This is a genomic window from Sediminibacterium sp. (assembly GCF_019264485.1).
Lineage (GTDB): Bacteria > Bacteroidota > Bacteroidia > Chitinophagales > Chitinophagaceae > Sediminibacterium.
Genome location: NZ_JAHVAA010000015.1, coordinates 1 through 57671 on the forward strand (window position 1 = coordinate 1; position 57671 = coordinate 57671).

Sequence of the window (57671 nt, forward strand, 5' to 3'; positions counted from 1 at the left end):
TCCAGCCTCTTGTTTCTTTAACGCAGATACTATCTGCTGTTCGGTAAATCTTCCCTTTTTCATGACTATTAAAATTTAAAGTTAACAAACACTTTTGTCGTTAACTCTAATCTTACTGGCCGAACTTAGGGGAAGCTTACAATTCAGCTAAAAGCAACAGACCATATAAAATTAAAGATTACTCAAAAAACTATAACCTTTCCTGTAGATAAAAGAGATTTAAATCTCTGGCTCAAGCAATTTGACCCAGTAATGTTAGTTGTATATGACTCGAAAAAAAACAAGAGTTATTGGCTTTACATTCAGGCCTATTTTGCTTCAATTAAAAATTTCAAGCTTAAATCGATAGGGAAAAGTAAGAGTGTAAGTATTCCAATAAAAAATGTTATTACAAGAACAGCAATGCAAAAATTTGCAAGCTATAAACAAGCTCTTTACGCTCAGTTAAAAAACATAAAGTACAAGAGTTAATTTTGAATATTAAAATCACATATCAATCACTAATAAATAAGCTAACCCTAATTAGTTTTATTCTATATAGACAATCAGGATCACATTCGATTCTGAGAAATCCCAAGTATAATGCTTTAATTGTATTGCCATATTTCAGAAAAAAAGAGCTAGTCCCAATTTCTATTTTAATGTCTATAAGAAAAATTCTTATTGGAAAGGGGATATTAACATTAGAGGAATTTAATAAACTTATGCTATCTGAAGAATAATGTCAACCAAAAATAAATGTATCCAGTAGTAACTTAAACTAATCATTATTGGATTTTAACACCTTTCATTGCCTTACAAACCGGTCAAAGTTTTAACAATAAATTTGGCTACAATGGCTACTTTGTGTTACATTTCGTTTAATCTAATTCTTAATATTTTTTATTAATGGAGGCCAACATTTTAAAAGGAGTATACGTTCGTGTAGGCGGTGAGGCTGGAAAGACAAATGGCTTGTCTCTTCGAATCGTTGAAAATATGTTCGAACATTTACAAGAATTAATTAGACTACTTGCCAAATATGAACTTGAGACTAATAAATCTCCTGATCTCAAAGATTTTGATATAGAATTATACGATTTTAAACCTGGCAGTGCCGTGCCAGCATTTCGGATAAGACAAAGCCTTCAAATTAGCCTCCCAAACTTTGATAGACAAAAAGAAGTTGTTGCAGAAAAATTTGATTCATTAATGGCACTTGCTAATTCTGGCAAGTACGAAGACTTTTTTGAAAATGATCAACTACCAGAGGTTAAACATGAGATAGCAGAAGAGTTATACGGCTTTTTGATATCACCTGGAAACTCCCCGTTATCGATTGTAAAACCAAAGGAAAATAGTTTTGAAGAGATTTACAAAATTCCAAAATTCACCAAAGACCAATCTGAACGATTACTCAAACCTAAAGTTCGTCGTTTAAAAACAGAAGAGCCAGAAAAACTACTAGCATTAGTTCAAAGAATCGGGAAAAGACGAACAATTGTTGATGTGTATGAGAATAAAGACACTATTCTTTCAATTGCCCCTAAAAAAATTATAACAGACGAGAAAATATACCATCTTCATACTCCCTTATTATGCACTGTACATAAAGAAGATGGCAATTTTGTTATCGAAAACGAAATGTTGGATTTATATGCAGCAGGTCCAAATATAGATTTAGCTGAACATGATTTGTACAAAGAATTTGATGCGTCCTACAGCCTTCTAAATAGCTTAAACGACAGCGAACTTTCGGAGAGGTTACTTAGGGCAAAAATAATGATGAATTCATACATCAAAGAAATAACTAAAGAATAATGGCCATAATTGATTCCAAAAAAGCTAGACAATCTCTACTTAAGAAGGGATTTAGATTAAGTGATGGGGATCACCATTTCTATTTATATTATTACAATGGGAAAGTAGTTGCAAAAACCAAAATAAGTCATAATGATCAAGAAATTAATGACTGGTTAATTAGCAAAATGCATAAACAATGTCAAATTAGCAAGTCCGATTTTTTTGATTTAATCAACTGTCCACTTGATGAAGAAGGATATATCGAAATACTAAAAAACAAAGGATTATTGGAATAATAATCCTTTCCTTCTACGCAGGGTGTTCCCCGCGACGTCTCCCTCTATCACCGCAGGTGAAAGAATGGGGACGTTGCGGCAGAGGTTACACAGAGGCAGGCCAATAATTACACAACACTCACGCATAACACTCACCAACATACATAGGTAACCACCCGTAAACACAACCAGACTGCACTAAAAAGAAAAAGACCCTTCCACGCAAATCCGATCTGAGAATTAACTTTTGGAAAGTTCCGAAACTTTCCAAAAGTTGCACCGAGGTGGGTTAATGCTTTCACAACCATCTTGCCTAACAAATACCAACATACACAGGTAACCACCCATAAATACAACCACACTGCATTAAAAAGAAATACAATGACCTTGAAAAATAATTTTTTTCCGACATTTTTGGTAACAAGCCTATTGCTTTTATTACTTTCCTGCTCACAAGACAATTCAAATGAAAAAGCATCGTCAACAATTAATATAGTAACAGATAATAAGGTAATGACAATTGACACTTTCCTTTTCCGCAGGGTGTTCCCCGACGTCTCACTCTATCACCGCAGATGAAAAAATGGGGAGATTGCGGCGAAAGATAGTTAATATTTACTTAGCATGCACGTATAACACCGAATAACATACACTAAAATATAACTATACTGAACAACAAAAGACCCTTCGGAGAAATAATGTAGTAAAATGCTATTGACTAGATAATTAAAAGTATAAATATGAATTCAAATAATCGATTAGACACATCTCTGATTTTTGGTGTATTTACTAGTTCAATAATTTTATGGTTTTTCTTATACTCTACCATTGTTGATTTAACAACTGAAGATCCAGCCAGTTTAGCTTTATTATACCTTGGCTTAGCACATTATTTGTCATTTGCCTGTATAATACTATCATTCATTGTTATGCTAAACAATGGTCTACAAATTGGACTAGAAGACCACGAATACAACAGACTAAAGAAATTTCAAAAAATAGCTTATAAAAGTAAAGGAATATTATTCTCTGTCTGGGGTATAATGTTCATATTGAGTGTCACTTCTTTAGTATCACATAGTTTTTTTGCATCTTTCAAAACTAAGTTTTTAATGGAAAGTGGCGGCCTCATTTTGGGCATCATAATTTGTATTTCTTTTTTCATATTGCTAAGAATCAATATCCTTAGGTTAATAATGAAAATCAATCCGTGGGTACTAATAACAACCCCATTTCTTCTAACAATTTATTTCATTACATTGTCGGTTTTCGCAGCCGATATAAAATATAAAGTCGAGAAAGAATTTTATACAATAAATGAAATTGCCCATTTTGAAGTAAAACGCAAAGGGTACATACTATTACCACAAATCAAATATGTTTTATATAATTTCCATGACACTCTAAAAGAATATTCAGATGGGACATATTTTATTGAATTAAACAAGGACACCAGCTTAAAGCAATCCTTAGTAGAAATTACATATTCCCCTCAAATGCTTGAAAATGATTTTAGAAAATATATTTATATAAATAAAAGCCCTAAATGATTTTTTGCACCACAGGGTTCCTACATTATCTCCCTCTATCACCACAGGTGAAAGAATGGGGTCGTTGCGGCAGAGGCTAAACAGAGTGAGGCTAATAATTCCTTTTCCGCAGGGTGTTCCCCACATTCTATCTTAAAGACCCTTCCTCGCAAATCCGATCTGCGATCGGAATGCTCCTCTCCATAGGAGTCCTTCCTTTTCCGCAGGGTGTTTCCCGCATCGTCTCCCTCTGTCGCCGAAGGTGAGAGATTGGGGACGTTGCGGCAGAGGTTACACAGAGGCAGGTTAATCATTACTTCCTTCTACGCAGGGTGTTCCCCGCGACGTCTCCCTCTGTCACCGAAGGTGAGAGATTGGGGACGTTGCGGCAGAGGTTACACAGAGGCAGGCCAATAATTACACAACACTCTCGCATAACACTTCACCAACATACACAGGTAACCACCCGTATACATAACCAGACTGCACTAAAAAGAAAAGGCCCCTTCCCCGCAAATCCAATCTGCGGTTGAAATACCCTCGCTTCCTACCCCGGAGGGGTACTACATGGTAATACAAGCCCCCACTCAAGACATTCCATTACCCCGTAGGGGTAACACATGCCCGGATAACAGACACTATCATTTACAAAAGATGTTTCCCTAAATATGAATTAATAGCTTAAACACAGAATGCATGTGAAACGAATAGCTGTACTTATGCAGTGCTACCCCTCCGGGGTAATGAAATATATTTTATCATGGGGCTACCTTATGTAACCCCTTCGGGGTATGAAGTCATTGGTTTTCCTTCTACGCAGGGTGTTTCCCACATTCTATCTTAAAGACCCTTCCTCGCAAATCCGATCTGCGATCGGAATGCTCCTCTCCATAGAAGTCCTTCGGGCAGGGTGACAAAGCGCGAGCGTAAAAAGCTGCCATCTTCTCAATTAAAAGTACCCTCTCCCTCCAACACACGATAACGACTCATCGATTTGTTTATTTGAATATGGATGATTCAGCACCCTCTATTATTTTTTTTGAAGGTATAGGTAAAATGAATAGTTTTAAAAGTAATCCTACATAGTATTATTGAATACTGTGAAAACCAATTGATAAAGAAAATATCGAAACCAGGAACGAGCAACCAAAAATTATTTAACAGCAATGAAAGAAACCAACAATTCGGCACAGGCTGCAAACAGTTCTGTAAATGCAACCACCCAAACCAATTACAGCCAGCAGCATAGTGTGGGTATGGATGCAACAGGACAAGCTATTGAAGCTTCACTCATCAATGGATTCCCATACTATCGTATTTTATTACCTCATAGTAAACCTACTCCATATCAAAAATTTGTAGAGACGATAGATGGAAAAACAGATGCAAAATTTAAAGCAATCGCCGCTATACCAGCTCTTTGCTTTAATGGAACCATTGCATACGTTATTGTACTTACTGATAAAGGGCAGGTTGGCCTTCTATATCAGGAAACGACCAACCTCACCTGGAGATGGTATGGGCTTATGCCAAATAAACCTGTTTATTTCGGCTACTTTAACTGGATAGCTGTAAATACTGGCTTCAATGGAAATGCACAAGTAGTTTTAATTAATGAAACAGGAACACCTGCTTTACTCAGCCAGGACAATTCATCCGGCAACTGGACATGGGACTGGTTACCTCCAAACAATAGTATTACCCCTCCCAACTATGCTTTGCATCTTAGTACCGTCCAACTAGGAAAGGGTAACAATGGTAATTTACAGGCCGTATTCACAGGGCAGGATGGGCTCGCATATGTTATACGGCAAGACAATAATAATGGTTCCTGGGCCTTTTATGAGAGACTCCCCGGAGATTCAAACACTAATTTTACTTTGGTTCAAATAGACAATAGCTACAATAATGACTTACAGTGTGTATTTCAGAGTATGAACAATCAGCTTTATTTAATCTGGCTCAATAGTAGTACAGGTGAATGGAGCTGGTATGGAAGATTACCTATTGCATCTGAAGTAGGTAACAAGCCAATCATATCTTACCTGCTTAGAAAAAGCAATCAAACAATAAACCTGTTTATTGTGTATGAATCATCTGATCCTGGATTATATGATTTATATAGAATATTGCAGGATGCTAAAGGGGTATGGACATGGCAAGGTTTATTTACAACCACTAATAAGCCTTATCCATCGTAGTTTGATCATTTTTTTTGAGCAATGTTTTCCGCAATGTCTCCCTCTATCACCACAGGTGAAAGAATGGAGACGTTGCGGCAGAGGTTACACAGAGGCGGGCTAATAATTATACAACGCTCTCGCATAACACCAACCAACATAAACAGGTAACCATCCATAAACACAACCATACTGCACTAAAAAGAAAAAGACCCTTCCTCGCAAATCCGATCTGCGATCGTAATGCTCGTCAGGGTGACGTTTCAGGCGGGTAAAAAGCTGGTGTGATTGGCTTTGCCAATCACACCAGCAGGCTCCCCCACCCCTTGCCCGTCACCCTGAGGCGCATTCCGACTGTAAGTCGGAAACTGCAACGAAGGGTCTCTTCATTCTCGATATAACACGATCGTATCATCTTATAACAAACTCTACTTAAGGGAAGGGAAAAGAGAATCCTATTTTAGAAATAATATATCTTTCATTTTCCGCAGGGTTTTCCCCGCATGTCTCCCTCTGTCACCGAAGGTGAGAGAATGGGGACGCGTTGCGGCAGAGGTTACACAGAGGCTATCTAATAATTACTTAGCAATCTCGCATAACACAAACTAATATACACAGCTAAAAAAAATAGATACACTCTAGCTGTGCAGCAACGCATCGTCTCCCGCTCATATGCTGAGAGCATGAGTAATAAGTTTCCGTTCTTCTTTACATGCTATCTTAAAAAGCCCCTTCTCCACAAACCCTGTCTGCTATCTGACATAAAAAATTACTTCATTTTGGCGATTCAAATCGAATAATATTATGTAATTTAGTGATTACAATCTAAAATAATGATAAATCGAGTGCTGGAAACTACCATTTCCTCCCGCTTTTTTAAAGGGAAAGCCATCCTGTTATTTGGCCCCAGGCAAAGCGGTAAATCAACTTTGATAGAATCACTACTAAAAATGCAGTCAAAACCCTGGCTTTACCTTAATGGTGATGAAGCGGATGTACGGGAGCTATTAACCAATACAACATCTACCAGGCTAAAAACAGTTACTGCCAACAACCAGATAGTATTTATTGATGAAGCACAAAGGATACCTAATATCGGGCTCACTCTCAAACTCTTTACCGACCAGTTGAAAGATATACAGGTGATCGCTACCGGATCATCAGCATTTGAGCTATCGAGCCAGGTAAATGAACCATTAACGGGGCGCAAATATGAATTCATGTTGTATCCGTTAAGTTTTGCCGAAATGGTACAGCACCATGGTGTACTTGCTGAAAAACGACTTATTGAGCATCGGCTGGTGTACGGCTATTACCCTGAAATTGTTACGAAACAAGCTGAATCGCAGGAGCTCTTAAAATTACTGGCAGGCAGTTATCTGTACAAAGATCTGCTGATGTTAGAACAGGTAAAGAAACCTGTTTTGCTGGAAAAACTTTTAAAAGCACTGGCTTTACAAATAGGCAGCGAAATCAGTTATCATGAACTGGGGCAAATGGTAGAAGCGGACAAAGGAACTGTTGAAAAATACATTGACTTGCTGGAAAAAACCTTTGTACTCTTTCGTCTTCCAGCCTTTAGCAGGAATGTAAGGAATGAAATAAAGAAAGGTAAAAAAGTATATTTCTATGATTGCGGTGTTCGCAATGCGGTCATTAATAATTTTAGTGCGGCAAGCGCGCGCTCAGACATTGGCGCGTTGTGGGAGAATTACCTTATGGCAGAAAGAATGAAATACCTGCGGTACAACAACATGGATGTTGAACAATATTTTTGGAGGACTACTCAACAACAGGAAATTGATTTAATTGAAAACAATGGAGAAAAGCTTACCGCTTATGAATTTAAATGGACTGACAAAACAAAGGTTCGATTCCCACAAACTTTTACTACCAATTATCCGGATGCAACCACACATGTGATCAGCCCAAAGAATATGGAAGATTTTATAGGTAGTTAAGATACAAAACGCTTCAGTACAACTCACCAAAATACACAGGTAACAAGCAATAGATACAACGAGGCTTTACACCAAAAGCCCCTTCGTCGCAAATCCGATCTGCGATTGGAATGCTCCTCTCCGTAGGACTCCTTTCATTCTTCGCAGTATATCCCCACCTCGTCTTCTATGCATGTTTGGAGAACCTTAATAAAAACAAATATCGGCGAATGTTAAAATTCGCTAAACCTTATGGGAAAAGGGTTTGATCATTTTGTTGAAGCCAACAAAATGATCGGGCACATTCCTCGCAGGGCGTTCCATACATCGGTCTTATACCATCACCGAAAGTGAAAGATTGGGGATGTTGTGGATGATTCCTTATGCGCAGGGTTTTCCTGCTCTCTCTATCACCGCAGGTGAAAGAATGGGGATTTTGCGATAAAGATTACAAAGAAGCCAACTAAGATTTATTAAAAATTGAATATCTTTATAGTATGAAAAATTCGGTACAGACAAAAATTGATCAAATGCGTAATCTTGCGACAAGCAGCACTGCTGTAAATCGTCAGGGTACTGTTACACGCGTATCAAAAAGTACCGACAGCCTCGGCAAAGCCCTACGCAACAAAAAAGAAGCAGAGCAATTCATAGCTGATATGGAAGCTGCTTTCGAAGTGGCAGGTAAGAAGAAAAAATAAACTGCTTACCTTAAATAAATCCTTTTCAAAGTATGCACTGAAATGTATTGTTCCCTGCATTCTATCTTACATACACTTAATTCTTTGTTCCCCGCAAGGTCTTCCTCTATCACCACAGAGAGATGATAATACTGATAAGGCTGTTTTATTATTTAAATTGGCTCATAAAATCTTTCAGGTATTCGAAAAGCTGCTTAATTTCAATACTGCATACTTCCAAACAGGGGCTCCCCCAACCTGCTGTGGTTATTGCTTTACATTCAATATACTACGATGGTCAAATCATCCAGCATTCCAAACAAAGTGTACAAGTTTGTACACAAACAAGATGCTTTTATTCAAACCAATATTCTCAACAGAAATTTCTCAAACGACTGGCTTACCATCGAGGATAATGGCCGGATTATTTTAAAAGGAAGCCACGGCCAGGGCTATGCATGGGATGGCTGTTCTCCCAAATGGGTTTTTATTGATATTACCTGGGGTACCCCCGATGGCCGTTTTGATGTACGCACCGAATTACCCATCACCTATTACAGCTCCATGTTTCATGATGTATTCTACCAGTTTAAAGCAGATATACCTTTAAGCAGAATAGAAACGGATATCATTTTCAAACAAATGCTTTTACAAACAGGGTTTAAACTGTCTGATATCTACTATTTTTTTGTAAGGCTTTTTGGTGGCATCTATGGCAAATGGAAAACAGTTGCCACCACAGACCATATTGAAGTGAGCCAGACATCCTGGTAATACAGCTAAATAACTTGCAATTCGCTTTCCTACTTCGCAGGGCGTACCCCATATCCCTGCTCCGGATTTAAATCCGGAGCAGGGATATGGGGTACTAATATTTAACCTGTATCCAATTTTATTTTTGACTTCCAAATCCATTTTCATGAAGCCATTCAATACACCAGGAGAACCATTTATCAGCTCTTGTAGGATGTTCTAAAGCAAAACCATGTCCTCCATTTTGGAGGATATGCAATTCTGATTTTACTTTCGCCTTTTGAAGGGCCTGGTAAAACAGTATACTATGTTCTACGTACACTCTTTCATCATCACCTGCATGCAATAAAAATGTTGGCGGTGTATTGGCTGTTACATGTTTTTCATTGCTAAAAAAGTTCAACGAGTCTTCAGAAGGATTTGTTCCAAGTAAATTGGCTACAGTTCTGGTGGTAGCTTCACTTATTGTGGCTTTTGTAAAACTAATAACGGGGTATATTAATACCAGAAAATCCGGGCGAAGGTTTATCTTTTCTTTGTTATCAATCAACACTGTATTAAGGTGTGTAGCTGCTGTTGATGCAATATGCCCTCCTGCTGAAACACCAACAAAACCAATTTTATCGGTATCAAGTTTATATTTTTTTGCATTCATGCGTACCCATTGAATAGCCATTTGGGCATCCTGTAACGGGCCGGTAGTTTTATCCTGCATTATTTCATCGCTGGGCAACCGGTATTTTAAAACAAATACTGTTATTCCCTTGCTGATAAATGCTTTGGCAAAATCTCCACCCTCATCTACCACCACCCTATACCCACCACTTGGAAGGATAATGACTGCTGTACCATTTTCTTTACCTTTTTCGGGTGTATATACCGTTATGGTAGGAATACTGATTTTTGTATACAATCCGTTTGTATCCAACACTTCCTGATAATGTGCAGGTGTTTTTTTTGAATTAGGTATTTCACCTGAATACAATGGAATTACTTTACCCTGCGCAAAAGAGTTGATTTGAGAAAAAGAGAAAAGAATGGTTATTGCAATTAAAGTGCCTGTTTTCATTATACGGTTTTAAATAAAGCGAAATAGGTTATCCTTATTGTTGAATCAATTTTAGCAAGCGTCATTGAAAAGCAATTACAGAACCCGTTACGAAAAACGATGATTGCTGTTGCCATTTTGGGTTGCTTAAACCAACAGATAACACAAAACTATACTGCAGTCTGGAGAGTGAATGTGCAGAAATACTCAATTTCAGTTGATCGTCCTGAAATTTTGTGGGGATATGCCATATGCTTTTCTGAATAAACGACAGAATGCACTTGTATTTTCAAACCCGCATGCCCTGGTAATTTCATGAACGGGCATGTCTGACTGTTTTAATAATCTTTCGGCATGACCGAGCCTTATTTGTGTGAGGTATTGATGGGGAGTAATTTTAAATACCGCTTTGAACTGCCTTGTAAGTTGCGGAGTAGATAAACAGGCAGTATGGGTTATCATATGCAGCCCCTGTTTATCCATAAAAGTGGAATGCATAAAGTCTTTTGCCATGCAAAGTCGTTTATAAATTTCCACTCTTGTACCCGGCTTTAGCGCCTTTACCTTTCTTGTATACCCTAGTGCTGTTTTATGTTTACGAATCAGGTCATAGAGCAAAAAGAGTAAATGCTCTTCTACCATGTGGGTGTCATATCCAAACTCATCCAATACGGTTATGAGGTTTTGTAATTTCTGTTGTAAAGCGAAATCAATAGCTGAAAGAGTCTGGAAAAATTCAGGCTTTTTTTCTTCTGTATCAGCATAGGTATCTAACAAAGTATCTTCACTGCACAACATATCACGAAGCACTTTGTTAGCGAATTCTTCCCTAAAAAAAACAGAGCGAATGACTGTTTTCTCCGGCCCCTCAATGCTGCAGGAATATTCCTGATCGTTATTCAGCATCAGGAACTGACCGGGCCTTACGGCAATCCGGCGATGGTCTATAGTATACCATTCTTCTCCACTCAATACTGTTTTAAGTGAGAGGCAGCCTACATGTCGTTCACAGTTACTTTTGTCAGACAAGGCATTGAAAACAATATTATACTTTTTGAATTTACTGAAATGCAAAGCCTCATTAAACCCCGGTGTCTTATGATTGGGCAAACTGGTGAAATACATATAGCCTTGATAATATGGGTGGCAGTTTAAAAGTAAGGGTTTCTGAAAAATTAAACTCCCTTTTCCGCAGGGATTAGGAGTACATACGCTTTGGAACATTCCGAAACCGCCATAAGTTGCAGTGCATTTCTATTATATTTATTCTGTTGCTCTTTACATCATAGCCGTATTTACCTCGCATTTCCTTCGGCATTTCCCGAAGCCGCTTCGGGATTCCTTCGGGAAATCCCGAAGAACACCCGAAGCATTCCCGAAGGATCTCCGAAGGATATACGGCAAAAACCGAAGGAATAATGCCATTTACCGAAGCGCTTCCGAAGAATGCCACCCTTTAGGGTAGGTTTTACATTGGAGCGAAATTATTTTTTAATTACTACTGTTTCATTTACAAACTGTTAGCAGGGGTGGCACCACCCCTGCCACCCCCCATGCACGCTTTTGTGTTATAGGTTTGCATTGTTATGAAAACAAATAGGTACATCCTGGCTGTAGAGCAGCGCAACACCACCATTCTAAAGCCTTCTGCTTGAAAGGGAGGCATCGCTTAGAATTTCTTTTTTTAAAAGCGCTGCTAAAATAAAAGATGACTGTTAGTGCCTTTTAATCCTTCCCGCAGGGTTTTCTGCATCATCTCCACATTTCCATGAAAACCTTACCACAAAAGAGTTTTATCATTTTGTTGGCTTCAACAAAATGATCGTTTCAAGACATGTAATGCTATTTCTTTTTGGTCAATACCTGTGTCGTTTTACTTACTTTCTTTTCTTCGATCGCCAGTCTGCGTTTTACTTTCTTTACATCTTCCTGCGCAGGCAGATTTTCTGGCTGTACGCCTCTTTCTTTGAGCATTTTTCGTACAGCGGTATTATTCTCAACATGCTCCTCTCCGATTTGTTTTTTCCCTTTCAACTCTTTTTCCACTACATTATGGCTGGTAAGTTCAGTTGCAAAATCTTTTGCTTTTATGGTAAGTGTTGGCAGAAAATCTGCCAGTGGTTTATTATCCGGTATTTGCAATTTTCGTTTCATATCATTGGTAGAAAAGCCTCCAAACAAGGCTTTGTCTCCCATACTTCGAATAAGGGCGAATCCTTTATCATCAACGCCACGTTCATATATGATGGCCGATAATTTCTTCTCCGACCTGCTTAACCTTTCCCTTGCCGTTACCCTGGCAATATCTAATAGCCTTTGTTCGATTATTTCCTGCTTGCGTGTCTGCACAGCGAAATAAGTTTGAGCGAATGCAATTTCATTTTTAGAAACATCTCCATTTTGGGCTATCAGGTAGCAGGCGTAACGGGTAAGGGCAATATCTTCCACTTCCCGTTGTGCTCCTTTTGCCAGTTCGATCATTTTGTTGAAGCCAACAAAATGATCGGGCACTTTTTCTCCTGCATTTTTACAGGAAATTTTGGCCTTATCAATGGCTTTTAAAAAATTACGCCATTCGGCATAGTCAAATACTTTTTGCAGTTCTCTGGCACTCCAGCATTCAATGCCCTTGTACTCATAAGCTGCCTGCTCAAATTTTTGCAATAATGCTACAATAAGCTCTTTTTTCATCGGCATATTTTTATTGTTCATTAATTGAAATATTGCGTTCAGTGTTATACACCTGTACCAGGTTTATTATTCAAAGAATAAAACAAATGATTACACAATATAGTATCCATCACTACGACTAACGCGTAGTTTGTAATTTGTGAAGCAATTGTGAAGAAATTTGCGGGAAGTACGGTACTGTATAGTGAATATTCATTCCTCAAAAATGCTGAACCCTTCTTTCTGTCTGGTCGTAAGCTATAGTTATACTATTTCTCCCTGGCGGATTGCTCCTTCGATGTTTTCCTCTATCGCCGCAGGTAAAAAATCGGAAATACTGCGGCTGTTAATTTCAATGAAACCCTTACCAGTAAACCGTTTGATCATTTTGTTGGCTTCAACAAAATGATCGGGCAATTTCTTTCTCTGCAGGGTTTTCAGCAAAAAAAATATTGTGAAAACAAACCCGTCATACACTTGAATTTCCGGGAACCGGATAACAAACTAACAAGCCCTATTGTAAGGTGGTGGAATTTGACCACTTTACAATACAGGCCAGGTTATCAGGTTTTGTATGGAGCATTCATTGCCAAGTACCAAAAACCAACTATACTGTTGTACCCTTCTTCCCTATCCAACCGATATATAATATAAATCCAAACAACCCTTCAGCAAATACAACCCCTAATTGCAGGGGCACATGCTGGTGTACCAATGCCAGTATCAGAATAGAAGATACCATTACCCAACCAAGTATCATCCAGAAAGAATGATCCGCTAATGTGAGTTTTACAGGAGAATAATTAAATGAGTTTTGGATGATGGGCATGAATGACGGCAGATCCCATATCAACAAATAAAGAGCCGCCAGCAACATCAAGCCAGTGATAACAGGTGTACCACTAAAATTGTATGACAGCGTAATGATAAAGATATTCAGTATCAATCCAAAGAAAATCAAAGCACCGAGGCGAGCCAGTCTTTGGGTCATTAAACAGGCACCGGCTATAATCTGGCTCCAGCCAATAAATTGCCAATACAGTCCCGAGTCAGACATTACCCTGAAAAACTGCTGTATGGGCTGCAATTGATTAATAGGGCTATTCATCGACTGGAGGAGATTGGAGTTGCCATTCATCTTTCCCATTCCAAATGCAGCTATAATAAAAGCGGCACCAATCAGGTAACGCAGGTAAACAGTAAATACCTGTAAAAATAATTGCTGCTTCAACTTGTTTAAAAGATCGAACATGGGTATTGATTTGGTTTGTTCAGTGTGTATGAGGCAAATGAATTCTCATCATCCACGAATAATACTATTATCAACAAAATAATAGTCTCACAATAAAGTGCCGCCGGAAATAATGACAAATGGTATGAATTATAAAACAGAAAGCCCATGGCCTCCACAAGCGGCCATAAAACAGCCCGGCCTGGAAACAGATTTCAGGCTTATTAAAAAAAACTCAGCTTTATTTTTGGATAAACCTGTAAGAACTAACCTTATCGCACCAACTGATTACGGTAGACCATATATGAATAAGCAACTGATACAATAACCAGTAAAACAATAGTTCCGATATAAATAGCCAATGGTAATGATGGCCATATAATACCAGTTACAAAACCAGATACCCCTGCTGCAACCCATAAACGTCCACAAAAACGATGTGTTTTGGCCCATACCTGCTCATTTTCCAGGGTCCATGGGGTTCTGATACCAATAAAATAATTGGGCTTTACTACGGGCAGATAATTACCTACTACCGTAATAAAAGCCATCATCAGTAAGGGAATACTATTCGAGAAATTCCAGTTGCCGGTAAGCGACAATAAATAACTGATAAATACAATGGAAATGAACATCATTACGGCGAGTCGCACACTGTAAAAACTTCCCTGAGTATTTGTGATTCTTTTCTTCGGGTCGATGAATGGTACGAGGGCCAGTAAACTATACATCAGTACAAGTACCACCGGTAAAAGCCACAACAGTATTTCCTTACTGCCGAACCGGTCAGCTTTTCCGGTCAGGCCATAATGCACTGGTATGGTATCGGGAATAGATGCCCAGCTTGTATACAATAAGCCAAGCGGGATACATACAAAAAGTAGCAATAAGATTTCGCGCAGCAGTTTTTTCATACATTATTTTTTTAGCTTGATTAACCAACTCATTACATCATCAATTACAGTAGTATTGAGTGAATAAAAAATAAATTGCCCCTCTTTTTCAGCCGTTACCAGGTTTGCCTGTTTAAGCAAATCAAGGTGATGCGATATACTCGGTTTAGTTATATTAAAAGCATCCGCTATCTCTCCCGCTGTCATATCTTTTTTTCTCAGCAATTTCAGAATATCTCTGCGGGTCTGATCATTCAGTGCCTTAAAAACAATGTTCATTGATCCAAATATAACCATTAAAAATAAATATTTAGACAATTGTCTAAATATTTAATAATTTACCTATCATATCCCATCTGGAGAAACAGTAAATGTACATATGCCCCTATCAACTCTTCTGATAAAAAGAATAAAAGCAGCTTTTATTGACTACCTGATCATTATCGGATATGCTATGCTGTTATTGTTTATTGCAAACAGTATCACTTCATTCACCCGGATTAGCTTGAGTACAGATCCGGTAAAAGGACAGCTAACAGGTTTTTTCACTTTAACCTTACCCGTTTTCCTGTATTTCTATTGTTCAGAAAAAAGTAAATGGAAGGGAACTATTGGTAAAAAAATGCAGAAAATAGCGTTGCAAACGCCGGCTGATCAATCCAGGAATACCCTCATTATAAGAAACTTCTTCAAATTCCTGCCCTGGGAATTGGCGCATACAGGCGTTCACTGGATAATATATTATTCCGCTGAGAAAATCGAAGTCCCGGTATGGGTATGGGTTATACTGCTGGTTCCTCAGATAACAGCATTGGCTTATTTTATCAGTATTATCAGTAGTAAAGGAGTGAGCAGTATTTACGACAGAATTGCCCATACAAAAATACGAATGTGATGGAACGCTGATGATTGTTATGATTGATCATAACAGATCATGAAAATCTGTCTCCCTTTTCTATTTTCAGGTATTGCACTCCTACACACCGTTACACAGTTAGCTAAACACTACCCTTGCCTTCTTTACTATACTCTGGTTTTCACCTACGCCCCCTTATTACCAGATACTGTCCATCTACCCTCTTCCCAATACAACTCATTGATTAGCAAAAACGTTACAGGGTTCACTTGAATGCTGTGAACGTATTCTTACGGAAAAGACCGTTAGTTTTGAAAGCCGCCGCTGCTCAGGAGCTGATAAGCTCCAAAGTATTCACCAAAACAGTGTAAGTGATAACAAATAACTATTTTTAAAACCACTTAAAATAAAATGATGAAAAAAATACTGCTATTCACTGCATTGATCGTTTTTACTGCTAGTACTCTGCAATCGCAAACAGTTAAAAAAGAGCTGCGGCATGTGGTTTTATTTGGCTGGAAGGACAAGGCCGATACAGCCTCCATCAACAAAGCGGTTGAGGCATTCAGAAAATTACCCGGTCAGATAAAAATCATCAAAAACTTTGAATGGGGTACAAATAACAGTCCGGAAAAACTAAACAATGGCCTCACCCATTGTTTCTTACTCACCTTCGCCAGCGAAAAAGATCGAGACGACTATTTAGTACACCCATCACATAAAGCATTTACAGCACTATTACCAGGCATATTGGATAAAGTAACTGTGTTGGACTATTGGGTACAACAATAGTTGCACATCTTATTCTATAATAGTGACGATCATTTAAAGCAAATTCTATGAAAATTAAACTCCTGTTACTCATCGCCCTGATTGGCTTGTTTGGTTGTAAAACAGGTCAGCTGATACACGCTTCATCTCCAGGTAATGAATTGTTTAAAGTGGCCATTCTATACCCCAACGGAGAGGGCAAAACTTTCGACATGGGCTACTATGAGCAAACACATATGCCCATGGTAGCGGCTTTTCTGGGTAAAAATCTCCAATTCTATGAAATAGACAAGGGCATCGCCGGCAGAACGCCAACAGACAAAGTACCTTACCTGGCTATCGGTTATTTCTATGTGAAAGATGTAGCTGACTACAATAAAGCAATAGCACAAAACAGGGAAGCCGTGATCAATGACTTTAAAAACTATACCAATATTCAGCCGGTGATACAAATAAGTGAAGTGCGGTATATTGGCTTCAATCATGCAAAGTGATTTAAGACAAGGCAGGTTCCTGTATTATTCAAAAAACTCCTTCCAACTCCGAACTTTACGATGCGCAACTCTCCATGGGAATCCTTTGAGCGTTTCAAGGAGAATATTGATCAGTAGCAGCATCTCCAATTCAAGCTGCGTTCATCATATCAGACATCAGACATCATACATCTGACATCTGACATCTGACATCTGACATCCTACATTCTACCCCGCTTCTCTGTATCTTTCCCTATTCATATGAGAACTGTATTCAAGTCTTTATTTCCTAAACTCTCCCACCTGCTGGTTTTTTACTGGCAGCAATTGAAATATGCAGGTATTAACCGAAAATTCAGGAAACAATATCCTGGCATACCACTCCCCGATGCCTATACTTTATACGAATCCTATGAACTGAATTACAAAAAATATATGGAAGACGGTGAACTTACCGCCCATGAAATACTGGATAGTGTAAAAGAATACCTGCCTGCCAACCCTTCTATTTTAGACTGGGGTTGTGGACCCGCAAGAATTACAAGACACCTGAAAAAGTTTTTTCCCCATGCTGCTGTATCAGGCTCCGATACCAATACAAACACCATTACATGGAACCATGCACATATTGATGGTGTTGATTTTGTATTGCAAACACATGAGCCCCCACTACCCTTTACCAACGGGCAATTTCATTTAATCATTGGTTTTTCTGTTCTTACACATATTCCTGCATCGGCCCAACAAAACTGGCTCAACGAATTATACCGCATACTGCAACCCGGTGGCATTGTATGGATTACCACACATGGGAATTATTTCATTCAACAACTATCTGCAGTAAGACAACAACAAACAAGGGAACAAGGAATTTACAATACTGACTATCCGGTAACCGGACATAGAATGATGAGCACCTATCATCAGCCCGAAGTATTTAAACAATTACTGGAAGAAAAATTCACACTCATCGCCCATTTCGATGGAGCAAGTCATCCCGGGAAAGCAGGCAGACAGGATTTGTGGATCGTCAGGAGAAATGGATGATCTGGATCGCAGATGTCGGATGTCAGATGTCAGATCTCTGATGTCGGATGTTGGATATATAAGAGGGGATTCTGTATTACTAAAAAAAACTCCGTGCAACTCTGTGCCTTACTCTGTGTAACTCTGTGGTTTTATAACTTAGACTTTTTTAACCACAGAGTTGCACGGAGGCATAAAAACAGATGTCTGATATGTAGGTTAAACCCACATATCAGACATCAGACATCCGACATCAAACATCAGACATCCTACATTAAAAATTATTTTTTCTTTGCGAGCTTACGTAGTTCATCGAGTTTAGCGATGTATAAACTGCGGCCATGTGTTCCCACCACAATTTCTCCATCTCTCGGATGAACAGCGAGGTCATGAACAGGAACACTGTTGGGCATTCCTTTGTTCCACATCATCGATGTATTACCGCCGTCGATGCTTACGTATAAGCCACCATCGGTTCCTACATAGAGTATATTGCCATCTTCCGTATCTTCTTTCACAACGTTTACAGGCTCTGCAGGCAGGTCTTTCATGATCTGTCTCCAGGTAGTACCATAATCATCACTCACATATACATAGGCTTCGAAATGATCGTTACGGTAACCATTCAACGACATATATACACGCGACTCACTGAATGCACTGGCTATAACGCGACTCACATACAAACCCTTTGGTAATTTTTTATTGATGAGGCTCCATGTATATCCACCATCTTTTGATACCTGAATATTTCCATCATCAGAACCCACATAAATGAGTCCGAAACGTAACGGGCTCTCACTCATGGTAGTTAATGTACCAAAAGGCACATCACCCTGTTGTGGATTGGTAGTAAGATCGGCACTCATGGTTACCAGACTGTCGCCACGATTCATGCTGCGATGAAACTTATTGCTTCCATAATAGAATACATCCTGGTTATGACGGCTCAACAGAATAGGTGTTTGCCAGTTATAACGCAGTGGTGTTTCTCCCAGATCTCGTGCAGGGCGCACACCTCTTCTTTCTCTGGTGCCAATGGTTTGTCTGCTGTAAGCACCAAACTGAGAACCGCTGTACACGGTTTTATTATCTCTCCAGTCTACCTGCACCTGCATACCATCACCACCACCAATGGAAGTGTAGGGGTTATGTCCACCATCGTACCAGTCGTAATTTTCACGAGTGGTGCTGGAACCAAACCAGGTACCATTATCCTGTAAACCACCGTATACATTGTATGGACGGGCCATATCAACAGTAATATTGTAGAACTGCCCAACAGCCGGTGTATTGGCCTTGAACCAATGATCTCCATTATCGTAAGTAATATTACAGCCCCCATCATTGCCATTAATCATATGGCTGTCGCGCTTGGGGTTGATCCATACATAATGGTGATCGGAGTGTACATTTTCTTTTCCAATCTGTTTGAAAGTAGCACCACCATCGGTACTCATTAATAAACCTACACCGGTGAGTACAATTTTCTTATCATCGGTGGGGCTCACCCATACTTTACCAAAATAGTATCCGTAAGTGCTGTAAAGATTGGGGATACCATCTTTATGCGTCATTTTCCAGGTAGCACCACCATCATCGCTGCGATAGAGTTGTGCACCATAGATGGGTGTTTCAAATAATGCAGTATTGGCATCATATAAAAAATCCCATATAGCAGTTGGAGCCAGCGTACCATTGCTTACTGCAGCTTTTAATGAAGCAGCCGTGTATTTGGCTGGAATACCATTTCTGGGAGAACGAACAAAAGCATTTAGCTTGGTATCATTCAATGCCAGAAACTGATCTTTGCTTAAGTCTTTAAAATCGGCCAGTACATAACGGCTGGTATCCGCAGCATTTGGGCGTGAGCCAGCAGGCTGACGGAAATTATTATCCACTACAGCAAAAATGGTATTGGGGTTTGATGGGTAGATGGCCAAACCAATTCTGCCCACACCATCACCACTCGGGAAACCGGATCCTTCTTTTGAAATCAGTTGCCAGTTTTCGCCACCATCGGTGCTTTTATAAATACCACTGGTTTTTCCGCCTTCCTCAAAATTGGAAGCAGAACGGGTACGATACCACATGGCAGCATATAATTCATTGGGGTTATTGGGGTTGATGTCTAAATCGGCAGCGCCGGTATTGGCATCAATCGATAAGGTCAATTTCCATGTTTTACCACCATCAGTTGTTTTGTACACCCCTCTCTCCTTGTTGGAAGAATAAAGATGTCCTAATACAGCTACCCAGGCAGTATTGGGATCGGTCGGGTGTAATTTAATTTCACCGATATGGTGGCTCTCCGGTAAACCCAGGTATTCCCAGTTTTTACCATTATTGGTGGTTTTGAATACACCAATACCCGCATAACTGGAACGGCTGCTGTTTACTTCACCAGTTCCTAACCAGAGTATTCTTGTTTTCCAGTTGATGGCGATATCGCCAATGGTAAGTACATCTTCCGAATCGAAAATGGGTGTAAAACTCTGGCCATTATTGGTGGTATGCCATAAACCACCCGATGCATAAGCCACATAAAACTCGGTGGGATCATCGGGATTTACTTCCATATCTACCACACGGCCACTCATTACGGTAGGCCCGATATTACGGAAGCTGGTATTGTTGGCCTGTGACTGTTGTTGTAACAGTTTTCTTTGCTGAACGCCTTTCATGCGAACATCGGCAGACGTTGGCTTCACCTGTGCCACGCCAATGATAGACCATAGCAGGAAGCAAGCAGTTGTTAATTTTCTCATACAAATGTAAATAGTTGGTAATTTGGGATGGCCAATTTAAACGATTATGCGTTTGATCGCACTACCATTGTTCATTTTCTTTTCGCTGGCATCGGCTGCCCAGTGTGTGAGTTTTAAGCTCACATCAAAGCGGGATACCATTAATTGTGTGGACAAAAACGGACTTAAACAGGGGCGTTGGAAGGTAGATGTTCCTCCCATCAGGGGTGAACGTGGTTATGAGGAAGAAGGCAGTTTTATAAATGGAAAAAAAGAAGGAACCTGGCGCCGTTTTAACCTTATGGGTGATATGATTGCCGTAGAAAATTACCGCTGGGGTTTGAGAGACGGAACCAGCAGATACTTTACTATGACAGGCTTAGAGCGCGAAGAAGGCTGGCGCGCCATGAACCCTGCCAAACAATTTGATACTGTAGATGTACAGGATGTTAATGACCCTACCAAAGTAGAACAGGTGATTGTTAAAGTAAGCGGCAATGCCCTTAAACATGGCCGTTGGCGTTTTTATGACCCGGTTACCGGACAGATTATCCGCACAGAAAACTGGTTTCTGGATCAGTTTGTGGAACCGGGAAAAGAGCCCGGAAATCCCGATAAAATGGTAAAAAAAGCGGACAGCACATCGGTGAAAAAGGACACTGCATCGGTAAAAAATAAGCCCAAAGAAGTGATGGACTTCGAAAAAAAGAACTCAGGCAAGAAAAAAACCAAAGTGAGGGATGGGAGAACGGGAGGTTAGCAGCTATTAGCCATTAGCTACTAGCTGTTAGCTCTTAGTATAGGATTATGATTAATACTCTCCTCTAATAGCTAACCCCAAAGGCTTGCAGCTTTTTTTTGCACTCCAGGCAACCTCCGCATACAAGTTTGCGTATACCCATTAATAATTGTAGATTAACAGAGAGGACTTCATCAACATATTGCTGCATTTTGCCCCGTGAGACAGATCAAATAAGGACCCTGATTACAGGTTGTTGTAATAACGACCGTAACTGTCAGCGTATGCTGTACCAGTGGCTGTTTGATTATGCCATGAAGATCAGTTACCGTTATATTCATCAGCAGGAAGAGGCCGAAGAAATGGTACACGAGGCATTCATCAAACTATTCAAAAACATCAACCGTTTTGAACTGAACCGTGAGGGCGATACAGAAGCCCTGTTAAAGGGTTGGTTCAAACGTATTGTTGTTAATACCTGTATCGACCAGTTGAGAAAAGTGCAGTTGAAGATTATCAGCATGGATAATAATACAGAACAGGATGGTTTTACCGATCACCAGGAAACGGGGCTTGATAAAATGGCCTATGATGAAATTATTGATGCCACCAGGCAATTAACGCCGGTATACAGAACCGTATTTAATCTTTTTGTAATCGAGGGGTTAAGTCATGATGAAATATCGCAGGCATTACAAATTAGTGTGGGGGCGTCGAAGTCGAATTTGTCAAAAGCAAAGAATAACCTCAGAAAAATTATTGCTGAACGAAGCGTAATAAAAACATATGTCTAATCCAGGTAACGATAACAGTTTTGAACAGCTGAGCCGTGAGGCCGCCGATGCATATACAGCACCGGGTAATGCTTCCTGGGATAAAATGGAAGCTGCTTTGGATAAAGTAATGCCCGTTGAGAAAAAAAGAAAGAGGCGAGTTATTTTCTGGTGGCTCTTTCCTTTAACTATTATTGGTGCAGGTTTACTGTATACATTATGGCCATCTGACAATACAAAACTTTCTTCAACACCTGCAACAGCAAAGATTATCTCTCCTGCTCCTGCTGGTGCAATTGAAAACAAAAAAGAAATCCAGCAAATACCGGAAGACCCCATAGAAGATTTAACAACAGAAAAAAAGAATACGGCTCCTACTCAGCTTAACAGTGGTAAACAACAAAACAGGACTGTTAATCAGAATAAATCATTTACTATCCAACAAAAAGACATTTCTGCTTTACCAAATAAGCGCGTCTCAGATATATTACCCATCAGTAACCAGACAAAAAAAATAACGGTCAACCAGACATCAACAACTGATTCCGAAGCAACACAAAAAATGAGTGAAACAGGTACAAAAACTACCGGTACAAATACAATTCCCCTTTATACCATTCAGCCTACGGCCGATTCAGGCAACACGAAGACGGTTATCGGTATCATTGAGAAAACAGATACAGCTACACATCACCCACCTGTAATAACCGACTCATTGCAAAAAGACAGTACCATAACCCAACCTGCAAAAACAACCAACAGTAAATTCAGTATTGCAATTGTTGCGGGTATGGATGCCAGCACCGTTAAATATAAATACAGCGACAAAGCTGGTATTAATATAGGCATACTGGCAGGGTATCATTTCAACAATCATTGGTCAATGCACACAGGTGTATTGTTTACAAAGAAAAATTATACCGTTGCAGGAGAAGATTTTACGGCGCCCAAAGGAAGCTGGGTAGCGAACTATAAACTTACTATGGTAGATGGCTTTTGTGATATGTGGGAAGTGCCGCTCCTGTTGAGATACCAGTTCAATGGCAATAAGCAGCGAAGTTTCTTTTTAAGCGCGGGTATCTCTTCCTATTTCATGACCAGGGAAAATTATAATTATTCCTACTACTGGAACGGACAACCTATAACTCGCAACAGCAATTATACCGAGGGGAATACGCACTTACTCTCTATTCTCAGGTTATCGGGCGGATGGAGAAAAAACATTGGTGCCGGTACAAGTTTGCTGGTTGAACCCTATGCTTCATTACCCATGGGTGGTGTAGGGTATGGCAGTATCAGACTCAGTAGTTTCGGCCTGAATTTTTCTTTACAAATCAGGCAACCTTCCAAAAAGAAATAGCGTATATACCTATAAATACAAAACAATCTATGAAGCAGATACGTAAATCGGCAGCAGTTATACTGTCATTGGCCTCAGCAGCAGTTATTATTGTGGCCTGTAGCAAGGGAGGCGATTCTCCGGCTCCTGCACCCGCTCCTGCACCCGGCAACCCCTGTGCAACAAAAAATATTGTTGTTACACTCAGTTCCACCAATGCAGCAGGCTGTACAGGAGGTAGTGTTACTGCTTCTGCAAGTGGCAGCACCAATTTTACCTATAATATTGACGGTGGTACCTTCCAGGCCTCAGGTACATTTAACAATATAAGTGCCGGCGATCATACCATTATTGCAAAAGACGGTGATGGCTGTACAAAATCTGGTACAGTAACCGTAGCATCCAATGCAAGTGGTCCATTGTTTGCAGCAGTAAAAGCTGTAATCGTGGCCAACTGTAATAGCTGTCATACGGGTGCTGCAGCACAGGGCGGACAAAATTTTGGTACCGACTGTAATATCGTAAATGCCGCTGCACGTATTAAAGCAAGGGCAGTTGATGGCAATCCATCATTCATGCCACAGGGCGGACAATTATCTGCAGGTGATAAACAAAAAATTACAAACTGGGTTACTGCTGGTGGTAAATATAGTGACTGATAACGGGGCTCACTGTACAATCTAATGCAGTAAAAAAGCAACCTTGGCAAGAGGTTGCTTTTCTTTTTTCTACTCTGCATCCTATCGTTCTCTGCGATGAACAGGCTTTTATCATTCGCCGCAGAGAACGAGAGGAAACGGAGTTTACGGGGAGATATTAATAACCAGCCTGGGTAAACATTCGCTTGAAATAGAAGAAATGATAGTCTACACTATTGGCCCAGTAGTTTCGGGTATGACCTCCATCCCGCTCAATATATTCATGGGGTATTTTAAGTGTAACTAATTTTTCATGCAGTTTACGGTTTACTGCAAGAAAAAAATCATCCACTCCACAATCAATCATCAGGTTCAGTTGCCCCTTGCTTAATACATCTACCATAGTAATCACCGAATAAGCATCCCAGTTAGCAGGGTTCGACTGCAAATCGCCCAGAATATTTTTTAGTTGCCAGTTATTTGGAAAGGGTCGAAGGTCTACCCCTCCACAGATGCTTCCTACATTGGCAAAAAGATCTGGATGTTTAATACCGAGGTAGAGCGCGCCATGTCCACCCATACTATAGCCTGAAATAGCTCTTGCTTTTTTATCCGGAATGGTTGTATAATTTGCATCAATATACGGTATCAGTTCCTGTGTAATATAGGTATCATACTTTACCGAAGTATCTACCGGACTGTTGATGTACCAACTGTTAAAACCACCATCGGGACAAACGACAATCAATCCCAGTTCATCTGCTGCTTTCTTTATGGATGGAACATCTTTTACCCAGGAGCGGTAATTGCCACTGTGTCCATGCAACAGGTACACTACCGGATATTTTTTTCCTGCTTTCGCATCATACCCTTGTGGAGTAATGACCACAGCTTTAATATTCTTAAGCATACTCTTGCTCTGAACATCAATTGTATCAACAGTAGCCGCCGTTGATACAATTGTACTACCCAACAAAAACAGGGCAGCCAATAATAACTGAAAGATGGATTGCTTTTTCATAGTAACAATATTAACAAAAAAAGCCATCCCGACCGGGTCGGGATGGCTTTCACTATCGTATCCTATACTTTAATTTCTTTTCTGTTGTGCATTCTGCATAGGATTCACACCCAGCGACTGTCCGCGGGCAGCTCCTCCCATTTTAAATAACTGAAACTTGGTGGGTTCCGCCACTGCGGGCCATTTGTTGTTTGCTTCATTGATATCTGCTGTTTCACGCATGGGGTCCTGTTTAATACTAACCGCTTTCTTTTTAGTCATAAACACGCGTGTTACTTTATTTTCATTCTTTCTCCATATCTGTGCCGATAAATGCTGTGTTTCTTTGGTACCATCTTCAAAAGTAAACTCAACAATCAGGGGCATTACCAGACCACCCTTGTTGCTGAAAGTAATTTCATACAAGTGCATGTCTTTGTATTTGGCTTTCTCTGCATCTGTTAATACTTCAGGAGTAGCAAAAGCAGGCATTGGTACTTTGGTTACAGAATCATAGGGTTCCAAACCACGGGCATATCTCCAGTAGAAGTCGCGTAAGGAAGTATCAACATCGGTCTGGAACACAATACTTTTATCTTCACGGTTACGGATCTTTGATACATCTTCAAAAGCATTCACCAAGGGCTTATCCATGGCTAATGTACGCGGTGCTCCACCAGTTCTGGCTTGTGGAACAGCATTGGCATCAAATACGGCATAACGAACGGTATCAATAGCAATATCGCATGCTTCAATACCATAGAACCATCCTCTCCAGAACCAGTCGAGGTCAACCGCACTGGCATCTTCCATGGTACGGAAAAGATCGGCAGGTGTTGGATGTTTAAAAGCCCAGCGACGTGCATATTCACGGAAAGCAAAATCGAATAACTCTCTTCCCATAATGGTTTCACGCAGGATATTTAAACCGGTAGCAGGTTTTGAATAAGCATTCGGACCAAACTGAATGATATTTTCGCTGTTGGTCATAATAGGCTCTAACTGCTCTTTGGGAGATTTCATGTAATCTACAATCGCCCAGGCCGGCCCGCGGCGTGAAGGGAATTTATTATCCCATAACTCCTCAGACAGGTATTGAACAAAAGTATTCAGTCCTTCATCCATCCATGACCACTGACGCTCATCACTGTTCACTATCATGGGGAAGAAATTATGCCCTACTTCATGAATGATTACACCCAGCATACCATTCTTGGTGGCTTCACTATAAGTACCGTCAGCATTGGTACGGCCATAGTTGAAACAGATCATCGGGTATTCCATTCCGTTCGCAGCTTCAATACTTTGTGCCACAGGATATGGATAAGGAATAGAGAATTTTGAATAAGACTTAATGGTATGTGCTACAGCTTTGGTTGAATATTTCCTGTACAATCCATAGGCTTCTTTACCATAACCACTCATACACATTATTTTCTTACCCTCTACATAGGCCGGCATGGCATCCCAAACATATTTACGGCTGGAGGTCCAGGCGAAATCTCGCACATTATCGGCTTTGTATATCCAGGTTTTTTTCTGTGTGCTTTTACCCTGTTCTGCTTTTTTCGCTTCTTCCAGCGTTACCACTTCTACGGGCTCCGTTGCAGTCTGGGCTTTGTTCCAGCGACCCAATTGTGCCGGTGTTAATACCTGTGCATAGTTCTGGCATTCCCCTGTACTCAATACCACATGATCTGATGGTACTGTAATCTGTACGGTATAATTACCAAAAGCCAGTGCAAACTCTCCTCTACCTGTAAACTGCTGGTTCTGCCATCCCTGAAAATCGCTGTACACACAAAGACGTGGGAACCACTGCGCCATGGTAAACAGGTGATTGCCATCTACCAGTTCATAACCACCGCGACCACCTTTGGTCATACGGTCGGATATTTTATAGCTCCAGTCTAAATTGAATACAAATTTCTGCCCTGGTTTTAAAGCCGTTGGCAGATCAATACGCATCATGGTACGGTTGATGGTATATTTCAGGTTTTTGCCTGTAGCATCGGTAAGTTTACTGATGATATGACCATAACAATTATCGGTTTTGCGCTCTTCCATACCATCAAGTCCGTTTACCGATACCTGACGGAGTGAAGATCCATCTTCATAACCTGCATTTTTTAATGAGTTATGCTCGTTTTCATCGAGTTGCAACCAGATATAAGTAAGTATATCAGGTGAATTATTATAGTAAGTCACTGTTTCGCTACCCTTGAGTTTCAGGTTGGCTTCATCCAGTTCACATTTAATATTATAATCAGCACGTTGCTGCCAGTATTTGGGGCCCGGGGCGCCACTAGCAGTACGGTACTCATTGGGTGTGGGTAAAATAGTACCCAACTGTTCAAACCTGTTGCCATGATTGGATGTCGGATTGTTCATGATATTCTGCGCTTGCGCAGACACCAGTAATACCGACCCCATCACCAGTAAAGCAATTTTTTTCATTTGTTGATAGTTATTGATTTTGGTTACAACTTGTTCCGTAAAACGGGATGAAATTCGCCAATAAACATTTGAATTGATATCAAATCTTGTCATGGCTCATTTCATTGGTTTTTTAATGAGGAACCCTTTCTAATGCCATTAAAAGTGCCACAACAAATGCACCCCCGCTGATATACAACAGGAACTCCCTGCGGTTGCACTTAAAAAGATTGACGAATATAAATGAAATGATCAACATAGCCAGTACAATTAGCAGTTGTCCTGCTTCGAGCCCTACATTAAAAGCCAACAACTCCCACACCACCGAGGAATCCTTTCCCAGCATGCTTTTCAGGTAGTTACTGAAGCCGAGTCCATGTATTAATCCGAAAAATAATGCGAAGAAATAAATCAGGGGAAAACGTGTATTGAAGCTGAACTTTTTGACAAATAAGTTGCTCAGTGCCGTAATTACAATGGTAACCGGTATCAGGAACTCAATCCATGCAATGGAATAATTCACAATATTAAATACACTCAATGCAAGTGTAATGGAATGCCCGATGGTAAAAGCTGTAACTAATACCAGCAATTTTTTCCAGTCGGCAAACTGGTAACGGATGGTCAATGCCACAATAAACAGAATATGATCTACCCCAAGATCCCTGCTTATAATATGACCAAAACCCACTTTGAAATAAGTTAAAAACTGATCCATAGCTGAATTGCGAATTTATTGTGACATTTGTTACCCGAACAAGCAGTTTAATAAATGGTAAATATAATAATTCAATGGATGCTCACAGGTATGCTTTCAATGGCACACCCTTTTTTTATGTCGGTAATTGATATCAACCATAACCCCAAAGAAGCAAGCCTTGAAATCAGTGTGCGTGTTTTCAGTGATGACCTGGAAAAAACATTACAACAATACAGTAAACAAAAGATCAATATCCTTAGTCCGGGTGATAAAGCTGTGATTGAGAAAAATTTACAGGCATATATGACGGATCACCTGAAACTCACAGTGAATGGTAAACCTGTTCGTTTTTCGCTGGTGGGCTATGAACAGCAAATGGAAAGTACCTGGTGTTATTTTGAGATTGATAAACAACCCGTGGTTAACCAGGTGGGCATTGATTGCAGTCTTTTATACGATTATGAAACCAAACAGGTAAATATTGTTCATGTAAAATCGAAAGGAGTTCAGAAAACCTATAAACTGGATTACCCCAAACGGGACATCTCATTTTCTTTTTGATTTGTTCCCTCTCCCGTTCTCCCTGCTAAAAATGTTTTTTGTTTTTAACAGGCTACTAATGCGAATGTATTTAACAAGGAGAAAGGGAGAACGAGAGGTGTATTTTTAATATACCTTATTCACTAATGGAAACCAGTATTTTGTCTATGCGGTGCTGGTCCATGTCTACGATTTCGAATTTGAACATTTTCCAGTCGAGGGTATCGCCCGTTACCGGTATTTTTTCCAGTTCATGAATGATAAAGCCGGCCAGGGTATCGAAATCGCGGTCGCCTTCCATCATCCATTCTGTTTTATCGAAATGGGTAAGGAAATCGTAGAATGGTATCTGCGCATCTACCAGAAAACTGCCATCGGCTCTTTCCTTAATTTCATAAGCCTCGTCTTCTTCCTGTGGAATATCGCCCACAATGGCTTCCAGGATATCGTTCAATGTAATCAATCCCAATACAGAACCATATTCATCCACAATAAAGCAATGATGAATTTTGGTTTGCTTGAATTTCTCCAGCACCTGATAAGCTGTATTGTTTTCAGGCACATACATGGCGTCTTTCATGAGTTCACTGATCCTGCTGCCCGATTCGGCGGCAAACAGGTCTTTCAACGAAACAACTCCTTTTATATGATCAACATCTTTTTCGCAGACCGGATATACGGAGTGCATATTTTCCATTACCTCATCACGCACCCTCATAACTGTATCTTCTACTTCCAGCCAAACAATATCGCTGCGGTGGGTCATGAGAGAAGTAATATTACGGTCGCTCAGGTGAAATACCCGTTCAATGATTTCCTGTTCTGCTTCTTCAATGGTACCCTGTTCTGTTCCCTCACTGATAATCGCTTTTATTTCTTCTTCCGTCACCTGGTTATCATTGGGCTTCATATTGAGCAGACGCATAATGAGATGAGAGGATTTACTCAGCAGCCATATAAAAGGATAAGTGATCCAGGAAATGATACGCATGGGTCCGGCAACCGATTTGGCAATGCCTTCCGGATTACTGAGGCCAATTCTTTTAGGCACGAGTTCGCCCAATACCAGCGATAAATAAGTTACGATAATAACGATGATGGTGGTAGCTACGGTTCCGGCATAATCGCTATCCATACCATACCCTTCGAGCCATACTCTCAGTGGTTCTTTAAAGGTTCCGCCTGAATAGATACCTGTTAAAACCCCTACCAGTGTAATACCAATTTGTATGGTAGATAAAAAAGTATCGGGATGATTGGCCAGTTCCAGTGCACGTTTGGCATCTACATCACCTTTCGCCGCCTGGGCTTCCAGCCTTGCTTTACGCGCAGAAACCAAGGCAATTTCTGCCATGGAAAAAAAACCGTTCAGGATAATAAGACCCAGTATGATCAATATTTCAGTCATAATAATTTCAGGTTTCTAAGGTCGGCCATCAAGGTCAACCAGCACATATGGCATTGTTTCTTTTGCTCTTGTTTCAGGATTCAGAAAGGGCAGACTTAACATGCTTACCCCATAGTATGCTCCCTCAAATATAGTATTCAGGTTGGGAAAGCGTTGTTGAAGTGCGGAAAGACTCTCTTTTCGGGTAATCAGCACCTCATCCGGACGGAGCAATAAACTGTCTGTTTTACGCTGAAAAATATGTTTCCCATAAAAATGGAGCGCCCTGCTCTCATCGATATTATACAGTATCACTTTTTCTTTGTTGATGTTTTTTTCCTCCAATACTTTGGCTACTGTATTACCAAACTGATACCGCAAAAGTTGCGGATAAAAACCCGACGCCAGACAGAAATTCACACCAATTACCGTAAACAATGCCATTTGCATCAGTTTGTGCATACTGCTAAAGGGTTTAAAGAGTATAAAGAGGTAGGTTAATAACCCCACCACACTCACTACTTTAATCAGCAAATGAATGGCCGGGAAGGGCCATACCATCAGTATAATAACTGCTACCCACAACAAAGAGAAAATTACTGTATGTATCCAAAAAAGTATTCGGGTGAGTCCCGGCTTTTTTGCTTCAAATAATAAAGCATAAACCGTTCGGGCTGTAATGATGGCCGCCAGAGGCAGTACCACAAAAATATAATGGGGTAACTGTGCCTGGCTTCGGGCCAGAATACAATAAGTGATGATGAAACCACCGGTACTGATCCACTCCTCTGTTACCCCTATCCTGAATTTTTGTTGAACCAATTGCCGGATGGTAAATACCAATCCAAGCAGGAAAAAAATAATCCAGGGAAGAAAACTCCAGAGCATATTCTCCAGCAGAAAAGTAAAATGATTCATTTCATTGAATACATTTTCACCGGTATATCGACCAAAACTTTGTGTCCAGTAATAAAAACGAAGTCCCGATTGTATGGCCCTCCCATGAAATACTTTACCGGGTTCCAGATCGTATTGCTGATAAAGACCAATACTCATGGGTATTAATAACACTGCTACCAGGAGTATACCTGCAATATATTCCCACCTGAAAAACTGCTTCCACTCTCTTCTCAATATAAAATGTGGTACAAAAGCAAAGGCTGGTATCATCAGGGCAATAGGCCCTTTGGTCATCATGCCGCCTGCTATGGCAGCAAAACCCAGCAGGAAATGTTTCCATCGATGGGTCTGGTACCAGGCAGCCAGTTGCCATAAACTGAGGATTACCCAACCCATTAACATGGTATCGCAGCGTACATCATGTACCATTAAAAAAACAGCCTGTGAGGAAGCCAGCACGATGGCTGATAATTGTGCAATGGTGCGATGATAAAACAATAAAGCAAGCTGGTAAGTAGCATACACCCCCAATAATAACATGAGAACAGATGGCAATCGATAGGCCCAGTCGAATACACCAAATAATTGCAGGCTGAGTGAGGATAACCAGAACAACATGGGCGGCTTATCGAGGTAATCAAACCCTAAATCGTAGAGCTTCAGGTAGGAACCGTTTTCCATCATTTCCCTGCTCATGGATGCATATTGTGCCGCATCGATATCGATTACAGGTATTTGCCACATGGATATGATATACACCACCACACAGGCTGAGAGGATGAAACCAAATAATCGATTATTCATAGGGAAGATTATAAAGGTTGACCGATACTGATCAAACCAATTTTCTTGTTATAGTATTTAGCAGTGAGTGTACCGATACCCATACCCAATAACGCACCCATGAATACATCAACCGGATAATGTACACCCACATATACCTGTGCATAGCTGATGGTGGCGGCCCATACCAATAACCACCGGCTCCATTTGCCCATAAAATGTTTGGTGGTAAGAAATACAAAGACCGCGAAGCCGAAGTGATTGGTCGCATGCGATGAAGTAAAACTAAACCCACCGGAACAATGCTCCAGTAACAAACGCATTTTACCCACCAGTGCTTCTTCATTGCAGGGGCGGATTCGGGCAACCCATTTTTTGATGATTGAACTGCTGACCTGATCGGTAAGGGTTACATTGATAACGGCAAATAATATCCATACCCAGCCTTTCTTACCAAAATTCATCAGGGCAAATACTATCAGAAAAAGGTAGAAAGGCGCCCATAGTTCAGAATCGCGCCATAGCGGAAGAATGGTATCGAGTACCGGGTTGGTGAGTACCGTATTGATTTTCAGGAACAACCATGTGTCCAGTTCCAGAACCAGGTTGAGTAGCCGTTGAAAAAAATGCTGAAGCAATGTATAATTGTTCATTATAGTGTAAAGGTACTGTTTGACCCATGCTTTACAAAAGCCGGTGGTTAATAAAGTTTTAACAAAGAAAGCTTGTATTGACAAATCAAATGGTGTATTTTTCTATTATGAAACAACTACTGCTATTTGGCTTTTCTCTCGTAATTGTAATAGCTGTCTGGGGTCAGCAAAAAAAAGAAGCAAATTCAGTGATGAGTATGCAACAGTATTTAGACAGTGTAAAGAAAAAGAACGAGGCCCAATTAAAAACACCTCTTGATTTATTGAAGAAAAAGCAGCCCATTCTTATGCAAGAGCAATTCAGGCCAAAAATTATCATGCCGGCTTATGTAAATAAAAATGTAATGCCCGTATTATCGCCCGACAGTAGTTATGTGTACAATATGCCGGGAACACATGCATTCGACAAATCAAAAGCAAAGGGTGGAGCCATTTTTGTAGGGGGTAATATGTGGAAGCTTCCGGCAGCCATCAGCGAAAAGAAATAGTATAATACCACTCAGTTTTTCTTAGCCAGAATAATCATTCGCGGAGAACGACGAACATCGTATCGGCCTAACTGATAGTCTCCAAATACTTCCTGTACCTGCATTCCCTGATAAGCCATCATATCGGTGAAATCGCCCAAAGAAAATTTTGCCACCCTTTCTGTGTACAGGTGATGTGGATTTTTATGTGTATGATCTGTTACCTGTATCTGTTTAAAAAAATGTTCCTCGTCCTGCCATTTGGTAATATGAAAAGCCACATCCTCTGTTTCTGTTGTAAAAGATTTATCGAGATGGTCTTCTGCATAATGTACATTGAGGTAATCGATGATAAAATATCCCCCATGTTTTAAACTCTGCGCAATGGTTCGGATGGCATTATCATGCTCCCGTCTTGTTCTGAAATAACCAAAGCTGGTAAAGAAATTAAATGCATAGTCGTAATAGTTTACCCTGAATGGTAAACGCATATCATGCTGATAAAAATGAAGCCTGTCTGTTTCTTCTTCTTTTGCCGCGCTTACAGATGCTGCAGAGAGATCAATACCAGTTACATCAAACCCCATTTCTGCGAGTGCTTTGCTGTGTCTTCCTTTACCGCAGGCCACATCTAACATGGTTGAACCGGGGGTGGGTTGAAGAAAGCGTATCAGTGTGTCGATAAATGCAAGCGCCTCACGATCATCTCTGTGCTGGTATAACAAATGATAATAATGAGAATTGAACCAATCCTTAAACCACGCTTTATCCGGCATAAAAACACTTTGATAAAGCGAAATTACAGCAAGCAGGCTTACAAAAAATTTGAATTATGTTTGCAGGCGCTAAAAACCCTATCATGGCATTGATTAAAAGCATCTCAGGTATTCGAGGAACCATTGGCGGTAAGCCCGGTGAAACATTAAGCCCTTTAGACGTAGTTCGTTTTACTGCAGCTTACGGCACCTGGCTGTTACAGCAGTCTGGCAGCAATAAAAAAATAGTAATTGGCCGCGACGGACGTATCAGTGGTGAAATGGTTCAGCGACTGGTGGTGAGTACACTGAATGCCCTTGGACTTGATGTTGTAGATCTTGGATTAAGCACTACGCCTACTGTTGAAATGGCCGTGGTATTTGAAAAAGCAGCGGGTGGTATTATTCTTACTGCCAGCCATAACCCCAAAGAATGGAATGCCCTGAAACTGTTGAATGAGAAAGGAGAATTCATCAGTGGTGCCGATGGCGCTGCCATGTTAGACATTGCTTCCAAAGACGACTATGAATTTGCTTCTGTAGATAAATTGGGTACTTATACAACCAACGATGAGGCATTACAGCAACATATAGATGCCGTACTGGCTTATCCACTGGTAGATGTGTCGCTTATCAGGAAAGCCAAATTCAATGTAGTATTGGATGCCATCAACAGTACTGGTGCCATTGCTGTTCCGCTCTTGTTAAAAGCGCTGGGCGTAAAAGTTACGGTACTGAATGGCGAAGTAAACGGACGTTTTGCCCATAACCCCGAACCACTGCCCGAACACCTGCGTGAACTTTGTAATGAAGTAGTAAAACAAAATGCGCATTTGGGTATTGCTGTGGACCCTGATGTGGATCGTTTATGTTTTGTTTGCGAAGACGGATCATTGTTTGGTGAAGAATATACACTTGTTGCTGTTGCCGATTATATTTTACAGCATAGAAAAGGCAATACAGTAAGTAATATGTCATCTACCCGTGCCTTAAAAGATGTAACGGTAAAACATGGAGGCACTTACACGCCAAGTGCCGTAGGTGAAGTAAATGTGGTTACCAAAATGAAAGCTGTAGATGCGGTAATCGGCGGAGAAGGAAATGGAGGCATTATTGTACCCGATCTGCATTATGGCCGCGATGCTCTTATTGGCATTGCATTATTTCTGACACACCTGGCCAAAGAAAAAAAATCGGTGAAACAATTAAGAAATACTTATCCGGATTATTTCATGAGTAAAAACAAAATTGAACTCACTGCCGGATTCGATCTTAAAAAGATTTTTGACCACATCAAAAAGAAATATAAAAAACACCCCATCAATACAGAAGACGGATTGAAAATTGAATTTGAAACCGACTGGGTACATTTACGCACCAGTAACACTGAGCCCATCATCCGTATCTATGCAGAAAGCAATTCTGAAACTGTTGCAGCGAATATTGCAGGAAAGCTGATTAAGGATATACAGGAAGTGCTTTAAAAGTTAAAAACCAAAATTTAAAAATCAAAAAAATCCTTGGGAGTTCTTTTGCTAAGAAAAACCTGATTATCAGCCTTTTTGAATTTTGATTTTTGCCTTTTGACTTTTCATTACTTTTGCGGCATGGAAAGGATATACCTGGATAATGCAGCTACCACCCCACTCGATCCCGTGGTACTGGAAGCTATGATGCCTTATCTGACCAGTCAGTTTGGCAACCCTTCATCTATTTACAGTTATGGCCGTGAGAGCCGTCTTGCCATTGAGAATGCCCGTAAAACCGTGGCAAAGATCCTGAATGCTCACCCAGCGGAGATATTTTTCACCAGTGGGGGCACCGAGAGCAGTAATACTGCTATTACAGCTGCAGTGCGCGATCTGGGTTGTAAGCATATCATCTCTTCCGTAATCGAACACCATGCCACTACCCATACAGTTGAACATATGTATCATTCGGGTGAGGCGGCACTGAGTTATGTAAAGCTGTTACCCAATGGACATATTGATCTTGAAGACCTTGAGCGTTTACTCGCCGAAAGTGAAGAAAAATGCCTGGTTTCATTGATGCATGCCAATAATGAAATTGGTAATATTCTCGATATACACGCTGTGGGTGAATTATGTAAGCTGTATGGTGCCATTTTTCATAGCGATACAGTGCAGACGGTGGGCCACTTCCCTTTTGATCTGCGCAATACACCTGTGCATTTTATTACAGGCGCCAGCCATAAATTCCATGGACCCAAAGGGGTGGGTTTATTATACATTAATGAGAATGTAAAAATTAAACCTTTTGTTCACGGCGGAAGCCAGGAAAGAAATATGCGTGCAGGTACAGAAAACCTGTATGGCATTGTAGGTTTTGCCAAAGCATTGGAAATGGCTACTCAAAACCATGAGCAAGACAGTACCTATATCAAAAGTCTGAAAATATACATGATGGAACAGTTGAAGAAACATATTAAAGGTGTTTCTTTCAATGGCGATACTTTGGGACGTTCTTTGTACACCGTAATCAGTGCCAGTTTTCCCAAGACAGAAAAAAGTGAGATGATTTTGTTCAATCTAGACATCAATAATATCTGCGCCAGTGGTGGTAGTGCCTGTACCAGTGGTGCCGATCAGGGTTCACATGTTATCAGGGCTGTTAATAATAACCCGAATCAGGTAACAGTTCGCTTTTCTTTCTCAAAAAATAATACCAAAGAAGAGATTGATAAAGTAGTGGAACAGTTGAAAGAAATGATTTGATCATATATCACATGAATGGGTGATATTGTATGAATGGCTCGCTTATAAACAGCGAAACAGGCAATTTTGGTGTCAGGTATAAAAACTGAACCATGAAGCAAATATTACTTTCCCTTTTTTTACTGATCACAGTTGCCGGCACTGCCCTCTACGCACAGCAAAGAGATGCTGATTTACCCGGACCTCCCGCTAAATCCATCTATGGAGAAATTGGCGGCCCGGGTCTTTTCTCTGCTAACTACGACCAACGTTTTAAAGGACAAAAAGGATGGGGATTTCGTGTAGGCATGGGCGGAATAGGGTTTATCAATTCCGGTATTTTTGCTATTCCTGTAGGTTTTAATCATTTATCGGGAAGCGACGGCCACTATCTCGAACTGGGTGCCGGTGCCAGCGCTATTACCATTACCGATGGAGAAGATATTTTCGACAACAGCAGTTCTACTGTTTTTGGATACCTGAATTTTGGTTATCGTTACCAGCCCGAGAAAAAAGGATTTACTGCAAGGGTATTTATTTCACCGCTTATTACCGGCGCTGGCGTTTTCCCATTCTATGGAGGCATATCCGCCGGTTTCAAATTCTAAATTTTCTCTCCGCGAAATCTTTGCTTACTCCTTTCTCTGCGGTGAATTTACTCGAATATTCACCGCAGAGAAAGAAGTAAACAGAGGTTTCGCAGGGTTAATTATAATCTTCCTCTTCACTATCAAATTGCATATCGCCGAGGTTCATCATGCTGCCGATGAGGTCCTTGAATTCTACTTTTCCTTCAATGGTTCTTTTACTGATTAATGAATAAGCGGCGAGACCATGTAAAACAAATTCCATCAATAATGCCTGTTGTTTTTCATTGGCCTGGGGAAAATATTTTTTAACAAATGCATACAGACCATCTACTTTATATAAGGTTTGTATTCTTACCTCGTCTTTACTATCCATCAGGAGGTCGAGGTGATTGCCTCCATCGAACCAGCGGATAATAGATTTGTAAGGATTCTCCGGTTCCTTTTCTTCCATTGATTTTTTCCCTGTCGGTCTTCTTTTTTTAACCTGCTCCGGGTTAGGAAAATAGGTGATAAACTGTGAGCGGATAGCTTTATCAAGCAGGTTCACTGCTACCTGGTATGGTCCCTCCTGCTCTCCTTCATATACCAGTTCTATTTTACCGGTAATGGCCGGAATAATACCACTCAGGTCGCTGATCCATACCTGTGTTTTTTCTTCCCCATGTATCAGTGCCCTTCTCTCTGCCGTACTCACCGCATTTTCAAATGCTGCTATCGTTAATCGGGCACTTACACCACTTTTCTTATCTACATATTCATTGTTACGTGCTTCAAAAGCCACCTGTTCTATCAATCTTTTAATGAGGTCACTAATATCTACCAGCGAAGCCTGGTCTTTACTTAACACCGCCTCCTGTTCTGTGATGGCCAGTGAATGTTCAATTGTTTTTGGATAGTGTGTGAGTATCTGGCTCTGTATCCTGTCTTTTAATGGAGTAACAATACTGCCCCGGTTGGTATAGTCTTCGGGATTGGCAGTAAAGACAAAAAGAATATCAAGTGGCATTCTTAACTTAAAGCCGCGTATCTGTATATCTCCTTCCTGCAGAATATTGAATAAAGCCACCTGTATCCTTGCCTGCAGATCGGGTAATTCATTGATTACAAAAATACCCCGGTTGCTCCTGGGTATGATACCGTAATGAATTACTTTTTCATCTGCAAAACTCAGTTTCAGGTTGGCGGCTTTAATAGGATCAATATCACCAATCAAATCAGCTACACTCACATCCGGTGTAGCCAGTTTTTCCCCATACCTTTCGCTGCGATGCAGCCAGCGGATTGGTGTTTCATCTCCCTGTTCCGCAATTAAGTCCTTTGCAAATTTGCTCAGTGGCGCCAATGGATCATCATTGATTTCTGAACCAGCTATTACCGGTATATACTCATCCAGCAAATCAACCATCTGTCTGGCCATACGGGTCTTGGCCTGACCACGCAAGCCAAGGAATAAGATATTATGTCTGCTCAGTATAGCCCGTTCAGTATCGGGAATAACAGTGTCTTCATAACCGATAATACCCGTAAAAGGCTGTTCTTTTTGTTGAATGGAGCGAATCAGATTTGCTCTGATTTCTTCTTTCACTGAGCGTGGTTTGTAACCACTCTTTTTAAGTTGCCCTAATGTATTAATGTCCTGTATCTTCATCATATTTTTTAGTATATAAATATCACCTGCTCCGGATTAAAATCCGGAGCAGGGTTTTATAGTATCTTTTATAATTAATAAACCGTTCTCCTTTTGCCACTTTCGAAGTCCTTAAAAATAAAGGCTCCGAGTTTATCTAAGCTGGCAAAGAAAGCCTTACCATTATTCATTTCTGTAAACTCCTGTACAAATTTTTGCAGATAAGGATCAGAAGCAATCATGAATGTGGTTATGGGTATTTTCAGCTTCTTACACTGTGCTGCCAGATTAATACAACGATTCACCACTTTCCTGTCTAACCCAAAACTGTTTTTATAATAACGGCCACCAATTTTTAAACAGGTAGGTTTACCGTCGGTGATCATAAATATCTGTTTGTTCGGATTCTTTCTTCTTCGCAGTAAATCCATGGCCAATTCAAGTCCGGCAACAGTATTCGTATGGTATGGTCCTACCTGCAAATAAGGGAGGTCTTTTATTTCTATGCTCCATGCATCATTTCCAAATACTACAATATCCAGCGTGTCTTTGGGGTATTTGGTGGTGATGAGTTCACTGAGCGCCATGGCTACTTTTTTGGCGGGTGTTATCCTGTCTTCACCATATAGAATCATGGAATGAGAAATATCGATCATCAGCACGGTGGAAGTCTGTGTTTTGAAATCGCTTTCCCTGATCTGAAGATCATCTTCCTGCATGGAAAAACTTTCTATCCCACGATTAATTTGTGCGTTGCGAATACTTTCTGTAAAATCAATCTGTTCCAGCATATCACCAAACTGAAAGGGTCGCGTATCGGGATTGATCTCATCTCCCTGACCCGGTTTGAATGTCTGGTGATTACCCTGTTTACTTTTTTTGAGTTTTCCGAATATCTCTTCCAGACTTTTTTTACGGATGGTTTGTTCTGATTTTGCGGTGATATTAAAGTTTCCGCTGGCCGGGTCTTCGTTTAGGTATCCATTCTGTTTCAGGTCTTCGATAAAATCGCCCATACCATACTCATTATTGGTAAGCTGGTATTGTTTATCGAGTTCATTCAGCCATTGCAAAGCTTCTCCTGCATCGCCGTTGGTATAGGTAAGCAATTGCATAAACAGGTTGAGTAATTGTTCAAACTTACCCTGGCTGTTCTCATTGGGATCGAAATGTATAAATCTGTGTCCGAGCATGTCTCTGCAATTTAACAAGTAAAAAGACTGAATGGTTTGCGATATGAGAAAAAGAAAGGGCTCCTTTGCGGGAGCCCTTTGCTTATTAAGGTTTATTGAATTTATTTCTGCGTAGTATCTGCTGCCATCATCTTCCCGGGTATCTGTAATTGGGGGTTATACATGGTCTGCATTTGTGATATAGCCTGTAAATAGCTTTCTGCAGCACGTTTTTCCTGCTCCATACCTTCTGCTTTTCTTCCGCTTAATGAATTGTAGAAGCGCACCTGCTGTTCAAGATCCTTTTTCACGGATGATGATACTTTTTGTGCCAGCGTAGTATCGCCCGACAAATAACAGGCTTCCAGGAATACCAGTGAATTCCTGTTATGCAAATTACCTCTGCTGGCCATGCCATAGGCGAAATTACTTTCGAGCATCATGCTGTCTACCTGTTTCAGTACTTTACGCGCTTCTTCTTTCCTGTTTTTTGACGCTAGGTCAAGTGCCAGGTCGGCATAAGCAGTACGGATGCTGTTGAGGTGACGGCGGTTTTCTTCATCAAAATATACACCCTGTACATTGGCATTACCGAATTTGAACTTGTTGGTTACCTTATCCAGCATCCAGTTGGTATTTACCCTATCGTTTTCAACCGGCACTAAGCGATAAGTCATACCATCCCTGCGAAGGAACTGGTCTAAACCTAACCCATCAGTTTGCGGAGCGGTAAAATAAATGGGGCGCTCCCATTTATTGGCTGCTATTACATTCAGTACAGCCAGGTCATTTTTCATCAATGTGGTCTTGGCTATTTCAAAACGTAATTCGCTGGCAATACTGTCAGTTGCATTGACTGTACCATTTTTAATCACCGCATCACGGTCAACAGGTACTGATAATTTTCTTACCGGATAGCTATAATCATTTTGTTCATTGTCTTTACCTACATAATTCTTCATCAGGTCGTAGAGATCATAATACCTGTTTTCGGGAATACTCGGATCGGGTCTGTATTCAATGAAATCGCGCTTTCCACCTTCAATCTGCTCGGCAGACCAGATTACATCTATCGGTGCACTTTCATTTACTTTATAACGAAGCTGGTTGATATACCAGTCGATACCCAACAGACTATAGTTGATAACACGTACATCTCTTCTTACACCCTCTACTTCCTGTGCATACCATAATGGATATGTATCATTATCTCCAAAAGTGAATAATATAGCATTGGGCGCACAGCTTTCGAGGTAATCTTTTGCCAGATCGGGAGCCAGTACTTTTTTACTGCGGTCATGGTCATCCCACTCCTGTTGCGCCATTAATACGGGTACTGCGAGTAAGCAGATGAATGTGGCCAGCATAGCCGATGCTCCTGCCTGTTTTACCGCTTTACCCAGCCAGTCTCTTACTTTGAGTACACCAATACCAATCCATACGGCAAATGCATAGAAACTACCCACATAAGCGTAATCGCGTTCACGTGGCTGGTAGCCCGGCTGGTTGAGGTACAATACAATGGCAAAACCAGTGAAGAAGAACATCAGGAAGTTCACGCCAAAATCATCTCCACGTTTTTTCAGGTGATAAAACAAGCCTATCAGTCCAAGAATTAATGGTAAAGCAAAAAGGGTATTATTGGCTTTATTATTCTTCAGGCTGTCAGGCATCATACTCTGATCGCCGTAAATGACCCGGTCGAGCGGGGCAATACCTGTGATCCAGTTACCGTCTCTTACATTACCGGCAAATAATCCCTGGTTATCGTTTTGTTTACCCGCAAAGTTCCACATGAAGTAGCGGAAATACATCCAGTTCACCTGGTATTGAAGGAAGAATTTAATATTATCTAACTGGTTGGGGTCACGTTCCCAGCTACCATCGTTCAAACGATTGATGCCGAGGAAATAGGCATAATAATCTGCATGGTTCTGATCATTACTCATATCCCATACACGGGGAAATATCATTTTATCGGCTGGTGCAAATGCATATTTTCTGTCTTCACCCAGCTCAATGTATTTATCTCTTGCTTTCTGGTAACGCATGCCTGTTGTTTTCAGGTCAACGGGACGTGCAGTGAATTTCTGTCCGTATAACAATGGAAAATCGCCATACTGCTCACGACCCAGGTAGCCTACAAGACTGATGGGGTTATCTACGTTATACATGTCTACAGATGGGTTCGCATTACTGCGGATCATGGTGGTTACATAGGTACTATAACCCATCAGCATAAATGTTACACACCACAAACCCAAACGCAGATAAGCCCAGTTTTTGCGGGCTGCATATTTTAACCCATACCATATCAGTACGGCAACAAGTATAAAGAAGAAAGCAAAACCGGAGAAGAATGGCAATCCAAAACCATTTACAAACCAACGGTCGAAAGTGCCTGCAAATTTTACTGTGTATTGAATTACGCCTACCTGAACAGCACCGGTAATTATACAAGCGAGTACAAAGAACACATAGATACCACCATAAATGGCTTTTTTCTCTTTGTTGATGCCTTCTACCAGAAACAGCAAGCCGATGGCAACAGCAGTTCCCAGGATCATTAAGCCGGCCAGTGTGCTGTCCATGGCCGGGTTTCTTTCTGTTACATCGCTATTGGCCATAATTAATGCACCGATAAATGCCAGTACACCACCAATAGCAGTCAGGCGCAGAAACCATTTGCGAAGAACAGTATAGTTGAAATTGTCTCTTTTTCTGAAATAATATACCATAACAATGGCAGGAATGGTCAATAGGTTCAATAAGTGAACACCGATTGACAGCCCCATCATAAAAAAGATAAAGATGATCCAGCGATCGGCACCGGGTTCATCTGCATGGTTTTCCCATTTGAGCATTGCCCAGAATACGATGGCGGTAAAGAATGATGAAAGGGCATATACTTCACCCTCCACAGCACTGTACCAGAATGAATCGCTGAAAGTATACGCTAAAGCACCTACCACACCAGCACCCATGATGCTCCAGAGCTGACCACTATTGAGTGTATCGGTTGTTTTTACATTTACTATACGACGTGCAAAATGGGTAATGGTCCAGAACAGGAATAGAATAGTAAAACCACTTGCCAGTGCACTCATGATGTTCACGGCTTTGGCGGCCGCCATCGGGCTATCTCCAAATATTACAATGAATAAACGACCCAATATTACAAACAATGGGGCGCCGGGAGGGTGTGGTATCTGTAACCGGTAACAACTGCTCACAAATTCGCCGCAATCCCAGAAACTGCCCCCGGGCTCAGCGGTTAAAACATACACGGTACAGGCAATAAAACATACCACCCAACCCACCAGATTATTAATACGGGTAAACTGCATATTGGTTTTGGTTTTTAAGACTGGCAAACATACCTTATTAATCCTAAAATTGAAAATGGAGAGGCCCGTTTCCGTTTTTTTAAGAAAATGTTATAAAGCAGGTACTTATATATGGAAAATCGGGCAGGAACCCTTAGAATTTCCTGATCCGATTCAGGCGAGAGGGTCTTCCTTTTATGTAAGAAATCGAATCTCGAGGTTACGCTGTATTATCTTCATAAAGAAAATGTATATGTACAGGTATTTACTGGTCATCTGCTGTCTGGGCTTCGGCTCTTCTATATTAGCTAATCCTGCCAATCAGGTAACAGACAACGCTCTGTACCGGGAAATCAGGAAAGCCGACAGCCTGCTGTTCGATGCCATGAACAGACAGTACCTGGAAACCGGTATGTCTTTTTTCGATAAGGACCTTGAATTTTATCATGATAAAGGAGGGCTGGATAATTATGTACAAACAAAAGTGAAACCTGCAGCCCTTTTTCAAAATAACCGTAACAACAATTTCAGAAGAACATTGGTGGCCGTAAGTTTAGAAGTATACCCCATACCCGGTTATGGGGCTATTGAAAGCTGTTTACACTGTTTTTGCCACCTGGAAAATGGAAAAGATGACTGCGGCAGTTTTAAGAATGTAATGGTCTGGAAAAAAACGGATCAGGGTTGGAAAGTAACCCGGGTTTTAAGTTATGATCATTAAATACAATAAAGGCAGCATTCAAACCCCAAAACCTGTCTTTGAAATATGAAGCCATATTACCTCATCATTCTTGTATGTCTACTGTTAACCAATCATGGGTATTCACAGTCTGCTCCAAAAAAATGGTTTTTTTCTGTTTTTGGTCAGATCAATGATACACGTTACGATAAAGTAACCCGCCAAAATGCCTGGGGTATGGGAGGAGGGATAAAAATTGAATACAATTGGAGAAAAAACCTCGGCCTATTTATAGAAGGCAGCTCTTTTATTTTTGGCGGCACCAAAGAACTTCATGTGATCAACGGAGAACACTATCGTCCTAAAGATGGAGTAGAGAGTCTTCATACAGGGCTACAATATCGTTTATTTGGCCCGGTGAAAATGGCTACCAGTTTCGGCCCCAGTTTCTCTTTGGGAAATACAGATTGGGGGTTCAGACAAAGTCTTTTACTGTCGGGTAATAAAAAAGAAACCGTTCATCTTAGGTTTAGTTTTGATCATGTATTTCAGGATAATCATCTTATCAACAGAGATTTTGGTTATTTCGGCTACGCCTTACTGGTGAAATTGTTCTGATGTTTTTTTTTGACCTGATCATTTGTTTCATCGAAAAGCTGATGTGAAAGGCATTTTCCTCACCTTTCGTTATTGCTGCTCTATTGATTACTCTCAGGCGCTAATCATGTAACTTTTATCCTGATATCTGTAATATAGAAAGCAGATAAAAGATCAACCTTTGTTGATTCTTTTTAACTCAAACAGGAATAATGATTATCTCCGAAACCTGGATAATGCTGCCCGGATATTCTAAAGTAAACCATGGGGTTTCAAAAGACAGTTCCCTTGAAACCAGAAAAAAATGGCTTGAGTGGATTCATAAACAGCATCAGACTATTTCACTCCTTTCTGACAGTATTCTTACTCCACTTGAACAAAGATTCAATCATCTTCTTTAAACGGAAACTGTTACTAATTTTTAAACAACAACCTATAACAACAAAAAAATGAAAAAAACAACGCTCCCTTTTCTTTTGTCAGTGAGTATGCTACTAACACTGAATGCCTGCCAGACCGCTGCCGAAAAAGAAGCAGCCGCTGAAATAAAAGTAGAAACTGCACAGGAAAATCTTCAGGATGCAAAAGAAGAAACACTGACAGATGCCCAGCAACAAGCCAATGATGCTGAATGGAAAATTTTCAAAAACAACGCGGAAACAACCATTAAAAATAATGATATCAGAATTGCTGAATTACGTGTAAAAATGACCAAGTCGGGCAAAACAATGGATGCTGTTTATGCCTCTAAAATTGATGCAATGGAATTACAGAACAAAAACCTGAAAAGCAGAATTGATACCTATGATAAAGAAAAAGGGAACTGGTCGGCTTTTAAAACTGAATTCGGGCAAGACATGGATGAATTAGGCAAAGCGATTGCCGGTTTTGTAACCAGTAAAGACTAATGTTTTAAAACAGAAAAATGAAAATCAGACCCATTCCCCAATCCCTTACGGGTATACTTCGCACAGCCTGTTTAGGTTTTGTTACGCTGCTTGTTCTCCAGAGCTGCTCAAAAAAAATAAATTTCCAAACCTCTGCAGAAGTGCCTGCGGCCAGAGGTTATGTTAAGGTAAGCAAAGACGATAATAAAAATTATGTTATCAAACTGGAGTTGTCGAACCTTGCAGAAGTCAATAGACTTGACCCTCCCAAAGAAAGTTATGTGGTATGGATGGAATCAGCTAATAATCCTGTTAAAAATATAGGTCGCATCAATAGTTCAGGCAGTTTATTATCAAGGCGTTTAACGGTTTCATTTGAAACGATATCGTCAGTAAAGCCGAGTCTTATTTTTATAACAGCTGAAAATGAGCCAACAACTTCTTATCCGTCTGGAAAAAGAATGATGACCACCAGTAGTTTCTGACTGTCTTGTAGTTTTAGTTTTATATACTTTGCCGTTTATTGTTTGATCAATAGCGGCAAAGTTTTTTTTGATATTGTAATGACTAATGCGGTATGTTAAAGTGAATGAGAAAACAACTCCCCTCTCCTTCCTTACTTTCAGCAGTAATAGTACCCTCTATACCCGATAATAATTCTTTACAAAGCATCAGCCCCATACCTGTTCCTTTCTCGCGGTTGGTGCCATAAGTTGTTTTGGCTTTGAAAGTAAACAGGCTTTTTAACTGCGCATCAGACATCCCCATTCCGCTGTCTTTCACTTCAACTATATAAGCACCTGCTGTAGCTTTTTCAGTTATATGTATACTGCCATTTTCCGGAGTGAATTTGATTGCATTCTGAATGACGTTTCTGAAAACCAGTTCCATGATCCTTTTATTACCGGGAATTACCTGTGCAATGACAGGAGTGGTTCTATGTATCTGAATTTGTTTTTTTGCCGCCTGTTTTTCAAGCAATAGCAAAACCTGGTCAATGGCTTTTGAAATATTTACTTGCTCCCACTGGGTTTCCTGTAAATATTGCAGTCTCGACCATTCCAATAAATTTTCCAACATTTCAATAGTACCATCCACACTTTCCTGTAACTGAAGACGTAACTGTTCCGACTCTGATTCATTCAATGCATCTTTATGTTCCATGAGATCGAGGTAACCACGTATCAGCGTTAGTGGGCCTCTTACATCGTGGCCAATAATGGAAAAGAGTTTATTTTTTTGCTCATCAATTTTCTCCAGTTGCTGTTTTTGCTGGGCATTGATTTCTGCCCGGTCTGTTGCCAGTTTACGTTCCCGCGCATAATTGAACTTGATATAAGTGGTAATACCATAAATAACCAACAGACTACACCAATACGAGAATGTGATATCAGCAAATAAAACCGTTTGGTTTTCGTAGGTAAATTCAATAAACCCCGGGGTATTGTATTCCATCCATAATAAACCAGTAACCAGCAACAGATTCATCGCCATCCATATACGATTCATTTTATCGGGTGACACCACTAAAATGATCATGGCAGCAAGCAGAAATAATAATAGTGTTGGCCCCTGTATACCGGAATTAAAGTAATAATTCAGTGCCAGAAAACCATACCCGTTTAAGGCAAAAAACACAATGGCTGTTTTACCTTTTTGTTTGTATCTCGACAGGTAATATGCCAGTAACTGACAGGCCAATGCAAAGAATAAATAAAGACCAATCCCCACAAGTCCAATCATGAAATCGAAAATAGAGGAGACCAGAAGTATGGGAAGAAGTATCAACAGAACAGCATGAAATATCCTTTGTTCCAGGGAAAATTGTTCTGCAGAACCTATCCACCTGTTCCAGGTATGTTTTTTTATAAGGACAAGCATGTTTAAATATCAACTCTTTACTTCTTCTAAGTTATTAAACAAAACGCGTTTTTCAGGTATTGTCTGGATGAATAAAAAGGAAAGTGTCATTATTGATAGTTGCCGCTATTATATAATGCTATTCAAATAGTTATGTATATAATCTTCCTATTGTACAGACCTGATCCATCAGCAATTCCCCATTCCTTCCTACCTTTGCAGCCCATGAGTCAGAAACGTAGTGTAGCATTTCACACATTAGGCTGTAAGCTGAATTTTTCAGAAACTTCTACCCTTTCCAGGATGATGGAACAGGAAGGTTTTGAAAAAAGAAATTTTGATGATCCAGCCGACGTATATGTAATAAATACCTGCTCAGTTACAGACAATGCTGATAAAGAATGTCGTCAACTGGTACGTCGTATTCAACGACGCAGTCCCGACAGTTTTGTGGTAATTACAGGATGTTATGCGCAACTGAAACCCAAAGAAATTGCGGAGATACCCGGTGTTGACCTGGTGTTGGGGGCCGCAGAGAAATTTAATATTGCACAGCATATCAGCGAATTATCGAAAGGCGATCCTGCACGTATCTGTAGTTGCGATATTGATGAAGTGAGTGGCTTTAATGCTTCTTTTTCGCAGAACGATCGTACCCGTACTTTTCTGAAAGTGCAGGACGGGTGCGATTATAACTGTTCATTCTGTACCATACCCATGGCCCGTGGCAAAAGCCGTAGCGATAGTATTGAAAATGTACTCAAGCATGCCCGTCAGCTCGCAACTGATGGCGTGAAAGAAATTGTACTTACCGGTGTAAACCTCGGCGATTTTGGAAATCTTCCTGATGGCGCCCGTCATCAGGAAGATTTTTTCGGACTGGTACAAGCGCTGGATAAGGTTCAGGGAATTGAGCGCTACCGTATTTCTTCTATTGAACCCAATCTATTAACCAATGACATCATTGCGTTTGTTGCCAACAGCGATAAATTCATGCCCCATTTTCATATCCCCTTACAAAGCGGAAGTAATGAAATATTGGGTTTGATGCGTCGTCGTTATAAAAGAGAACTCTATGCAGAAAGGGTGCAACTCATAAAAAAACTCATGCCCCATTGTGCCATTGGTGTAGATGTAATTGTGGGTTTCCCGGGCGAAACAGATGAACATTTCAAAGAAACATTCGACTTCCTGCATGCACTCGATATTTCTTACCTGCATGTGTTTACTTATTCAGAACGCGATCATACAAAAGCATTAGAGATACAACCTGTAATACCTGTTCACATACGTAATGAAAGAAATAAAACACTCCGTAATCTTTCTTACATGAAAATGCAATACTTCACAGAGCAGCATAATAATCAAACGCGTAAAGTATTATTTGAAGCTTTTGAAAAAAATGGTATGATGGAAGGTTATACCGATAACTATATCCGAATTACTACACCTTACAGGAGAGAATGGGCGAATGAAGTGGTGGAGTGGAAGTTATAAGCTGCAAGCGACAAGCCTCAAGCTACAAAAAAGCAGTAGACACAAGGCTTAAGAGGGTTTTATCAAATACTTGTAGCTTGAGGCCTGGCGCTTGTAGCTTTACATTACTGACAAATACTCCGCAGGAAACTCTACTACCATCACCTGTCCCAGACTTTCCAGTTTTACATAGACTTTTTTCTTTCCTCCTCTGAGCACGGTTCCTTCATTGCCCATGAATACACCATGGTTTACTTTGATTTTCATTTCATTCTGGAAACCTTCTTCAGAGAGAATGGCAATGCTTGCATCTTTTTCTGCGAGATACTTTTTTATGACTGATATCTCATCATCCTTTATAACGGCGGGCTTGCCGAGGTAATGTACAAAATTGAGTACTCCGTCTGTCATTAATACTTTAGTACGTTCATCAGGAGCTATTCGCACAAATACGTATGATTTAAATAATGGGTCTTCAATAATTTTTTTCCGGTCGCTCCACTGGCGTTCTACTTTCTGCAGCGGGCACCAGCTTTCGATACCTTTCCTGATCAGTACCGAATCTATTTTTTTCTCCCATCTTGGCTTAGTATACAAGGCGTACCATTTCTTTTCTGGCTCCATCTCTCACTTGGTTTAGCTGAAAACAACAGGCGATCCCAACGGAATCGCCTGCAAATTTACTATAATATTCGGCTGAATGTTTATTTTACAGCTGCAGTTGCTTTTGTAATCTCTGTGGCGAGGCCGTTCAATACCTTAATTGTTTCACCGATATGCATATCAGTTTTTAAAGACCGGAGCCATGCCTGATAACGCTCCCCTTTATTTTTATCAGGGTTATTGAAAAACTTGTCTTTATCTACTTCCGCAGGTGCCACATTCATTTCCTGGCTCAATCTCAGCAAAGTATTATTCTGATTCACCGTTGAACGTATTCTCTTTTGCAGGTCACGGTATTTACTGATATTCAGACTGGCCGGTTCATCATTTAGTTTCGATAACCAGACAAGGTTATCTTTTAACAGGTTGAGTGAAGCATTTTGTTTTACCCTGTCATTTTCATGCTGAATAACCATGTCGTGACCATAATCTTTGTGCCAGGTTAGATAAGTGGCTTTATTAATCTGATCCCATGGTAATGCATGAGGAACATCCTTTTCCCTGATCTTCAGGTATTCGTATGAATCGGGTAATACAATATCTGGTTCAATTCCTTTTAGTTGAGTAGAACCTCCATTCACCCGGTAGAACATCTGGAAAGTAAGTTTTACGGCGCCCAAATCGGTTCTTCCGCTGTTCATATCTACTACATTGCCAAAGGGAACAGTTTTTTGTACAGTTCCCTTACCGTAAGTTGATGTACTGCCAATAACTACTCCTCTTCTGTAATCCTGAATGGCCCCTGCAAAGATTTCACTGGCCGACGCACTGAGTTCATTCACCAGTACTGCCAATGGACCATCATACAATGTACCCGGACGCTGGTCACCGTATACATTAGCTTTACCGTCTCTGTCGCGTACCTGCACTACAGGGCCCTGATTGATGAATAACCCTACCATCTGTATTACTTCATACAATGATCCGCCACCGTTATTACGAAGGTCCATCACAAGACCCTGTATGTTTTCTTTTTTAAGTTTTATGATTTCCCTGGCTACGTCTTCAGAACAACGATTACCATTTTCACGCTCATAATCCGCATAAAATTCAGGTAGCCAGATATAACCGATTTTTTTTCCGCCTTCATTTACCACTGCACTGCGGGCAAAAGTTTCATCCAGTACAATTTCATCACGCTGCATGGTGATCACTTTAATGGTACCGTCAGATTTCTTTACGGTTAACCTTACTTCTGTTCCTTTATTTCCCCTGATGAGTTTTACCACATCTTCGGTTGCAAAGCCGGCAACATCAACCGGTTCAGCTGCTCCCTGGGCTACTTTCAGGATGGCATCACTCACTGCGAGTTCACCCGATTTCCAGGCGGCTCCGCCGGGCTGAATGGATGCAATTTTTACCCCAAAATCATCTTCTGTAAGTTGTGCTCCTATTCCGTAGAAACGGCCACTCATCTGTTCATCAAAAGACCTTTTCTCAACGGGCGCAAAATAATCAGTGTGCGGATCCATGAGACTGGTAACTGAATTGATGAATGTATTAAAACGTTGCTCTTCTTTTACAGTACTTTTTATTCTGTCGAAGCGTTTATTCATGGCTTTTAATACAAGCCCTCTTGCTTCGCTTTCCAGTTCTGCATCTGTTTTTACCTGAAAATCTTTTTTGCCTTTGTTCTGCTCTCTTTGATCTACCAGGTCAACATATCTTTCAAGCGTATAGTATTTGAGCAGTTTTCTCCAGCGGTCTTTCTGCTCTGCTTCATTGGCAGCATAAGGCATTTTAGAACCATCCAGCATAGCAGTTTCTTCTTTGGTAAAATCGAAAGGCTGTGCAAGTATGTCTTTGTACAAAGCAGCTACTTCCGTTAGGCGTTTTTCATAAATAATACCTGTAGCTGGTGCGAAACGAATTTCGGCTCCTTTAATTTCATCATCCAATGTGAGTTCATATTTCTGCAAAGCATTGATATCGGATTGCAGAAAGAAACTTTTATCGCCGTCAAGTTCATCCAGGAATTTCTGGAAAAGTTTTTTCGAAAAATCGTTGTTGATATTTTTTGGACTGTAGTGTTGTGATTCCAGTAATGAGCCTACGGCTGATAATAAGCGCTGTCGTTGCGATAAAAGCACATCCGTTCCACCACCTGTATACCTGAACGCAAAGAACAGCGCGCCGAATAATACTACGGCGAGAACGACCAAACCTTTTCTACTCTTCATAAAATCCTTGATTTTTTGCATGATACTCTTCAAAAATAACTGAAAAGCCCGATCAGTGATTCATTGTTTTCACCAATTAACAAAGGTTTTGATGAATGGCTGACCGAAAAAAAACAACCGATTCTTATATGAAAAATGTTCAATTACCCCTATTTTTGCACTCCAATAAAACGGAGAGCGTAGCTCAGTTGGTTAGAGCGTCAGTTTGTGGCACTGAAGGCCGTGGGTTCGAGACCCATCGTTCTCCCTGATAAAACCTATAAGACGGAACCTTATAGGTTTTTTAAATTTTATACATGAGTTATTCTTTGATATTAATTCCCCTTATTTCTGCCTTTATCGGCTGGTTCACCAACTGGATCGCCATAAAAATGCTTTTCCACCCCCGTGAACCACGCAAAATACTGGGTATAACGTTTCAGGGTATTTTCCCTAAAAGACAGCAGCAGTTTGCCGAAAAACTGGGTAAACTGGTTAGCGAGGAATTACTTTCTTTCTCCGATATCGAGGAAAAAATTACCGACCCCAAGAATATTCAGCAACTGATGCCGCTGGTAGAAGAACATATAGACCAGTTCCTGCGCAAGAAACTGGCCGAAGAAATGCCCATTATCAGCATGTTTATCGGTGAAAACACCATTCAGCAGTTGAAATCGGTCTTTCTGAAAGAACTCGAAACCCTGTTCCCGCTCATCATGCAACGTTATATGGGTAATCTGCAGCAACAGCTTGACCTTGAGCGTATTGTTGTTGAGAAAGTAGCCGGCTTCTCCACCGACAAACTGGAAAGCATACTCGTGTCTATTATGTCTAAAGAGTTTCGTTTTATCGAAATACTGGGTGCCATTCTGGGATTTATTATCGGGCTTTTACAGGTATTCATCAGCCTGCTCTCCTGATACACCGAATTAAAACAGGGCGTCACCGACAAGTCATCCTTTCAGGGGTATACTGCTTCAAACTTTACCCATTTATGATTGTCATACTACCGTCTGTGTAATGAAAAATAACATACAAAAACAACGTTGCAACTTTGCATTAGTATAATTCAACATAAAAACATGAGCAAATTATTTACAAGTTTGGTTTTTCTTATTCTTTCTTCTACCCTTTTTGCCCAGTTCCCGGGTGCCAGAATGGGTGGTGGTACCGCTAACATGAATGTTGGCCATTTTTATGGTAAGATCGTTGACAGCAAAACCAATAAGGGTATTGAGGGTGTTACCGTTCAGATTTCGGGTAACCGTTTCGACACAGTGGCCAAAAAAATGGTACAAGCCATTTTAAATACACAGATTACACGTGCCAATGGTGATTTTAGTTTTGAGAACCTGCCGGTATTTGGTGATTTTAAACTGAAATTCAGCGCTTTAGGTTATGCTGCACTTGAGAAAACAGTATCATTTGGTATTAAAATGCCTGCCCGCGGTGAAGCTGGGGCAGCTGGTGGAGGTATGCAGCAGATGGCTGGTATGACCGATAAAGACCTCGGTAACTTTAAAATGGAACCCGATGCAACCGATCTGGGGAATGTTACCGTTACTTCTACGGCCAAGCCTCAGTTTGAAATGGGTATCGACAGAAAGATCTTTAATGTTGACAAGAACCTGGTTAGTGCCGGTCAGACAGCAACTGAGATCATGAAAAATATTCCTGCACTGAATGTAGATGTTGATGGTAATGTAACCCTCAGAAATGCAGCCCCTACCATTTTTATTGATGGTCGACCTACAACTGTTACACTGGATCAGTTACCAGCAGATATTATTGAAAGAGTAGAACTGATTACCAACCCCTCAGCCAAATTTGATGCATCGGGTGGTAACGCAGGTATTCTGAACATTGTTTTGAAAAAGAACAAAAAGACCGGTTATAATGGTGGCATCAGAACTGGTGTTGATTCCCGTGGCCGTATAAACCTGGGTGGTGATATCAATATTCGTCAGAATAAAGTAAATGCTTTCCTGAGTGCGAACTTTAACCAGCGTAAATCTATCTCGAATAACTACACAGACAGAACCAACCTGTTTTCAACACCCAGTAATGTAAAAACTACGGGAAAAGGTGTAAATGAAGGTTATTTTGGTTTCTTCCGTGGTGGTTTTGATTTCCTGGTTGACAATAGAAATACGATTTCACTTGCAGCCAATTATAACAAAGGTCAATTTGATAATGTAAATACACAAAGAGTTGACTCTACTGTACAAAACAATTTTACATCTTATAACCAGATTCAGAATAACAGCCGCAGTAATTTTGAAAACTTCGGAACACAGTTAAGTTATAAGCACAATTTTGCACGTAACGGAGAAAACATTTCAGCTGACCTGAATTTTAATTCGAGTAAAAACGACAATAATGCCTACACCGGTACCAGCACTTTTAAAGCTGACAACAGCGTTAAATTCCCTGCACTGCTGCAACAAACAACTGGTAGTGGTACCAATAAATTTTACACTCTCCAGACCGACTATGAAAATCCGTTAAGTGACGACAGTAAGCTGGAACTCGGTGCCCGGGCTGCATTCCGCGATTTTGGTAATACCAGCAACCAGTTCAGGTACGATTATGGCACCAGCAAATACACACTGGTTCCTGCTATCAGTAACCGTTACAAATTCAATGATCAGGTATTTGCAGCATATGCTACATACAGTTTTAAAGTAAAGAAATTCAGCTATCAGTTAGGTTTACGTGCTGAAAGTTCAAACTATACAGGAACACTTTTAAAAACGACTGGTGCCGATTCATCGCAGTTCAAAGTAGATTTCCCTTTGAGCCTCTTCCCAAGTGCATTTATTACGTATAAGATGACCGATAAGGAAGATTTACAACTGAACTATTCACGTCGTGTAAACAGACCTAATTTCTTCCAGTTAATGCCTTTCCCTGATTATTCTGATCCACAGAACATCAACATAGGTAATGCAGGACTGAAGCCTGAGTTTACCAATTCATTCGAGGTTTCTTATAACAATGCTTATAAGCGTGGAGCTAATTTCCTCGTAACAGCTTTCTTTAAATACAGTACCAACCTGATTACCCGTTATTCCTACACCGGTAAAAATGAGTTAAATCCAACAGATACCACACCAGTATTCTATAACTCATATATCAATGCCGATAACAGCATTACATATGGTTTGGAACTGAGCAATAAAATGCCTGTTACCAAGTGGTGGGATCTTACATTAAGCGCCAACTTATTCAGCGCTAAAATCAATGCTACCATCCCTGGTCAGAATATTAATAACGATGCCCGGGTAAGCTGGTTTGCTAAAATGAACAGTAGCTTTAAAATAACCAAAACACTGTCTATTCAGTTCAGTGGTGATTACCAGGCTAAAACTGTATTACCTCCAGGTGGTGGAGGTGGTGGTCGCGGTGGCGGCGGTGGTGGTATGATGTGGGGTGGTGGTATGCAAGGTACCGCTCAAGGTTACAACCTCCCTCGTTATGGATTTGACCTGGCCATCCGTAAAGAATGGACTTGGAAAAATGGAAAAAGCGGCGCTTTAACATTAAGCATGAACGATATTTTCCGTACCCAATTATTCGAATCTTATTCTGAAAGCAACCTGTTCACACAAACCAGTCAGCGCAGAAGAGACCCGCAGGTATTGCGCCTGAACTTCAACTTCCGTTTTGGCAAGTTTGATGCTACCCTCTTCAAACGTAAAAACACCAAAGCAGATCAGGGTGGTGGAATGGATATGATACAGCAGTAAGAGAACAGAAGAATAAGAAATAAGGAACAAAGAAATGTCCAAGTGAATTAATTCGCTTGGACATTTTTTTTCGATGCATAAAAAAATCAGGAGATGAGAAGCAGCTAACTCAAGCTCTTCCCGGCTCCTGATTCCTCATCCTTAATTTTATATTTCCCTTCCTCTGTTCCTTATTCCTCTGTTCCTCTGTTTCCTACCTGTTTTTCCCTGTCAGCATGGGCACAAAAGAAAACTCTTCAAATGCTTCTTCCTGCAGGGTTCCGTCCTCAAGTTTTGTAATGCGGAGCATGCGTTGGTTCTCTCCTTCATCAACAGGTAATACCATCATGCCTCCTGTTTTTAATTGTGCTACGAGTTTGGGAGGGATGAAGGGTGCTGCTGCGGTGATTAATATTTTATCGTAAGGCTGAAATGCGGGAAGCCCTTCAAAACCGTCTCCAAAAAAGAATTTGAGGTTTGGATAACGCGATTTGAATACAAACGAAGTATGCTGATCGTATAATTTTTTTTGACGCTCAATCGTATACACTTTGGCACCCATTTCGGCGAGTACAGATGATTGATAGATACTACCCGTTCCAATCTCTAACACTTTTTCCAGTTTTTTTATTTTGAGTAACTGGGTCTGGTAGGCTACGGTATAGGGTTGTGAAATGGTTTGTCCCTCTCCAATTGGAAAGGCCCTGTCTTCATAAGCAATTTTATCAAACGCTGAATCAAGAAAAAAATGTCGGGGTATATTATTCATCGCCTCCAGCACTGCTTCATCGGTAATACCTTTTTCACGCAACAACTGAATTAATTGTCTCCGTAAACCTTTGTGCTGATAAGTATCGTCGAATTTTGGTTTCATAAGCAGATACGAATATAATATTTCCCCTCTGCCCTGTTCAGGAAATCAGCAGACTGTGCAAAGAATTGTACAGCAGAATAATTACCCACATGTCATGTTTTCTCTGCGTAAACGCTGAATTTTTACTGTAAATTCATATCTGTTATAATCCGTTTTACCTTATTCTGCAAAGCTGCATACTGTTCATCAAAGGCAGCTTTTTCTTTCAATATCGTATTCACACTAAAATAAAACTTGATTTTGGGTTCAGTACCCGATGGGCGTGCCGATATTTTGCTGCCATCTTCCGTTATGAATTGTAATACATTGCTTTTGGGTAATTCAATTTTCCAGCTCTCTCCTGTAATCAGGTTTTTACCAGTCTGCAAATCATAGTCGAGCAATTCTACCACTTTTGCACCATCAATGGTAGCAGGTGGTTGCTGACGATAGCTTTCCATCATGGCAGCAATTTCTTTCTGGCCATTCATCCCCTTTTTTGTAATACTGATCAGGTTCTCATAATAAAAACCATATTGAATATATAGTTCTATCATCTTATCAAACAATGTCCTTCCTTTTGCTTTTTCGTAGGCAGCCATTTCACACATGAGGGCAACTGCACTGATGGCATCTTTATCGCGTATCTTATCCCCTATCATCAGGCCAAAACTTTCTTCTCCTCCTATAACATAATTTTCTTTACCTTCTTTCTCTTTGATCAATTCTGCAATCCACTTAAACCCGGTGAGTACATTATAACAGGCTACATTATTCTGCTTCGCTACCTGATTAATCATTTGTGTGGTTACGATGGTAGATATAACCATATCATTCGGAGTGGCGATACCCTTGGCTTTTCTGGCTTCCATCATGTATGCAAAAGCCAGTACGGCGGTTTGGTTGCCATTCATCAGCACCCATTCGCCTTTATGGTTTTTTACCCCTATTCCCACGCGATCGGCATCAGGATCGGTACCCAATAAAATATCTGCATCAAGTACTTTGGCTTTCTGCAAACCAATGCTCATGGTTTCACTTTCTTCCGGATTAGGATAGGCAACCGTAGGAAAATTACCATCCGGATTCGACTGCTCTTCCACCACAGTAACATTGGTAAACCCAAAAGTTTTTAATACCTGTGGTACCAAGGTAATTCCGGTTCCATGAATGGGGGTATACACTATTTTAAGATCATGTTGTTGAGCAATTACATCCGGGTAAACACTCAGCTGTTTTACCATATTAATGTATGCTTCATCCATTTCAGTACCGAGTAAAGTAATATTTGCAGCCCCTCCATCCCATTTTACATCATCTACGTTGGTAATGGCTTCTACTTCTTTGATTACATTTTTATCATGGGGAGGTACCAA

51 protein-coding genes and 1 tRNA gene (1 of these 52 running past the window's edge) are annotated in these 57671 nt (G+C 40.5%); 29 read left to right on the forward strand and 23 right to left on the reverse strand.

All coding sequences use genetic code 11. The annotated features are described in order from the left end of the window. Window positions 1-141 precede the first annotated feature (141 nt). The 8 genes from KXJ59_RS16035 (at window position 142) to KXJ59_RS14690 (ending at window position 9160) form a co-directional block, all read left to right on the forward strand. Window positions 142-471, forward strand: coding sequence for a DUF4365 domain-containing protein (locus tag KXJ59_RS16035; RefSeq protein WP_363266305.1), 330 nt, complete (start codon window positions 142-144; stop codon window positions 469-471). Window positions 472-888: 417 nt separating this feature from the next. Continuing rightward, window positions 889-1800: a hypothetical protein gene (locus tag KXJ59_RS14660; protein WP_295206269.1), complete on the forward strand. Its 912-nt coding sequence runs from the start codon at window positions 889-891 to the stop codon at window positions 1798-1800. Then, window positions 1800-2078 carry a hypothetical protein gene (locus KXJ59_RS14665; protein WP_295206271.1) on the forward strand — a complete coding sequence of 93 codons (279 nt, stop codon included), beginning with the start codon at window positions 1800-1802 and terminating at the stop codon, window positions 2076-2078. Before KXJ59_RS14660 ends, KXJ59_RS14665 begins: the two co-directional genes overlap by 1 nt. A gap of 719 nt (window positions 2079-2797) precedes the next feature. Further along, window positions 2798-3607 carry a hypothetical protein gene (locus tag KXJ59_RS14670; protein WP_295206274.1) on the forward strand — a complete coding sequence of 270 codons (810 nt, stop codon included), beginning with the start codon at window positions 2798-2800 and terminating at the stop codon, window positions 3605-3607. A gap of 1145 nt (window positions 3608-4752) precedes the next feature. Next, on the forward strand, window positions 4753-5787 hold the full coding sequence (locus KXJ59_RS14675) for a hypothetical protein (RefSeq protein ID WP_295206277.1): 1035 nt from the start codon (window positions 4753-4755) through the stop codon (window positions 5785-5787). Window positions 5788-6599: 812 nt separating this feature from the next. Continuing rightward, window positions 6600-7727 (forward strand): ATP-binding protein, encoded by a 1128-nt coding sequence (locus KXJ59_RS14680; RefSeq protein WP_295206280.1) that lies wholly within the window; start codon window positions 6600-6602, stop codon window positions 7725-7727. 509 nt (window positions 7728-8236) lie between these two features. Continuing rightward, complete coding sequence (locus tag KXJ59_RS14685; RefSeq protein WP_295206283.1) at window positions 8237-8407, forward strand: hypothetical protein; 171 nt, start codon at window positions 8237-8239, stop codon at window positions 8405-8407. Between the two features lie 273 nt (window positions 8408-8680). Further along, window positions 8681-9160 carry a hypothetical protein gene (locus KXJ59_RS14690; protein ID WP_295206286.1) on the forward strand — a complete coding sequence of 160 codons (480 nt, stop codon included), beginning with the start codon at window positions 8681-8683 and terminating at the stop codon, window positions 9158-9160. 118 nt (window positions 9161-9278) lie between these two features. Here the strand turns inward: KXJ59_RS14690 and KXJ59_RS14695 are convergent, their stop codons facing one another. The 7 genes from KXJ59_RS14695 to KXJ59_RS14725 form a co-directional block, all read right to left on the reverse strand. After that, window positions 9279-10208 carry an alpha/beta hydrolase gene (locus KXJ59_RS14695; protein ID WP_295206289.1) on the reverse strand — a complete coding sequence of 310 codons (930 nt, stop codon included), beginning with the start codon at window positions 10206-10208 and terminating at the stop codon, window positions 9279-9281. A 192-nt stretch (window positions 10209-10400) separates the two neighbouring features. After that, window positions 10401-11312: an AraC family transcriptional regulator gene (locus KXJ59_RS14700; protein ID WP_295206292.1), complete on the reverse strand. Its 912-nt coding sequence runs from the start codon at window positions 11310-11312 to the stop codon at window positions 10401-10403. Window positions 11313-12029: 717 nt separating this feature from the next. Beyond that, the gene (dinD, locus tag KXJ59_RS14705; RefSeq protein WP_295206294.1) at window positions 12030-12878 is read right to left on the reverse strand and encodes a DNA damage-inducible protein D; all 849 of its coding nucleotides are present in this window, start codon (window positions 12876-12878) and stop codon (window positions 12030-12032) included. A gap of 243 nt (window positions 12879-13121) precedes the next feature. Next, window positions 13122-13301 carry a hypothetical protein gene (locus KXJ59_RS14710; protein ID WP_295206297.1) on the reverse strand — a complete coding sequence of 60 codons (180 nt, stop codon included), beginning with the start codon at window positions 13299-13301 and terminating at the stop codon, window positions 13122-13124. Window positions 13302-13464: 163 nt separating this feature from the next. Continuing rightward, window positions 13465-14109, reverse strand: coding sequence for a hypothetical protein (locus KXJ59_RS14715; RefSeq protein WP_295206300.1), 645 nt, complete (start codon window positions 14107-14109; stop codon window positions 13465-13467). A gap of 251 nt (window positions 14110-14360) precedes the next feature. Continuing rightward, a complete protein-coding gene (locus KXJ59_RS14720; protein WP_295206303.1) occupies window positions 14361-15002 on the reverse strand; it encodes an SdpI family protein in 642 nt (213 codons plus the stop codon). Between the two features lie 3 nt (window positions 15003-15005). Continuing rightward, window positions 15006-15260, reverse strand: a complete 255-nt coding sequence (locus tag KXJ59_RS14725; RefSeq protein ID WP_295206306.1) for an autorepressor SdpR family transcription factor — start codon at window positions 15258-15260, stop codon at window positions 15006-15008. Between the two features lie 100 nt (window positions 15261-15360). On the opposite strand from KXJ59_RS14725, the gene KXJ59_RS14730 reads away from it, so the two are divergent. The 4 genes from KXJ59_RS14730 (at window position 15361) to KXJ59_RS14745 (ending at window position 18128) form a co-directional block, all read left to right on the forward strand. Next, a complete protein-coding gene (locus KXJ59_RS14730) occupies window positions 15361-15876 on the forward strand; it encodes an RDD family protein (protein ID WP_295206308.1) in 516 nt (171 codons plus the stop codon). 372 nt (window positions 15877-16248) lie between these two features. Beyond that, on the forward strand, window positions 16249-16629 hold the full coding sequence (locus KXJ59_RS14735; RefSeq protein ID WP_295206312.1) for a Dabb family protein: 381 nt from the start codon (window positions 16249-16251) through the stop codon (window positions 16627-16629). Between the two features lie 47 nt (window positions 16630-16676). Then, window positions 16677-17102 (forward strand): EthD family reductase, encoded by a 426-nt coding sequence (locus KXJ59_RS14740; protein ID WP_295206315.1) that lies wholly within the window; start codon window positions 16677-16679, stop codon window positions 17100-17102. Between the two features lie 240 nt (window positions 17103-17342). After that, the gene (locus KXJ59_RS14745; protein WP_295206318.1) at window positions 17343-18128 is read left to right on the forward strand and encodes a class I SAM-dependent methyltransferase; all 786 of its coding nucleotides are present in this window, start codon (window positions 17343-17345) and stop codon (window positions 18126-18128) included. Window positions 18129-18388: 260 nt separating this feature from the next. Here the strand turns inward: KXJ59_RS14745 and KXJ59_RS14750 are convergent, their stop codons facing one another. After that, window positions 18389-20875, reverse strand: coding sequence for a hypothetical protein (locus KXJ59_RS14750; RefSeq protein ID WP_295206321.1), 2487 nt, complete (start codon window positions 20873-20875; stop codon window positions 18389-18391). Between the two features lie 46 nt (window positions 20876-20921). Here KXJ59_RS14750 and KXJ59_RS14755 point away from each other — a divergent pair, with 46 nt between their 5' ends. The 4 genes from KXJ59_RS14755 (at window position 20922) to KXJ59_RS14770 (ending at window position 24364) form a co-directional block, all read left to right on the forward strand. After that, complete coding sequence (locus KXJ59_RS14755) at window positions 20922-21614, forward strand: hypothetical protein (RefSeq protein WP_295206326.1); 693 nt, start codon at window positions 20922-20924, stop codon at window positions 21612-21614. Between the two features lie 191 nt (window positions 21615-21805). After that, on the forward strand, window positions 21806-22387 hold the full coding sequence (locus KXJ59_RS14760) for an RNA polymerase sigma factor (protein WP_295206329.1): 582 nt from the start codon (window positions 21806-21808) through the stop codon (window positions 22385-22387). Further along, a complete protein-coding gene (locus KXJ59_RS14765; RefSeq protein ID WP_295206332.1) occupies window positions 22380-23726 on the forward strand; it encodes a porin family protein in 1347 nt (448 codons plus the stop codon). Before KXJ59_RS14760 ends, KXJ59_RS14765 begins: the two co-directional genes overlap by 8 nt. A 29-nt stretch (window positions 23727-23755) precedes the next feature. Next, complete coding sequence (locus tag KXJ59_RS14770; protein ID WP_295206335.1) at window positions 23756-24364, forward strand: cytochrome c; 609 nt, start codon at window positions 23756-23758, stop codon at window positions 24362-24364. 157 nt (window positions 24365-24521) lie between these two features. Here KXJ59_RS14770 and KXJ59_RS14775 read toward each other — a convergent pair whose 3' ends face one another. From KXJ59_RS14775 to KXJ59_RS14785, 3 genes are all read right to left on the reverse strand, one after another. Further along, entirely contained in the window at window positions 24522-25364 is an 843-nt protein-coding gene (locus KXJ59_RS14775) for an alpha/beta hydrolase family protein (protein WP_295206338.1), read from the reverse strand. Window positions 25365-25433: 69 nt separating this feature from the next. Beyond that, a complete protein-coding gene (locus KXJ59_RS14780; RefSeq protein ID WP_295206342.1) occupies window positions 25434-27800 on the reverse strand; it encodes a M1 family metallopeptidase in 2367 nt (788 codons plus the stop codon). Between the two features lie 112 nt (window positions 27801-27912). After that, window positions 27913-28497: a HupE/UreJ family protein gene (locus KXJ59_RS14785; RefSeq protein ID WP_295206345.1), complete on the reverse strand. Its 585-nt coding sequence runs from the start codon at window positions 28495-28497 to the stop codon at window positions 27913-27915. Window positions 28498-28551: 54 nt separating this feature from the next. Between KXJ59_RS14785 and KXJ59_RS14790 the strand changes: the two genes are divergently transcribed. Next, entirely contained in the window at window positions 28552-29040 is a 489-nt protein-coding gene (locus KXJ59_RS14790) for a DUF6702 family protein (RefSeq protein ID WP_295206346.1), read from the forward strand. 115 nt (window positions 29041-29155) lie between these two features. Here KXJ59_RS14790 and KXJ59_RS14795 read toward each other — a convergent pair whose 3' ends face one another. From KXJ59_RS14795 to KXJ59_RS14805, 3 genes are read right to left on the reverse strand one after another with little or no spacing between them, the layout of a single operon-like run. Beyond that, the gene (locus tag KXJ59_RS14795; protein ID WP_295206348.1) at window positions 29156-30427 is read right to left on the reverse strand and encodes a hemolysin family protein; all 1272 of its coding nucleotides are present in this window, start codon (window positions 30425-30427) and stop codon (window positions 29156-29158) included. A 15-nt stretch (window positions 30428-30442) separates the two neighbouring features. After that, entirely contained in the window at window positions 30443-32110 is a 1668-nt protein-coding gene (locus KXJ59_RS14800) for a glycosyltransferase family 39 protein (RefSeq protein ID WP_295206350.1), read from the reverse strand. A gap of 8 nt (window positions 32111-32118) precedes the next feature. Then, complete coding sequence (locus KXJ59_RS14805; protein ID WP_295206352.1) at window positions 32119-32742, reverse strand: phosphatase PAP2 family protein; 624 nt, start codon at window positions 32740-32742, stop codon at window positions 32119-32121. Window positions 32743-32849: 107 nt separating this feature from the next. Between KXJ59_RS14805 and KXJ59_RS14810 the strand changes: the two genes are divergently transcribed. Next, window positions 32850-33230 (forward strand): hypothetical protein, encoded by a 381-nt coding sequence (locus KXJ59_RS14810; RefSeq protein ID WP_295206354.1) that lies wholly within the window; start codon window positions 32850-32852, stop codon window positions 33228-33230. A gap of 11 nt (window positions 33231-33241) precedes the next feature. On the opposite strand, the gene KXJ59_RS14815 is transcribed toward KXJ59_RS14810, so the two are convergent. After that, window positions 33242-33985, reverse strand: a complete 744-nt coding sequence (locus KXJ59_RS14815; protein WP_295206357.1) for a class I SAM-dependent methyltransferase — start codon at window positions 33983-33985, stop codon at window positions 33242-33244. An 83-nt stretch (window positions 33986-34068) separates the two neighbouring features. On the opposite strand from KXJ59_RS14815, the gene glmM reads away from it, so the two are divergent. From glmM to KXJ59_RS14830, 3 genes are all read left to right on the forward strand, one after another. Then, a complete protein-coding gene (glmM, locus tag KXJ59_RS14820) occupies window positions 34069-35448 on the forward strand; it encodes a phosphoglucosamine mutase (RefSeq protein WP_295206359.1) in 1380 nt (459 codons plus the stop codon). A 123-nt stretch (window positions 35449-35571) separates the two neighbouring features. Further along, a complete protein-coding gene (locus KXJ59_RS14825) occupies window positions 35572-36699 on the forward strand; it encodes a cysteine desulfurase family protein (RefSeq protein WP_295206360.1) in 1128 nt (375 codons plus the stop codon). Window positions 36700-36791: 92 nt separating this feature from the next. Beyond that, window positions 36792-37286, forward strand: coding sequence for a hypothetical protein (locus KXJ59_RS14830; RefSeq protein WP_295206362.1), 495 nt, complete (start codon window positions 36792-36794; stop codon window positions 37284-37286). A 97-nt stretch (window positions 37287-37383) separates the two neighbouring features. Here the strand turns inward: KXJ59_RS14830 and KXJ59_RS14835 are convergent, their stop codons facing one another. The 3 genes from KXJ59_RS14835 to KXJ59_RS14845 form a co-directional block, all read right to left on the reverse strand. Further along, complete coding sequence (locus tag KXJ59_RS14835; protein WP_295206363.1) at window positions 37384-38919, reverse strand: sigma 54-interacting transcriptional regulator; 1536 nt, start codon at window positions 38917-38919, stop codon at window positions 37384-37386. Window positions 38920-38990: 71 nt separating this feature from the next. Beyond that, window positions 38991-40088, reverse strand: a complete 1098-nt coding sequence (locus tag KXJ59_RS14840) for a VWA domain-containing protein (RefSeq protein ID WP_295206365.1) — start codon at window positions 40086-40088, stop codon at window positions 38991-38993. Between the two features lie 101 nt (window positions 40089-40189). After that, window positions 40190-43441, reverse strand: a complete 3252-nt coding sequence (locus KXJ59_RS14845; RefSeq protein ID WP_295206367.1) for a DUF2723 domain-containing protein — start codon at window positions 43439-43441, stop codon at window positions 40190-40192. A gap of 205 nt (window positions 43442-43646) precedes the next feature. Here KXJ59_RS14845 and KXJ59_RS14850 point away from each other — a divergent pair, with 205 nt between their 5' ends. From KXJ59_RS14850 to KXJ59_RS14865, 4 genes are all read left to right on the forward strand, one after another. Further along, the gene (locus KXJ59_RS14850) at window positions 43647-44114 is read left to right on the forward strand and encodes a nuclear transport factor 2 family protein (RefSeq protein ID WP_295206370.1); all 468 of its coding nucleotides are present in this window, start codon (window positions 43647-43649) and stop codon (window positions 44112-44114) included. A 45-nt stretch (window positions 44115-44159) separates the two neighbouring features. Next, entirely contained in the window at window positions 44160-44690 is a 531-nt protein-coding gene (locus KXJ59_RS14855) for a hypothetical protein (protein WP_295206373.1), read from the forward strand. Between the two features lie 428 nt (window positions 44691-45118). Then, a complete protein-coding gene (locus KXJ59_RS14860; protein WP_295206374.1) occupies window positions 45119-45577 on the forward strand; it encodes a hypothetical protein in 459 nt (152 codons plus the stop codon). A 17-nt stretch (window positions 45578-45594) separates the two neighbouring features. Continuing rightward, window positions 45595-46041: a hypothetical protein gene (locus KXJ59_RS14865; RefSeq protein ID WP_295206377.1), complete on the forward strand. Its 447-nt coding sequence runs from the start codon at window positions 45595-45597 to the stop codon at window positions 46039-46041. 82 nt (window positions 46042-46123) lie between these two features. On the opposite strand, the gene KXJ59_RS14870 is transcribed toward KXJ59_RS14865, so the two are convergent. Then, window positions 46124-47437 (reverse strand): HAMP domain-containing sensor histidine kinase, encoded by a 1314-nt coding sequence (locus KXJ59_RS14870; protein ID WP_295206380.1) that lies wholly within the window; start codon window positions 47435-47437, stop codon window positions 46124-46126. A 204-nt stretch (window positions 47438-47641) separates the two neighbouring features. Between KXJ59_RS14870 and mtaB the strand changes: the two genes are divergently transcribed. After that, on the forward strand, window positions 47642-48913 hold the full coding sequence (gene mtaB / locus KXJ59_RS14875) for a tRNA (N(6)-L-threonylcarbamoyladenosine(37)-C(2))-methylthiotransferase MtaB (RefSeq protein ID WP_295206382.1): 1272 nt from the start codon (window positions 47642-47644) through the stop codon (window positions 48911-48913). Window positions 48914-49012: 99 nt separating this feature from the next. On the opposite strand, the gene KXJ59_RS14880 is transcribed toward mtaB, so the two are convergent. Both KXJ59_RS14880 and KXJ59_RS14885 read right to left on the reverse strand, forming a co-directional pair. Further along, a complete protein-coding gene (locus tag KXJ59_RS14880; RefSeq protein ID WP_295206387.1) occupies window positions 49013-49516 on the reverse strand; it encodes a UpxY family transcription antiterminator in 504 nt (167 codons plus the stop codon). A gap of 80 nt (window positions 49517-49596) precedes the next feature. Beyond that, window positions 49597-51735, reverse strand: coding sequence for a carboxy terminal-processing peptidase (locus tag KXJ59_RS14885; protein WP_295206389.1), 2139 nt, complete (start codon window positions 51733-51735; stop codon window positions 49597-49599). 173 nt (window positions 51736-51908) lie between these two features. On the opposite strand from KXJ59_RS14885, the gene KXJ59_RS14890 reads away from it, so the two are divergent. The 3 genes from KXJ59_RS14890 (at window position 51909) to KXJ59_RS14900 (ending at window position 55463) form a co-directional block, all read left to right on the forward strand. Then, window positions 51909-51982: transfer RNA gene (locus KXJ59_RS14890), tRNA-His, on the forward strand. A 49-nt stretch (window positions 51983-52031) separates the two neighbouring features. Further along, entirely contained in the window at window positions 52032-52634 is a 603-nt protein-coding gene (locus tag KXJ59_RS14895; protein WP_295206391.1) for a DUF445 family protein, read from the forward strand. A 162-nt stretch (window positions 52635-52796) separates the two neighbouring features. Beyond that, a complete protein-coding gene (locus KXJ59_RS14900) occupies window positions 52797-55463 on the forward strand; it encodes an outer membrane beta-barrel family protein (RefSeq protein ID WP_295206394.1) in 2667 nt (888 codons plus the stop codon). A gap of 193 nt (window positions 55464-55656) precedes the next feature. Here the strand turns inward: KXJ59_RS14900 and KXJ59_RS14905 are convergent, their stop codons facing one another. Then, window positions 55657-56316 (reverse strand): protein-L-isoaspartate(D-aspartate) O-methyltransferase, encoded by a 660-nt coding sequence (locus KXJ59_RS14905; protein ID WP_295206397.1) that lies wholly within the window; start codon window positions 56314-56316, stop codon window positions 55657-55659. A gap of 122 nt (window positions 56317-56438) precedes the next feature. Continuing rightward, window positions 56439-57671: the 3' portion of a phospho-sugar mutase gene (locus KXJ59_RS14910; protein ID WP_295206400.1), read on the reverse strand. 495 nt of this gene lie beyond the right edge of the window; only the last 1233 of its 1728 coding nucleotides appear in the window; the start codon falls outside the window, past its right edge; the stop codon is at window positions 56439-56441.

Bases quoted from the DNA above. Each gene is read 5' to 3' on its own strand.
- KXJ59_RS14660 (WP_295206269.1), top strand. From the start codon at position 889: ATGGAGGCCAACATTTTAAAAGGAGTATACGTTCGTGTAGGCGGTGAG.
- KXJ59_RS14665 (WP_295206271.1), top strand. From the start codon at position 1,800: ATGGCCATAATTGATTCCAAAAAAGCTAGACAATCTCTACTTAAGAAG.
- KXJ59_RS14670 (WP_295206274.1), top strand. From the start codon at position 2,798: ATGAATTCAAATAATCGATTAGACACATCTCTGATTTTTGGTGTATTT.
- KXJ59_RS14675 (WP_295206277.1), top strand. From the start codon at position 4,753: ATGAAAGAAACCAACAATTCGGCACAGGCTGCAAACAGTTCTGTAAAT.
- KXJ59_RS14680 (WP_295206280.1), top strand. From the start codon at position 6,600: ATGATAAATCGAGTGCTGGAAACTACCATTTCCTCCCGCTTTTTTAAA.
- KXJ59_RS14685 (WP_295206283.1), top strand. From the start codon at position 8,237: ATGCGTAATCTTGCGACAAGCAGCACTGCTGTAAATCGTCAGGGTACT.
- KXJ59_RS14690 (WP_295206286.1), top strand. From the start codon at position 8,681: ATGGTCAAATCATCCAGCATTCCAAACAAAGTGTACAAGTTTGTACAC.
- KXJ59_RS14695 (WP_295206289.1), bottom strand. From the start codon at position 10,208: ATGAAAACAGGCACTTTAATTGCAATAACCATTCTTTTCTCTTTTTCT.
- KXJ59_RS14700 (WP_295206292.1), bottom strand. From the start codon at position 11,312: ATGTATTTCACCAGTTTGCCCAATCATAAGACACCGGGGTTTAATGAG.
- dinD (WP_295206294.1), bottom strand. From the start codon at position 12,878: ATGAAAAAAGAGCTTATTGTAGCATTATTGCAAAAATTTGAGCAGGCA.
- KXJ59_RS14715 (WP_295206300.1), bottom strand. From the start codon at position 14,109: ATGTTCGATCTTTTAAACAAGTTGAAGCAGCAATTATTTTTACAGGTA.
- KXJ59_RS14720 (WP_295206303.1), bottom strand. From the start codon at position 15,002: ATGAAAAAACTGCTGCGCGAAATCTTATTGCTACTTTTTGTATGTATC.
- KXJ59_RS14725 (WP_295206306.1), bottom strand. From the start codon at position 15,260: ATGAACATTGTTTTTAAGGCACTGAATGATCAGACCCGCAGAGATATT.
- KXJ59_RS14730 (WP_295206308.1), top strand. From the start codon at position 15,361: ATGCCCCTATCAACTCTTCTGATAAAAAGAATAAAAGCAGCTTTTATT.
- KXJ59_RS14735 (WP_295206312.1), top strand. From the start codon at position 16,249: ATGATGAAAAAAATACTGCTATTCACTGCATTGATCGTTTTTACTGCT.
- KXJ59_RS14740 (WP_295206315.1), top strand. From the start codon at position 16,677: ATGAAAATTAAACTCCTGTTACTCATCGCCCTGATTGGCTTGTTTGGT.
- KXJ59_RS14745 (WP_295206318.1), top strand. From the start codon at position 17,343: ATGAGAACTGTATTCAAGTCTTTATTTCCTAAACTCTCCCACCTGCTG.
- KXJ59_RS14750 (WP_295206321.1), bottom strand. From the start codon at position 20,875: ATGAGAAAATTAACAACTGCTTGCTTCCTGCTATGGTCTATCATTGGC.
- KXJ59_RS14755 (WP_295206326.1), top strand. From the start codon at position 20,922: ATGCGTTTGATCGCACTACCATTGTTCATTTTCTTTTCGCTGGCATCG.
- KXJ59_RS14765 (WP_295206332.1), top strand. From the start codon at position 22,380: ATGTCTAATCCAGGTAACGATAACAGTTTTGAACAGCTGAGCCGTGAG.
- KXJ59_RS14770 (WP_295206335.1), top strand. From the start codon at position 23,756: ATGAAGCAGATACGTAAATCGGCAGCAGTTATACTGTCATTGGCCTCA.
- KXJ59_RS14775 (WP_295206338.1), bottom strand. From the start codon at position 25,364: ATGAAAAAGCAATCCATCTTTCAGTTATTATTGGCTGCCCTGTTTTTG.
- KXJ59_RS14780 (WP_295206342.1), bottom strand. From the start codon at position 27,800: ATGAAAAAAATTGCTTTACTGGTGATGGGGTCGGTATTACTGGTGTCT.
- KXJ59_RS14785 (WP_295206345.1), bottom strand. From the start codon at position 28,497: ATGGATCAGTTTTTAACTTATTTCAAAGTGGGTTTTGGTCATATTATA.
- KXJ59_RS14790 (WP_295206346.1), top strand. From the start codon at position 28,552: ATGGTAAATATAATAATTCAATGGATGCTCACAGGTATGCTTTCAATG.
- KXJ59_RS14795 (WP_295206348.1), bottom strand. From the start codon at position 30,427: ATGACTGAAATATTGATCATACTGGGTCTTATTATCCTGAACGGTTTT.
- KXJ59_RS14800 (WP_295206350.1), bottom strand. From the start codon at position 32,110: ATGAATAATCGATTATTTGGTTTCATCCTCTCAGCCTGTGTGGTGGTG.
- KXJ59_RS14805 (WP_295206352.1), bottom strand. From the start codon at position 32,742: ATGAACAATTATACATTGCTTCAGCATTTTTTTCAACGGCTACTCAAC.
- KXJ59_RS14810 (WP_295206354.1), top strand. From the start codon at position 32,850: ATGAAACAACTACTGCTATTTGGCTTTTCTCTCGTAATTGTAATAGCT.
- KXJ59_RS14815 (WP_295206357.1), bottom strand. From the start codon at position 33,985: ATGCCGGATAAAGCGTGGTTTAAGGATTGGTTCAATTCTCATTATTAT.
- glmM (WP_295206359.1), top strand. From the start codon at position 34,069: ATGGCATTGATTAAAAGCATCTCAGGTATTCGAGGAACCATTGGCGGT.
- KXJ59_RS14825 (WP_295206360.1), top strand. From the start codon at position 35,572: ATGGAAAGGATATACCTGGATAATGCAGCTACCACCCCACTCGATCCC.
- KXJ59_RS14830 (WP_295206362.1), top strand. From the start codon at position 36,792: ATGAAGCAAATATTACTTTCCCTTTTTTTACTGATCACAGTTGCCGGC.
- KXJ59_RS14835 (WP_295206363.1), bottom strand. From the start codon at position 38,919: ATGATGAAGATACAGGACATTAATACATTAGGGCAACTTAAAAAGAGT.
- KXJ59_RS14840 (WP_295206365.1), bottom strand. From the start codon at position 40,088: ATGCTCGGACACAGATTTATACATTTCGATCCCAATGAGAACAGCCAG.
- KXJ59_RS14850 (WP_295206370.1), top strand. From the start codon at position 43,647: ATGTACAGGTATTTACTGGTCATCTGCTGTCTGGGCTTCGGCTCTTCT.
- KXJ59_RS14855 (WP_295206373.1), top strand. From the start codon at position 44,160: ATGAAGCCATATTACCTCATCATTCTTGTATGTCTACTGTTAACCAAT.
- KXJ59_RS14860 (WP_295206374.1), top strand. From the start codon at position 45,119: ATGAAAAAAACAACGCTCCCTTTTCTTTTGTCAGTGAGTATGCTACTA.
- KXJ59_RS14865 (WP_295206377.1), top strand. From the start codon at position 45,595: ATGAAAATCAGACCCATTCCCCAATCCCTTACGGGTATACTTCGCACA.
- KXJ59_RS14870 (WP_295206380.1), bottom strand. From the start codon at position 47,437: ATGCTTGTCCTTATAAAAAAACATACCTGGAACAGGTGGATAGGTTCT.
- mtaB (WP_295206382.1), top strand. From the start codon at position 47,642: ATGAGTCAGAAACGTAGTGTAGCATTTCACACATTAGGCTGTAAGCTG.
- KXJ59_RS14880 (WP_295206387.1), bottom strand. From the start codon at position 49,516: ATGGAGCCAGAAAAGAAATGGTACGCCTTGTATACTAAGCCAAGATGG.
- KXJ59_RS14885 (WP_295206389.1), bottom strand. From the start codon at position 51,735: ATGAAGAGTAGAAAAGGTTTGGTCGTTCTCGCCGTAGTATTATTCGGC.
- KXJ59_RS14895 (WP_295206391.1), top strand. From the start codon at position 52,032: ATGAGTTATTCTTTGATATTAATTCCCCTTATTTCTGCCTTTATCGGC.
- KXJ59_RS14900 (WP_295206394.1), top strand. From the start codon at position 52,797: ATGAGCAAATTATTTACAAGTTTGGTTTTTCTTATTCTTTCTTCTACC.
- KXJ59_RS14905 (WP_295206397.1), bottom strand. From the start codon at position 56,316: ATGAAACCAAAATTCGACGATACTTATCAGCACAAAGGTTTACGGAGA.